Origin of the sequence: Burkholderia sp. PAMC 26561, from assembly GCF_001557535.2 — a bacterium.
GTDB lineage: Bacteria > Pseudomonadota > Gammaproteobacteria > Burkholderiales > Burkholderiaceae > Caballeronia.
This window is the reverse complement of record NZ_CP014309.1, coordinates 287,991-345,661: the sequence shown is the minus strand read 5'-3', so window position 1 is coordinate 345,661 and position 57,671 is coordinate 287,991. Positions and strand designations below refer to the sequence as shown.

34 protein-coding genes and 12 pseudogenes (1 of these 46 only partly in view) are annotated in these 57,671 nt (G+C 54.6%); 15 read left to right on the top strand and 31 right to left on the bottom strand.

What is annotated here, in order from left to right; translation table 11 throughout:
- Positions 1 to 196: 196 nt before the first annotated feature.
- The 11 genes and pseudogenes from AXG89_RS28380 to AXG89_RS28325 form a co-directional block, all read right to left on the bottom strand.
- Entirely contained in the window at positions 197 to 1,126 is a 930-nt protein-coding gene (locus AXG89_RS28380; RefSeq protein WP_162916124.1) for a sensor domain-containing diguanylate cyclase, read from the bottom strand.
- Between the two features lie 343 nt (positions 1,127 to 1,469).
- Positions 1,470 to 1,859 (bottom strand): phosphonate transporter, encoded by a 390-nt coding sequence (locus AXG89_RS28375; RefSeq protein WP_069638439.1) that lies wholly within the window; start codon positions 1,857 to 1,859, stop codon positions 1,470 to 1,472.
- 390 nt (positions 1,860 to 2,249) lie between these two features.
- The gene (locus tag AXG89_RS28370) at positions 2,250 to 3,038 is read right to left on the bottom strand and encodes an EAL domain-containing protein (RefSeq protein WP_062173606.1); all 789 of its coding nucleotides are present in this window, start codon (positions 3,036 to 3,038) and stop codon (positions 2,250 to 2,252) included.
- Positions 3,039 to 3,621: 583 nt separating this feature from the next.
- Entirely contained in the window at positions 3,622 to 4,647 is a 1,026-nt protein-coding gene (locus AXG89_RS28365) for an HD-GYP domain-containing protein (protein ID WP_082771612.1), read from the bottom strand.
- A 127-nt stretch (positions 4,648 to 4,774) separates the two neighbouring features.
- Positions 4,775 to 5,279, bottom strand: a pseudogene (locus tag AXG89_RS28360) (chemotaxis protein CheW).
- Positions 5,280 to 5,285: 6 nt separating this feature from the next.
- A pseudogene (locus tag AXG89_RS44960) lies at positions 5,286 to 6,994 on the bottom strand (methyl-accepting chemotaxis protein).
- A gap of 430 nt (positions 6,995 to 7,424) precedes the next feature.
- Positions 7,425 to 8,054, bottom strand: coding sequence for a putative bifunctional diguanylate cyclase/phosphodiesterase (locus AXG89_RS28345; RefSeq protein WP_062173611.1), 630 nt, complete (start codon positions 8,052 to 8,054; stop codon positions 7,425 to 7,427).
- A gap of 47 nt (positions 8,055 to 8,101) precedes the next feature.
- Positions 8,102 to 9,307 (bottom strand): sensor domain-containing protein, encoded by a 1,206-nt coding sequence (locus AXG89_RS28340; RefSeq protein ID WP_162916125.1) that lies wholly within the window; start codon positions 9,305 to 9,307, stop codon positions 8,102 to 8,104.
- Positions 9,308 to 9,962: 655 nt separating this feature from the next.
- Positions 9,963 to 11,165 carry an EAL and HDOD domain-containing protein gene (locus tag AXG89_RS28335; protein WP_062173615.1) on the bottom strand — a complete coding sequence of 401 codons (1,203 nt, stop codon included), beginning with the start codon at positions 11,163 to 11,165 and terminating at the stop codon, positions 9,963 to 9,965.
- Between the two features lie 256 nt (positions 11,166 to 11,421).
- The gene (locus tag AXG89_RS28330) at positions 11,422 to 11,979 is read right to left on the bottom strand and encodes a chemotaxis protein CheW (RefSeq protein WP_062174191.1); all 558 of its coding nucleotides are present in this window, start codon (positions 11,977 to 11,979) and stop codon (positions 11,422 to 11,424) included.
- A gap of 35 nt (positions 11,980 to 12,014) precedes the next feature.
- Positions 12,015 to 13,736 (bottom strand): methyl-accepting chemotaxis protein, encoded by a 1,722-nt coding sequence (locus tag AXG89_RS28325; protein ID WP_082771617.1) that lies wholly within the window; start codon positions 13,734 to 13,736, stop codon positions 12,015 to 12,017.
- A 928-nt stretch (positions 13,737 to 14,664) separates the two neighbouring features.
- On the opposite strand from AXG89_RS28325, the pseudogene AXG89_RS28320 reads away from it, so the two are divergent.
- Together AXG89_RS28320 and AXG89_RS28315 are read left to right on the top strand one after the other, a co-directional pair.
- Positions 14,665 to 15,388: pseudogene (locus AXG89_RS28320) on the top strand (transposase); the annotation flags it as partial.
- 169 nt (positions 15,389 to 15,557) lie between these two features.
- Positions 15,558 to 16,283 (top strand): annotated as a pseudogene (locus AXG89_RS28315) (hypothetical protein).
- A gap of 164 nt (positions 16,284 to 16,447) precedes the next feature.
- On the opposite strand, the pseudogene AXG89_RS28310 reads toward AXG89_RS28315, so the two are convergent.
- The 4 genes and pseudogenes from AXG89_RS28310 to AXG89_RS43555 form a co-directional block, all read right to left on the bottom strand.
- Positions 16,448 to 17,694: pseudogene (locus tag AXG89_RS28310) on the bottom strand (sensor histidine kinase).
- A gap of 102 nt (positions 17,695 to 17,796) precedes the next feature.
- Positions 17,797 to 18,243, bottom strand: coding sequence for a response regulator (locus tag AXG89_RS28305; RefSeq protein ID WP_062173623.1), 447 nt, complete (start codon positions 18,241 to 18,243; stop codon positions 17,797 to 17,799).
- Positions 18,244 to 19,193: 950 nt separating this feature from the next.
- Positions 19,194 to 19,421: a GGDEF domain-containing protein gene (locus tag AXG89_RS43560; protein WP_069638441.1), complete on the bottom strand. Its 228-nt coding sequence runs from the start codon at positions 19,419 to 19,421 to the stop codon at positions 19,194 to 19,196.
- Between the two features lie 278 nt (positions 19,422 to 19,699).
- On the bottom strand, positions 19,700 to 19,918 hold the full coding sequence (locus AXG89_RS43555; RefSeq protein WP_218778184.1) for a PAS domain-containing protein: 219 nt from the start codon (positions 19,916 to 19,918) through the stop codon (positions 19,700 to 19,702).
- 610 nt (positions 19,919 to 20,528) lie between these two features.
- Between AXG89_RS43555 and AXG89_RS28295 the strand changes: the two genes are divergently transcribed.
- Both AXG89_RS28295 and AXG89_RS28290 read left to right on the top strand, forming a co-directional pair.
- Positions 20,529 to 21,746: a substrate-binding domain-containing protein gene (locus tag AXG89_RS28295; protein ID WP_082771618.1), complete on the top strand. Its 1,218-nt coding sequence runs from the start codon at positions 20,529 to 20,531 to the stop codon at positions 21,744 to 21,746.
- On the top strand, positions 21,734 to 25,126 hold the full coding sequence (locus tag AXG89_RS28290) for an EAL domain-containing protein (RefSeq protein WP_442861765.1): 3,393 nt from the start codon (positions 21,734 to 21,736) through the stop codon (positions 25,124 to 25,126). Before AXG89_RS28295 ends, AXG89_RS28290 begins: the two co-directional genes overlap by 13 nt.
- 103 nt (positions 25,127 to 25,229) lie before the next feature.
- On the opposite strand, the gene AXG89_RS28285 is transcribed toward AXG89_RS28290, so the two are convergent.
- Positions 25,230 to 26,372 (bottom strand): sensor histidine kinase, encoded by a 1,143-nt coding sequence (locus tag AXG89_RS28285; protein WP_179197487.1) that lies wholly within the window; start codon positions 26,370 to 26,372, stop codon positions 25,230 to 25,232.
- 234 nt (positions 26,373 to 26,606) lie between these two features.
- On the opposite strand from AXG89_RS28285, the pseudogene AXG89_RS43550 reads away from it, so the two are divergent.
- Positions 26,607 to 26,861: pseudogene (locus AXG89_RS43550) on the top strand (IS5/IS1182 family transposase); the annotation flags it as partial.
- A 126-nt stretch (positions 26,862 to 26,987) separates the two neighbouring features.
- A pseudogene (locus AXG89_RS43545) lies at positions 26,988 to 27,116 on the top strand (transposase); the annotation flags it as partial.
- A 28-nt stretch (positions 27,117 to 27,144) separates the two neighbouring features.
- Here the strand turns inward: AXG89_RS43545 and AXG89_RS28270 are convergent.
- Positions 27,145 to 27,408 carry a hypothetical protein gene (locus tag AXG89_RS28270; protein WP_062173629.1) on the bottom strand — a complete coding sequence of 88 codons (264 nt, stop codon included), beginning with the start codon at positions 27,406 to 27,408 and terminating at the stop codon, positions 27,145 to 27,147.
- A 274-nt stretch (positions 27,409 to 27,682) separates the two neighbouring features.
- Between AXG89_RS28270 and tnpA the strand changes: the two genes are divergently transcribed.
- The 3 genes and pseudogenes from tnpA to tnpC form a co-directional block, all read left to right on the top strand.
- Complete coding sequence (gene tnpA / locus AXG89_RS28265) at positions 27,683 to 28,156, top strand: IS66-like element accessory protein TnpA (protein WP_062173632.1); 474 nt, start codon at positions 27,683 to 27,685, stop codon at positions 28,154 to 28,156.
- On the top strand, positions 28,137 to 28,481 hold the full coding sequence (tnpB, locus tag AXG89_RS28260; protein WP_082771619.1) for an IS66 family insertion sequence element accessory protein TnpB: 345 nt from the start codon (positions 28,137 to 28,139) through the stop codon (positions 28,479 to 28,481). The genes tnpA and tnpB overlap by 20 nt, the downstream gene beginning before the upstream one ends.
- A gap of 38 nt (positions 28,482 to 28,519) precedes the next feature.
- Positions 28,520 to 29,458: pseudogene (tnpC, locus tag AXG89_RS28255) on the top strand (IS66 family transposase); the annotation flags it as partial.
- Positions 29,459 to 29,722: 264 nt separating this feature from the next.
- Here the strand turns inward: tnpC and AXG89_RS28250 are convergent.
- Positions 29,723 to 30,742, bottom strand: a complete 1,020-nt coding sequence (locus AXG89_RS28250) for an IS110 family transposase (RefSeq protein WP_062173634.1) — start codon at positions 30,740 to 30,742, stop codon at positions 29,723 to 29,725.
- A 77-nt stretch (positions 30,743 to 30,819) separates the two neighbouring features.
- Here AXG89_RS28250 and AXG89_RS28245 point away from each other — a divergent pair.
- A pseudogene (locus AXG89_RS28245) lies at positions 30,820 to 31,002 on the top strand (IS66 family transposase); the annotation flags it as partial.
- A gap of 273 nt (positions 31,003 to 31,275) precedes the next feature.
- Here AXG89_RS28245 and AXG89_RS28240 read toward each other — a convergent pair.
- Both AXG89_RS28240 and AXG89_RS44955 read right to left on the bottom strand, forming a co-directional pair.
- Entirely contained in the window at positions 31,276 to 31,497 is a 222-nt protein-coding gene (locus tag AXG89_RS28240; protein WP_144029438.1) for a hypothetical protein, read from the bottom strand.
- Positions 31,498 to 31,527: 30 nt separating this feature from the next.
- Entirely contained in the window at positions 31,528 to 31,854 is a 327-nt protein-coding gene (locus tag AXG89_RS44955; protein ID WP_062173640.1) for a flagellar transcriptional regulator FlhD, read from the bottom strand.
- Positions 31,855 to 33,885: 2,031 nt separating this feature from the next.
- Between AXG89_RS44955 and AXG89_RS28225 the strand changes: the two genes are divergently transcribed.
- The 4 genes and pseudogenes from AXG89_RS28225 to AXG89_RS43540 form a co-directional block, all read left to right on the top strand.
- Positions 33,886 to 36,294, top strand: a complete 2,409-nt coding sequence (locus AXG89_RS28225) for a PAS domain-containing hybrid sensor histidine kinase/response regulator (RefSeq protein WP_062173642.1) — start codon at positions 33,886 to 33,888, stop codon at positions 36,292 to 36,294.
- A 402-nt stretch (positions 36,295 to 36,696) separates the two neighbouring features.
- Entirely contained in the window at positions 36,697 to 37,839 is a 1,143-nt protein-coding gene (locus tag AXG89_RS28220; protein WP_179197489.1) for a sensor histidine kinase, read from the top strand.
- A 157-nt stretch (positions 37,840 to 37,996) separates the two neighbouring features.
- Entirely contained in the window at positions 37,997 to 39,385 is a 1,389-nt protein-coding gene (locus AXG89_RS28215) for a sigma-54 dependent transcriptional regulator (protein ID WP_062173644.1), read from the top strand.
- A gap of 185 nt (positions 39,386 to 39,570) precedes the next feature.
- Positions 39,571 to 39,696: pseudogene (locus tag AXG89_RS43540) on the top strand (IS6 family transposase); the annotation flags it as partial.
- A 372-nt stretch (positions 39,697 to 40,068) separates the two neighbouring features.
- On the opposite strand, the gene AXG89_RS28205 reads toward AXG89_RS43540, so the two are convergent.
- From AXG89_RS28205 to AXG89_RS28165, 8 genes and pseudogenes are all read right to left on the bottom strand, one after another.
- Positions 40,069 to 41,943, bottom strand: a complete 1,875-nt coding sequence (locus AXG89_RS28205; protein WP_069638442.1) for an ATP-binding protein — start codon at positions 41,941 to 41,943, stop codon at positions 40,069 to 40,071.
- A 162-nt stretch (positions 41,944 to 42,105) separates the two neighbouring features.
- Positions 42,106 to 43,920, bottom strand: coding sequence for a putative bifunctional diguanylate cyclase/phosphodiesterase (locus AXG89_RS28200; RefSeq protein WP_062173647.1), 1,815 nt, complete (start codon positions 43,918 to 43,920; stop codon positions 42,106 to 42,108).
- A 93-nt stretch (positions 43,921 to 44,013) separates the two neighbouring features.
- Positions 44,014 to 45,441: an HD domain-containing phosphohydrolase gene (locus tag AXG89_RS28195; RefSeq protein ID WP_082771621.1), complete on the bottom strand. Its 1,428-nt coding sequence runs from the start codon at positions 45,439 to 45,441 to the stop codon at positions 44,014 to 44,016.
- A 1,851-nt stretch (positions 45,442 to 47,292) separates the two neighbouring features.
- Complete coding sequence (locus tag AXG89_RS44285; RefSeq protein WP_162916126.1) at positions 47,293 to 48,861, bottom strand: methyl-accepting chemotaxis protein; 1,569 nt, start codon at positions 48,859 to 48,861, stop codon at positions 47,293 to 47,295.
- An 832-nt stretch (positions 48,862 to 49,693) separates the two neighbouring features.
- Positions 49,694 to 49,912 (bottom strand): hypothetical protein, encoded by a 219-nt coding sequence (locus AXG89_RS28185; RefSeq protein ID WP_062173653.1) that lies wholly within the window; start codon positions 49,910 to 49,912, stop codon positions 49,694 to 49,696.
- Between the two features lie 566 nt (positions 49,913 to 50,478).
- A complete protein-coding gene (locus AXG89_RS28180) occupies positions 50,479 to 50,856 on the bottom strand; it encodes an SET domain-containing protein (RefSeq protein WP_335671992.1) in 378 nt (125 codons plus the stop codon).
- A gap of 691 nt (positions 50,857 to 51,547) precedes the next feature.
- Positions 51,548 to 52,261, bottom strand: a pseudogene (locus tag AXG89_RS28170) (IS630 family transposase); the annotation flags it as partial.
- Positions 52,262 to 52,297: 36 nt separating this feature from the next.
- Positions 52,298 to 53,874 (bottom strand): IS3 family transposase gene (locus AXG89_RS28165; RefSeq protein WP_236873502.1). Its coding sequence is split into 2 segments (ribosomal slippage): positions 52,298 to 53,415 and positions 53,415 to 53,874, totalling 1,578 coding nucleotides; the frame shifts between segments, so codons are not numbered across the junction.
- Positions 53,875 to 53,940: 66 nt separating this feature from the next.
- Between AXG89_RS28165 and AXG89_RS28160 the strand changes: the two are divergent.
- A pseudogene (locus AXG89_RS28160) lies at positions 53,941 to 54,555 on the top strand (TOPRIM nucleotidyl transferase/hydrolase domain-containing protein); the annotation flags it as partial.
- A gap of 753 nt (positions 54,556 to 55,308) precedes the next feature.
- On the opposite strand, the gene AXG89_RS28150 reads toward AXG89_RS28160, so the two are convergent.
- The 3 genes in view from AXG89_RS28150 to AXG89_RS28140 are tightly spaced (each overlapping or abutting the next) and all read right to left on the bottom strand, a layout consistent with a single transcriptional unit that may run on beyond the window.
- Positions 55,309 to 56,274: a plasmid partitioning protein RepB C-terminal domain-containing protein gene (locus tag AXG89_RS28150; protein ID WP_062173660.1), complete on the bottom strand. Its 966-nt coding sequence runs from the start codon at positions 56,272 to 56,274 to the stop codon at positions 55,309 to 55,311.
- Positions 56,271 to 57,161 (bottom strand): ParB/RepB/Spo0J family partition protein, encoded by an 891-nt coding sequence (locus tag AXG89_RS28145; RefSeq protein WP_062173662.1) that lies wholly within the window; start codon positions 57,159 to 57,161, stop codon positions 56,271 to 56,273. The genes AXG89_RS28150 and AXG89_RS28145 overlap by 4 nt, the downstream gene beginning before the upstream one ends.
- Positions 57,121 to 57,671, bottom strand: partial view of a recombinase family protein gene (locus tag AXG89_RS28140; RefSeq protein ID WP_062174163.1) — the end only. It continues 985 nt past the right edge of the window; the window shows 551 of its 1,536 coding nt (coding positions 986–1,536); the start codon falls outside the window, past its right edge; the stop codon is at positions 57,121 to 57,123. The genes AXG89_RS28145 and AXG89_RS28140 overlap by 41 nt, the downstream gene beginning before the upstream one ends.

Here is a 57,671-nt window from a genome sequence, read left to right as displayed (position 1 = left end):
GGGGACATGATCGAACATTCGCTGCTAAGCCGTCTTTTCAAATACCTTAGTATTCCCTAGGTTGTACAAATCTGTTCGTTCTAGCTTAATATCGTGACAGTGCCCTCGTGATACATCAACACCCACCGTAATTGAGTCGCGATCTCGCGGTCCACCGCTTCGTGCAAGTTGAAACGATGTGTACGAATCACACAGGTTATCCTTCGACGCGGTTTCTACCGGTTTCCTTGGCCGTGTATAGAGCCTTGTCTGCAACTGCTAGCACGTCTTGTACGGACGCGATTTCGTTTGTCAAAGACGCACAACCAAGGCTCACAGTAACCGCGAGTTGACCCGCCTCGGTTTCGATGCGAAGCGCTTCGATGGTCGCGCGGATTCTCTCCGCTATCAGCATCGCGCCGTCCGCGGCGGTCGCAGGAAGCATCACGCAAAACTCCTCTCCACCCAAACGCGCAATAACATCGATCGATCGCAGCGATCGCCTGGCCTCGAGGACTATTTGGGTTAGGACCTTGTCGCCTGCCTGATGGCCTGCTGTGTCGTTTACTCTCTTGAAGTGATCCGCATCGATCATCACAAACGAGAGCGGTTTGCCCGAGCGCTTCGACCTTTCGACTTCCTTATCGGCGAGCTTAAAAAAATGCGCGCGATTCATAGCTCCGGTGAGATAGTCAGTTGTCAGCAGGCGGGTGAGCTCGTCGCTTGTTATCTTTCGTTCCGATACATCGCGAAGGACGACCGAATAGCCGGCAAATTCGCCATCATCTTGTCGGAGTATGGCAACTAGAATTTGCGCAGCATAACGGCGGCCGTTCTTTTTTTGACACCAGCACTCTTGAACGTGCCATCCCTCTTCGCGTGTAAGAGCAATGTGCTCTGGGCAGCGATAATCATCCACGTCATCAGGGGCATAGAATTGATCGAGCGTCTGGCCCATCACGTCCACTTCGGCGTATCCGGTAAGCTGCTCGATCGATGTGTTCCAACTATCAACCCGACCAGATGCATCAAGGGTCAAGAACGCAAATTCATTTACACTGGTATAAATTCCAGCGAGCCAGGATTCATTCTGTCTTGCCCATCGTTCGGCTTCGACTTGCCGCGAAATATCGGTCAACGTCGTCATCAAGGTACGGTCATTGACCTTAAGGATGTTGCATGACAGAACCGTTGAGCGCTCCCGAGCGGGCGTCAGTACAATGCGGTGCCCTTCGCACACGGAGCCGCGCTCGGCTTTGAAGCTCGACACCAGATTACGCAACTCGGGCGCGACGTTACTGAGGCTTTCAAAACGTTCGTGACACCTCCAGACCCGGCGAGCGGCATAAGTAATTGGACTGATAAAGGATTGAGCATGTCTACTTCGCCGGACAATGTGCTGCGAATAATGCCAATTGGCGACAAATACATGAAGGAGAGCAGCGCTTCATGTTCAGCTTCGAGAGATTCGTCTACGATCTTGCATGGTGTCACGTTGCCGCCCTGCGTTCGATCAACAAAAATTGTGTCTCTGCTCGGGAAGACTTCATCAGTCTCAACCGCACCGGCGTGGGTTTCATGCGTAAAGTAAGGATATAAGGCACGATCTCGTCAAGCTCCGACTCGTCCAGGAATCGTTGAGCGATCATAAAATTATTCATGCATATGGCCACTTCGTCGAACACATGTTTGCCGATTACGTGAGCAGCCCTAAGACCCGAACCAATCGATTCGACAGCGTTGTAACGACAAACAAGGTAATCCGAACCAAAACCAATCACCCCAAAACTAAAGTTGTCGGACTCCCGCTCACCTGCGAGCACTAGGTCTGCGAACGAAACCGTATCGAACTGGTCGCTAACTGCGTTTTCCATGGTCATTTACCGTATCCTGTTCCAACGCGAAACAACGTTTCATTTAGCTCTTACGGCAGCCGGAGTCTAAAAATTTAGCGCTGCAAACAGCGGCCCGAATGTAGCCCTCCCTGTTGCTGACGTACTGAGATGTCAACAAACTCTCCCCCGGCGGCCGACTACCCCAGCATAAGCCATTAGAAATAAAGCTGTCGAAAAAATGAGCCCGCGGCTGTATTAAGATGGTCGTTTATCGGCGAATTAAGCCCTATTAAAGGAATGACGCTTGATTTTTACGTTGTCACGAATCGATTCTTCTCTGCCCAACTCGGCTTTATGAACACCTCGCCAAAGACACGCCTCGGCATCAAGCGAACGATGATCTCAGATGCAGAGCCACTTCATAGATACCGTACCTTACGTTTGAAATGATTCGCCGCTGAGTACGGGGATAGACTTGAATGCGGGTTTGGCGAAGAAATATCCCTGCATTAGGGTTACCCCGTGTGCCGCGAAAAAGTCGCGCTCTTCCCGGGTTTCAATGCCTTCCGCGATCACCCTCACCCCCAAATCACGACAGATTGCCAAGACGCCCCGCACGATGTGCTGCCGAATCGAATCGGAATCGATGCCTCGAACCAACTCCATATCAAGCTTGATCAAGTCGGGTTGAAAATCTACCAGAAGCGTGAGCCCTGAATATCCCGCGCCGAAGTCATCAATGGCTGTCTGAAATCCAAACCGCTTATAAGCCTTAAAGATGTTCACAAGATGCGGCCGACTAATCACGTTTTCACCCTCAACTGTCTCAAAGATAATTCGATCAATCGGGAACCCATATTTTTCGGCCGCCTCGAACGTGCTTCTGATGCAGGCTTCAGGACGATAGACAGCGTTCGGCATGAAATTGATCGATAGGAACGACTCCATGTTAAGGTCCACCGCCTGCGCAATGGCTGTCGTACGACACAATTGGTCGAATTGGTAGCGATTACTTTCGTCAATCTGCGACAACACTGAATGGGCAGATTCGCCATTTGGACCACGGACCAATGCTTCACACGCGAAGTTCGCTGCCGACGCGGTGTCGACGATAGGTTGAAACGCAAACGCAAGAGATATCGGCGCGACAACGTCCGACTTGCATCCTGAACAGCCCGACTTTTCATTCGCAATGGCTGCAAAATAGGTCTGGCCAGAAGACATAGACATGGTGAACCCTTAATGAGGAAAGACTGATCGGCAACCCACCGTAATAGAGACGCCAGGTAACACATTTAACGACAGAACAGCACCAAGCTTTAGACTTTAAGCGGTCCTAATCCCATTGGTTTCCGCTCTAAGCTCCGAACCGGCGGCATCGATCGGACTGTTGTCACGCCAAGACAGCATTGACGGCAAAGCAACCTGCTCTTAGCAAGCGGCGAGCCGAAAATATCCAGCAGGTTTTTTTGGTCCGGTTCACTCGCGTCCATATACAGCAACTCGATCGACAAAGCGGAGCGCGCTTACCGTGTGGGTCGTACTCTTTTGCGACGACGTCGCTAAACAAGTGTGTGCCTGTGCGCTGGCCAACAAGTTTGTGCGAACTACATGGACCTGGCGATCACGAAGGATCCGTCACAACCTTTTCACAATACAAAATGGTTCAGCCACGGATCGGTCAGATGAGGGAAATTCCACGCCTTCGGGTCTTCTGCTCGGACAATCCGGTCCAAACCCTGCGCTTTCTCCAGGTTTGAAACTTGAGGGATAACAGACTGGTTAGATTTGATGGAAAAGAACTTCTTCACAACGGGAGCTGAGATCGCGCCCCGGTTTTGATCCAACACGACAGCGAGATGCCCGGAATCGAGGCGCACCAACGTGCCCACGGGATAGATGCCAATACATTTTGACGAAAGCGGTAAAAACCGTTATATCGAAATGTGCTTCTCAGGATGCCATGCTTTGCAGTGCTTCTGCTGGTTGCCATGTGGGCGAGCAATGGAATGTCATCGCCCCTGAGCTTATGCGGATAACCACTGCCATCGAACTTTTCATGGTGGTGCAAAGCCACTTGCAGCACACTGGCGCTCACATTCGCGCACTGCAATAACCTCCGGCCGTCTTCCGGGTGCGTCTTAGCGATCTCAAGCTCTTCAGCGGTCACCTTTCCAGCCTTGTTGAGCACGTTGAGTCTCATCAGCGACTTGCCAATGTCGTGCATCAGGCCGGCTGCCCCCGCCTCGCGGATAGTTTGCTCATCAAGTTCAAGCTTGCATGCCAAGCCGTCATCAACGCGCAGACTGCGACCGAATGCATATAAGTATAGGTCATGCTGCTTGAGCTGCGCGACGCTTGTGAGCGCATGCGGATTGCGAATGACCGAAGCGCTGATCGCTTCAACCAAGGGCATTATCACCGTAGTCAACACCGCCTTGCCCATGCGAGTCTGTCGAAAGACCAACTTCATTTGGGCGCTAGCCGAGACGAACAGACGCTTTGCATGTTCGATTTCACCCGCGACCGACTTCCAAGGCGCAAGCGCTCGAGTAATACCAAGTGCAGCAGCAGGAGCCGACTCACCCGGTTGTTCCGTGCCTAAATCTGGTCCGGGGGACAAACGACCAGTGACGCTTGTCAGCGTATCGTCATCCAACCCTTTGTCCGTATCGATCACGACCGACTTGATGCCGCTCGCGACGATTTTTCTGATGTCGTCATCGCGCAGCAGGAAGCATCGTTTCCAGAACGGGTGACCAAGCCAGCTACCATCCAGCGCTTGCATAAACATTCCGGCGCGCAGAGACGACACAGAGATTTTTTTGAGCATGGAGGCGCGCTTGCGGCCGTTGATGCAGCGTTGTTAAGCCGGGATTGACTGCGTCGTCTGTATCCCTTCGGCTGTCGCGAAGATGTTTGGGGACGCTTCGTCCCCAAACGAATTCAGACCTATAGGTTCAATGCAATTCCATCGCGGGCAAGCCAACCTCCGCGGAGGATATCAAGTTCGATATCGACGAGAATGAGCATCCTTTCATGACCGTCGCCGGGTGCCGAACCTATACTCGTGATGAAGCCAACTTTGGCTGCGGCGCTGAGTTCTGGAACGGGGCGGATCTGGGCTCGATCCAGCGCCAGTACGTCGCTGACCGAATCCAACAACAACGCTAACGACACGCTACCAGCATTCACAACAATGACGACGGTAAGTTCGTCATATCTCACTCACTTGAGATTAAATTTGATCCACAGATCCTGGATCGGGGTAATAACGCCTCGTAGATTGATCACCCATTTAATGAAAGCAGGGGCGTTTGCGATGCTGGTCGGGGGGGCATACGAGCGAATCTTCTGAACGCGCAGGATCTTGATACCGTACTCCCCGGCCCCTACTAGGTTAAAAATCAGAAACTCTCCGCCCGCGCGCGGCGAAAACAGGACTTCGCACATGCACCAATTCATTCGGTGTTAGAAAGCTTGCCAATTTGCGTCGGCTTTGCCAACCAATGGCTGTGCCAGGATCTTCTTTCCCGAAGTGAGGCCGTTTTTCGATGACTTAGGACGGCGAACCTGTATGCTTTCATTCGCCATCTCCAGTACTGGCTCTCCGAGCGATTGATGCAGCCTGAAGGTGGAAACCAACTCTTTTAGCGTCGAGGACTGCGCAGCCATCGATTGAGCCGCCGCAGACGCTTCTTCCACGAGTGCGGCGTTTTGCTGAGTGACTTCGTCCATTTGCATCACGGCCTGGTTGACTTGTTCAATACCTGTGTGTTGTTCGCTTGATGCCGCAGTAATCTCACCCATGAGGTCCGTCACGCGCTTGACCGAGACGACGACTTCATTGATTGTGGTGGCCGCTTCATCGACAAGAGCTGACCCAAATTTGACGCGTTCGACCGACTGCCCAATAAGGTCTTTAATTTCTTTTGCAGCCGAAGCGCTTCGTTGTGCGAGCGTACGAACTTCACCTGCTACGACAGCAAAGCCCCGGCCTTGTTCTCCGGCTCTTGCGGCTTCGACTGCTGCGTTTAACGCAAGAATATTCGTTTGGAAGGCAATGCCCTCAATGACTGCGATGATCTCGGCGACCTTCTCGGAACTGGTCGTAATTTCGCGCATCGTGTGAACCACTCGACCTACAACCTCTCCGCCGCGCGTGGCGACATCCGAAGCGCTCAGTGCAAGCCGGTTTCCCTGGGCGGCATTTTCGGCGTTTTGCTTAACGGTAGCCGTCAGCTCTTCCATGCTCGCCGCAGTTTCCTCAAGCGAGGCAGCTTGTTCTTCGGTACGCTGGCTGAGATCGATGTTGCCTGCTGCAATCTCGGCCGACCCGGTCGCAACGCTTTCGCTACTGCTTCGCACCCGGCCCACAACCTCTGCGAGGCCGTCATTCATCTCACGAAGCGCGACAAGCAATTGACTCGTTTCGTCTTTTCCAGTGGCGGTAATTTGGGTCGTTAAATCACCTTTTGCAATGGCCTGTGCAATCAGTACTGCCTGTCGAATAGGCGAAACAATAGACCGTGTGATAAGAAAGGCGATAGTTGTGCCGAGCAGCAATGCACTGACGCAGATACCCAACAGCAGATTTCTCCTGACTGTTGTAGTCATCCGTTGATTCTTCAATTTTTTGTGCTGTCCGAGTACGTGCGTAATCTTGATAATCCTCCGTGGCTTTCACCAGCGCCACAAGAAGGGGGCGGCACTCATTGTTCATTTTGATGATTGCTTCGTCATGCTTGTGGTCAAGGGCAAGTCTCACGATGTCTCGCGCCACGGGACCAATATGCGCTTTTAACATGATCAATCGCTGCGGCGAGAGTCCGCACTTTTTAGGGAACATCGGGATTTGTTGCGACCAGTTCGTCGAATTTTTGCAAGCGAGATTTCACGTCCTCGTCGGCCTTCATAACCGCAGCCTTTTCTACTTCTAGGTCTGCGTCCCCGGTCACGAGTACCAGATTGCGAGCCGCTATAGTTCGGCGATCAATGGCTGTTCGAACGCTTTCAGCCATTTTAACCCGAGCTTCAAAGCCATTGACATAGCTTGAAAATCGGTCATCAGCGCTGCTTAACGATTTCAACGAGATCCCGGAGACAATCATGACCAGCAGCGTCAGGATACCGAATGCCCACGCAAGTTTCGCGCGAACCGTAAAGTTGTGGAGAGTCATTTGTATTTGTTTCCGTTGTCACAACGTTTGGTGACTCGTGGTTGGGATTCAACACTGCTCGATTTAGCCGAGAGTCGCTACGCTTGCGCACTAAGTTGTTTAACGGCCAGATAAAACGTTACTTAAATAAATTTTATAAATTAACTTTGTACAAATAGCGACCTATAGGGGCGATTGGAATTCGGCCTTATTAGCACGGCGTGTGTGATCTCAAATTTGGAAGAAAATGCACTTCAATTGCGCGAAAACCGTCATATTCGTATCCGAATTATAATTACTGGATAAAAATTAAACAGCGCAATAGAACGCTACCTTAATTGCTCCGTTCGTTGATCTGGATCAATTATCGTTAATCCGCAGTCAGTTCCCGACCACCGTTTTTTATGAAGTTTCATTCAGCAACGGGTAGGAACCGGGGTGCAGCCATGTATTAACACGTCCCAATCCAAGTTTGCTTTTGCAGGAGAGCCCCGAACGTATCGGCGTCGACTGGTCGCGAAAACCAGTAGCCCTGCAGCTCGTCGCAGCCGTAGCGCAGCAGTTGGTCGCGCTGCTCGGCGGTCTCGACTCCCTCAGCGACGACCAATAAATCCAGTTTGTGGGCCATCGCGACAATTGCCTCGACGATAACGTGGCTGCTCGATTGTGAGCCGAGCGCGCAAACGAACGCACGGTCTAGCTTGATGCGACGCACAGGGAATTGGCACAGGTACGCCAGGTTGGAGTAGCCGGTGCCGAAGTCGTCGATCGCAATGCTGATGCCAAGCGCTTTGAAGCTAGCGAGGATGCGAATGCTCTCTTCCGGGTTCTTCATCGACAGACTCTCCGTGATCTCCAGTTCCAGCTGCTCGGCGGCGATCCCGTGCTCGGCGAGCACCTGCGCAACGACCGATTCCAGCGCGGGATTATGGAACTGGCGCGCCGATACGTTGATAGCCATGCGCAGAGCCGGCAATCCGCTGCGCTGCCACGCAGCCGCCTGGGCGCAAGCCGTGCGCAGCACCCATTCGCCGATCTGCTCGATCCGCCCCAACTCTTCTGCAATCGGGATGAATTCCATCGGAGGCACCAATCCGCGCGTGGGATGCTGCCAGCGCACCAACGCCTCTACGCCTCTACGCCGACAATGCGCCCACTGGCGATCTCGATCTGCGGCTGGTAGTGCAACAGGAACTCGCCGCGGTGTAGTGCCTGCTTTAACTGAGTTTCGACATCCAGTCGCTCGCCGGCGTGCGAGGTCAGCTCAGGCGTGTAGCGCCGCACTCGGTTTCCACCGTCTTCTTTGGCGCCGTACATCGCGGCGTCGGCACGCTTAAGCAAGGTCGTCGCATCCTCCCCGTCCTGCGGATAGACGCTGTAGCCCAGACTGCATGTGACGGACACCTCGTGGTCAGCGACTCGCACCGGCTTGGCGACAACTCGTGAGAGACGGATGGTCAAGTCTGCGAGCGCGTTGGCAGACATGGGAGTGCGCAGCAACAGGACAAATTCGTCGCCACCAAGGCGAGCGAACGTGTCGCCTGAGCGCACCAAGCGGCGGATCCGCCGCGTCACGACCCGTAGCAGTTCGTCGCCGGCAGCGTGGCCGAGGCTATCGTTGACGAGCTTGAACCGGTCGAGATCGAGGAACAGCAGCGTGAGCGAGTGATCGCAGCGCTGCGCGAGCGTGATCGCCTGTTCAATCCGGTCCATTAACAGCGCCCGGTTTGGCAGACCGGTGAGCGTATCGTGCATCGCTTGGCGGCGCAGCTCCTGTTCGAAGCGTTGCCGCTCTTTTATTTCGAGATCCAGCCGTGCAACGGTGGCCTGCAGGCGGATTGCCGCCTCCGCCGCCTGCGCGTGAGCAGCTTGCAGCGCCACTTCGGCGGCCTTTTGCGTAGTGACCTCGTAGTTGATGCCCACAAGCCCGACGATCCGGCCGGCGTCGTCGCGCACTGCTACCTTGGTCGTAATCAGCCAGGCTTCTTCGTCGAGCAAGAGGTATCTGGCGTGCTCTTCGGAGTTAAGGAGCGGGCGCCCGTGTCTTAAAACTTCTTGTTCCTGTTGGTAGTAGACGCTCGCCAGTCCGAGCGGATAGAAATCGAAATCCGTCTTTCCAAGCAACTCGTCGGGGTTCGACACGCCCATGCCCCGTGCCACTGCCCCGTTGGCGAAGGTGAACCGGCCCTCCAAATCCTTCGCATAGATGCGATGCGGTACGTTCTCGGCAAGCGCACGCAGCAGGGTGTGTTCGAAGGCGTTGGAAGGCGCGCCCGTCGTATCGACAACCGCTGGTTTGGCACTGCGAAAATGCAGAGTAGGCGCAGTCATCATGGTTCCGCGCGCGCACCGAAATCGACAATCGACCATGGCACCAGGTCGATCGCGCGTCGGGACGACGAGTAAGCAATATGAAAAATCATTCTTTGAGGCCCCAAAGCCGGGTTAGCGAAATGCGCACGTCAGAAGAGCGCCCGTAATGCCTTTAACGGCATATTGCAAATTCTCTCCATGGGAAGAATCCCGATGGCATGTACTCATCTTGGCGACGTGATCCGGCACGCAGCGATTCACGACCATGGCTGAAACCGGTTTCCCGTTCCATTGCACGTCCCCAGAATCTAGGGATCGCGGAACTGCGCCCGCCGCTGTACGTTAAGAGCCGCGTCCCTCAGCGTCTCGGTCGCACCCGAGTACAGTATCAAGGCATCGGCGCGCTGGCGGAACAGCGTGGCGCCAGCGCCTGGCCTTGCTCCAGTCAAGCTCGCAGGTATGCATCGCAGTACTTCTCGTCTCGGTTACAGTCATCCTTTTGATTGCCTACTTTAAGTCCAATCCATGTGACGGCACACACTTATAAATTCGCGGTGTTCGGCAACGCCAATGTCCGCGAAACCGACCAGCACCTCGATATCGACGAGGATCATATTTGCCCTGACCCGACGATCACGGTCGAGCCAATCCGGTGGATGAGACTCGTGTCCAGCAGTCACGACATCAGCACAGGAAGCTTCGCCGCAAACGCAGCACCAAGCGCGTGGCTTTGCTCTAGCGCAGTGTCGTAACGCCCCGCCTCAAGGTGCTCAGCAATCGAAAGCAAGTTCCCCAATTTTCCGTGATGATCGATGATCGCCGTCTGAATCGTCGCGCCCACAGGCAAGTCCGTGACGAAGGCCTTTACATCGACACCCTGCGAAACGTGCGCTAACGAAAGCATGCCCGACAGATAGGCCGCTTGCCGAAAGCGGTCATCTGCAGGCGTCAATTCCTGGGCCGCCAATTCCATGAAGCCCGCTCGCCGCTCAACGAGTCGCACGAGCGGATCGATCTCCGAGGATAGGCTAGTTGCGCTTCCGTACAAGAGGAGACAGCACCACCGCATCAACTGCCGGCTGCCGACGACGGAAAGTGCCTGCCTGATCGAGGTGATGGGTGTCCCGCGCGCCTGAGGCCGAGTGCTGCTATTGGCCAAGCGAAGTAACTGGACAACGAGCGTTGGCGCATTTTTCAGCGCTTGCTCCAAGTCAGCGTCACTCGCTTCGTCCGTCAGCAACTGAAGCACACGAAGTACCGATCCGAAAGATAAATGGGATCTTTTCACAGCCAACAATTGCGGCTTGGCAAAATAAAAACCCTGAAACAGATCGCACCCGGCGCGCATGGCAGCTTCGTGTTCGGTGCGTTGCTCCACCTTTTCTGCGAGCACCAGTTTCCCGGCGCGCTTGAGCTGAACGACCATGGCCGCGACCTCGCCCATTGCAATGTACGGCCAGTCGAGCTTGACGATGTCAACGTGGGTCAGGAACTCGCTCAAAGCTGGCGTGATCTCGCGGACGTCGTCTAGAGCGATGCGGAAGCCGACCTGACGCAGCGCATCGCATCGCGCGCCTAATTCGGGCGTCAGTTCCGTATCCTCCAACACTTCCAGGACAAACCGGGAAGCGGGCAGCAGGTTGATCAGGTCAGAAAACAGGAACTCGTCGGTACAATTCAGAAAGCCTTCCACGTCGCCGAGCACCGACTCGATTCCAACGACCCCTAAGACGCGTTTCACCACCATCGTGGTGCATGCGAAGCCGTCGTGAATACCCGCCACGCCGCTCCGGCAATCGCGAAAGAGAAGCTCCTGCGCGACGACCGCACCGCGCCGATCCAATATCGGCTGACGGGCCACAAACACATCATTTTCCATATCCGTTCCACGCAGTACACATCGCATATCGCCAGTGCCACGGGCGAACACCCTTCACGCTGACAAGTCCGGGAACCTTAAGCGCACTATGTGACGCGGCGGCTTAAACTCGGAGCCTGGCGTCTTCTCGGTAGAAAGCTGGGCCATCAGGCTGTGATGGGAACGTCAACCGGCAAGACGGCCCTACGCGTTCCTCTGGGCTGTCGCGAAGATGCTTGGGGACGCTTCGTCCCCAAGCCAGTCCAAACCTATACGCTCAATGCAATTCCATCTCGGGCAAGCCAACATCTGCCGAAGAAATCAAGTTGTCGATATCGACGAGAATAAGCATCCGTTCATGACCGACGCCAGGCGCCGAACCGATACCCGTGATGAAGCCAACATCGGCTGCGGCGCTGAGTTCCGGAACGGGGCTAATCTGCCCGCTATCCAAAGCGAGTACGTCGCTGACTGAATCCACCACGACGCCGACGACACGCTTGCCGACATTCACCACAATGACGACGGTAAGCTCATCGTATTTCACCGACTTGAGATTAAATTTGATCCTCAGATCCAGGATCGGGGTGATAACGCCCCGTAGATTGATCACCCCTTTGATAAAAGCAGGGGCGTTTGCGATGCTGGTCGGGGGGTCATACGAGCGAATCTCCTGAACGTGCAGGATCTCGATGCCGTACTCCTCGGCCCCCAGATTAAAAATCAGGAACTCGCCAGCCGTGTGGGACGCAGCCACCTGGGGCTGTTCCCCCGCTTGCGCGGAGGACACTGCCGACGCCGTTGCGGCGCTGACGCTCTCTTGAATCGCTTCCATGATCGGGTCCTCCGTGTATGCATTGTTAGCCAGGTTCAAAACGTTTCCCACGCGGCCGTCTCAGGCGCGGCTTGCCTAGTAGGGGCGAGGCTAGCAGGTGCGGTGGGCCGCTTGGTCGCGATCGAGCTGCGCTTGAGGCTCGACGGGCTTGGACGCTTGGCAAGCGTGGTGCGTACCGGTGCGCTCAAGGCGTGCCCGTGCGACGCCGCTCCATCAAGACGAAAGAAGGAAATCGATTCGTTTAATTGCCGACCCTGATCTTCCAGGGATTGCGAAGCGGCCGCTGCTTCTTCCACGAGCGCCGCGTTTTGTTGCGTCACTTCGTCCATCTGCGTAATGGCCTGATTGACCTGCTCGATCCCGCGACTTTGTTCCCCGGAGGCCGCTGCGATCTCTTGCATGATGTCGGTTACGCGCGCGACTGCTTGAGTCACTTCGGCCATCGTTTTGCCGGCGTCCTCGGCCAGCACCGAGCCATCCCGGACCTTTTGTCCCGACGTCGCAATCAAGTCCTTGATGTCCTTGGCGGCACTCGATGAGCGTTGTGCCAGATTACGCACTTCGCTGGCTACGACAGCGAACCCCCGTCCCTGTTCACCGGCGCGTGCTGCTTCAACTGCCGCGTTCAACGCCAAAATGTTGGTTTGGAACGCGATCCCTTCAATAATCCCAGTTATATCCCCAATCTTGGTTGAGCTTTGATTGATGTCTGCCATCGTAGCGACTACCTGGCTGACGACCGCATTGCCTTTCTGAGCCACGCTTGATGCAGTAGCTGCCAGCCCGCTGGCCTGTTGCGCGCTTTCGGAATTCTGCTTCACAGCCGAAGTGAGTTCTTCCATGCTGGCTGCCGTTTCTTCCAGTGCCGCCGCTTGTTCTTCGGTGCGCGAAGACAGATCCACGTTGCCTGCCGCGATCTGGCTCGACCCGCTTGCAATGCTCTCGGCAGCGCTGCGAACCTGACCGATCAGCTTGACCAGACTTCCTTGCATCTCGCCCATGGACGCCAGCACACTGCCCGCAGGTGCTTGATGCGCGCCCGGCACAGGACTCAAGTCGCCGCTGGCAACGCGCTGCGTGACCTCTCTCAACACATCGGGCTCGGCCCCCAACGCACGCATCAACGTGCGTAGCAGCAGAACGCCCAAGCCTGCGCTCAGGACCACCGCAATCACAATGAACGAAACCATCAGCCAGAAAGCGTTTGAGCTGGCTGCATCGTTCGCTTCGCGCAGATCATGGCTGAGTTTTTCGTTGTAATCGTTATGACTATCGAAGGCCGTCTTGAGGGCATTGGATGCATTGCTCAGCACGCCACCATTCGCAATCATCGACTTGGCATCATCCGTGTCGCCCGCCCGCATATTGTCGAAGAAGCTTGTCCGTAATAGCAGGTAGGTCGCGAACGCTGCCTTGTCTGCCTGCAGGAGTTTCCGGTCAGTGTCATCAGAGATGTCGTCCCGTTCGTAGGTCGCAAGGTGCTGATCGACACTCTTATCCATCTTGGCAAATTCCTGCTCCGTCGAGGCACGGGTGGTCTTATCAGCACTCACCAAGTATATGTAAGCCAGTCGGCGCAGGCTACTGACGTTATCCTTCGCAGCATTGATCTCTTTGACGCTCGGGATAATATTCACCTGAACATATTCGAAACGCTGCTGCGCCTGACTGAGCCGCCAAAGACCGAAGCCCCCCACTACAATCAAAGCGAAAAGCGCGACGCCCAGCGTGAAGATGAGCCGTTTCCTGATAGTCATAAACGTTCCGAAGTTAAAAATATTTAGATGATCCAAAATCTGGACGGGTCTAGTAGTTAATGTCTTACTTTGATCTTGATCAAAGAATCGTCGTAAAATGCCAGATGCAATTAATTTTTTTAATTTGTCCTCACAGTACTGGCCCTTTAATTCCAGGCAAAATTTCATCTCAACTTGATTTGATATCAGCGCGCAGGCATACAGCCGTTTTTTCAATCGGACCCCAATATTATTGCCTTAGGTATCTCGTTGTTAACGACCATAAAAGGGATTGCAGCAGGTATACCAAGGGTTTTCATTTTCAATGGCTGAGGTTTTCAGAATTTGACGAATGTGAGAGGGTTCGACGTAATCTGCCATTTAGCACACTAAGCCCACAATAGCTGCGCACAAACCCCATCACGACCGTCTAGCCGTCCATTAGCGTTAGGTTATGAGGGTGCATTCTGAACTGGGGTGCCCGCCGGTGATAAAGAGCACCCCAATGGGCGCGGACTGGTCTGAATGCATCTCCAATTTACAGCTTTAGTGGCGCGGTGCTTCTGTGAGGCAACCTATTCTTTCTCGCTACACCGTTTTTCAGTTAATTTTCCGATTCGCTTATTTTCCAACCGTTCATCAAAAAAAAGCGCATCGTATAAGAAGAATATCAATCGAAACCTTCTGCGCCAAGGTTTTAGCCATTGGCCGTCGTGGCCGGGCTTTTTTTAAAGGTCTTGCCCCACGCCCGTGTGCCGGGGCAAAAAAATACTGGAATACCGCGTCAACGATTCTCGTGCGCTTGCTTCGTCAAACCATAAGTAGTCAGCCTTGCAGAAAGTACGTGAGGCTCCGCTGGGTTAGGCAATGCAGTTAGTTGGTTAGTAACACAACTCCCAGAAAGAATATCGATCTGATTAACATCCTGGGAGTTTCGGAGCGGTCGCCGATGAGCACGCCTGATTTTTTTCGTAGTCGCCTGGACTCGATGATTGATCTTCGTCACCCGCTCGCTGTGTTGGCGACGAGGATGTCGTGGGCGTCGATCGAAGCGACGCTCGCGCCGATTTTAGAGCGGCGTTCACGCGACGGGCCGGGTGAGCGAAGCGGTGGATTTGTTTGGAGTGAACTCGCTGGAGCTTGCCGGCGGCGTCAGTGCCGCAGGACGTCCCCGTTTGTCCACGCGGCTGATGGTGGGTCTGCTGTATCTGAAACATGCATACAACGAAAGTGTCGACTCGGTGTGCGAGCGCTGGGCACAGGACGTGTACTTCCAGTTCTTCTGTGGCGAAGAGTACTTTCAGCCGCGTCTGCCGTGCGATCCAACCAATTTAGTGCGCTTTCGTCAGGCCTTGGGCGAGGCCGGTGTCGAGGAATTGCTAGCGACGACTATCGCGGCCGCTGTGCAGATGAAGGCGGTGACGCCTGCCGAATTCGAACGCGTGATTGTTGATACAACGGTGCAGGAGAAAGCCATTGCTTACCCGAGCGACAGCCGCCTGCTCGAGGTGGCGCGTGCCAAGCTTGTGCAACTGGCGCAACGAGCCGGACTCACACTCAAACAGACTTATGCACGCGAAGGCCCGCAACTGCGTTGTCGTGCGGGCGGCTATGCGCACGCAAAACAATTCAAGCGCTTACGCGGCGTGCTCAAGCGCCAGCGAAAAATAGTGGCTGCTCGCTCTCTAGCATCGACCAGCGGAAATCATCCTATGACTCAGGGCCATCAGCATTGCTCCCGACCACAATAAGGCTCATCTGTCGAAGGGGCAAAAGGCATTCAACACGCTGATCAAGCAGATCGAAAAGCGGCGTGCCCGGCTGAGTGCCTGGGAGGCTGCAATGCCTGCCTTCCATCGGAAATACCTTAGCGAGTTCGCGCCCCTTGAGCAAACTTCCATCGACTTGCGTACCAAGCTCGTTTATCGCCTGGACCAAACATACGATATGAAGGGGCTGACCAAATCCGAGCGGCGCACGATTGCCGACCTGATCAGCGACTTGGCGGGGGAGTTGGTCGCCGAGAGCGATGATCCGGAGCTTAAGACGATTTACAACCGTTACAGCGAATCTGACTTTGACAGTGAAGCTGCCGCCAAGTTTGATGATAGAACGCCGCGCGAAACGAAAAAAGGACCCCTAAACAACTCGCTGCAGAGGCACGAGAACAAGCGGAGCAGGCAGAGCTCAGCTTATCGATTCGCGAGGTCTACCGAAAACTAGCCAGCGCTCTTCATCCTGATCGACCAAAGCGCCATCAACAACATCGGCGAAGACCGGTTGAAACACTACAACAAGATACTAAAGGAACAGGTCGGTGAACTCGACCACGAAATCCTGCATGTCGAGAACGGATTCAAGCACAGCTACGGAATTCCACCCTTCATCGACGTGTCGCCCGGCACCATCATGCGCAATCTTGCCTCTGATATCTTCTCGCTGCAGGAGAGCCTCCACGCCCTTGAACATGACCTGCTCGTATTCGAAGACATCAAGCAACTGAAGGAATGGCTAAAGATTGTGAAGCGGTCATTGGCCGCGCCGCGTGACGACGATATGCCGTTTTAGCGGACCGCTGATCCTCACGCTTCCTTCGTAGTGTGGAGAAAACACCGCTTACGTTGATTTTCTGGTCCTGCTGCATTCAAGCGGTGTCTTTGACCGGTCGTGATCGACCCATTAGCCGGATCGGGCCCACAGGGCCTCAACGCCCGCTTCCGGTTCAATTGCTGTCAGTCATACCGATCTTTAGTCGGCGGCACACTCACCGGTTCTTCCAGGATCAGAGGAAAGCGGATTTCGATTGTGGTCCCTACGCCTTCGCGAGAAACAAAGTCGATCTGCCCGCCTAATATTCTACAAAGCTCCTTGACGATCGCGAGACCAAGACCGGCGCCAGGGACATCTTGGCCTGCGGCCCGTTCGAACTCGTCGAACACTCGGTCTGAGTCCTCAGGCGCGATACCCACGCCAGTATCCGACACGTGGATCGACCAAAGCATCAAGCCCGCCATGGCGAAGCCGAGATTGATTTCCCCCGACTTCGTGTATTTCGTCGCATTGGACAAGAGGTTGAGGGCAATCTGCTTCAGCTTGAGGCGATTGGAGGTGACAGAGGACAGCGCAGGGTCGAAACTCGTGCGCCAAGTCAGCCCTTTCGCCTCGATGGCCGGCTGCGCGGAAGTGACGAGTTCATCATAGAGTTCTCGCAATTCGACGTGTTCGAGCGTGAGCGGAGCGGCGTCGCCAAGCACGACCGAGTATTCGACCATCTGACCAACGAGCTCTTTCATGTCGGCGGCCTGCCGGGTGGCCATCGTCAGCGCCACGTCGGCTTTTGAGGGCGCACGACTGACCAGCTGCAGCGCGATCGAAAACGCATTCAGGAAATTGCGGAGATCGTGGACCACGCTGCGCGTGATCTGCATGCGCGATTCGTAGAGATCGCTGACCAGCCGTAGCTTAAGCGTCAGCTCGTGATTGGCGCGCTCCAGTTGGCCTGTGTACTCGTCGATCTTGCGGTCGCGTTCGCTGACCACTTCTCTGATCGGCGTGAGCGTTACCTTGCTGAGTGTTTCGGCGACAAGGCGCCGCGCCCGACCTTCATGGCGGCGAGTGAACGTGCTGTCCTGGTCGGCAAATTCTTCCAGTGCGTCCGCGAGCGCTCGATGAAATAAATCGAGTTCGCGCACGAGCTCCTCGATCCGATAGCCTTGGCGCCACCGGACCAACCCGTGGCTTCGCGCGTCTCGCTCGATCGCGGGCTCGACACTTTCGAGATCTTCGACGTCGAGTGCGGCGCACAACCCGTCGAGAATTTCCGGCAAGTGATCGGCGAGCTGCTCGTAGTGAGCTTGTCAGCACCGACGAGGTCGACATCGCCGAAAACGGTCTTCATCCACTGCTCGGTCAGTCGAACCCGATGCTCGCGAATGAAGTCGGAAAACTTGCGCAGCGGGTGAATAGGCGTATCAATCATTGGAAGCCGCAGGACAAGACTTGTGTAAAAGCAGAGTCCGAGCTTACGGACACGTCAAGCGGACAGCAATAGTTACCGTGCCGAAAAAAGGTATTTCTAACATTACCTACCTCGGGGTTGGCGTCCAAAAGAATTGATTAGTGCCACTAGCACCAGCGGCGACTGTCCTTTTTGACAGTAGCCATCGAACGACGTGTGGAATAGGTTCCGGAGAACCTCAGCCTCATCGAGTGCGGTGAAAGCTATGATCACGATGCTGCCCGTTCGCAGATCACGCCTTAGCGCATGCGTTGCCTCTAGCCCATTCAGCTCGGGCATAGAAATATCCATCACAATCACATCTGGCAGCCAAGCCGTTGCCATTTCAATGGCTTGAGCGCCAGTTGACGCAATTTTGCACTCCATAGGGTCAAGCAATAGGTAGGCAGTAAGTGCTTCCGCCCCATTTAAGTTGTCGTCAACCACTAATATGCGCAGAGGTTCGGTGTAGGCTGCGATGCGCCGGTCGGTCCAGGCTCGCGCGAGCGAGTTTTTGAGATAGGGTTGCATTGAACTTTCGAGGCTGAAAGGCATAGGGGCTCAGAAGTTGGACCGTCGTGAGCACCGTTTGTGCCATACCCCATTGGAAGCCGAAAATCCCTTCGCCTACACGAAAATGTGCTTATAGAGCAGAAAGGGGCTTGCGCCCAATGATCGAGAGAGAGGTGGCCCCGTTTGTTCGGACAGTTTTTTGCGATTTTTAAGTGGAACGCTGGGCGGTCACGCTGCCATCTTCATCGCGGGCAGCATCGCGAAGTAAGCTTCATCCAGGGTCTTGTAGGAAAGACTTGAATGAGGCCTTTCCTTGTTGCACCACGTCACGTATTTAGCGATCGACTTCCGTGCCTAGCCGACGCTGCTCGGTCTTGCCCTGTTAAATAAGGATCGTAGCTAGTCATATAGCGGACCTCAGCGTCACGGTGCGGGGCGCAAAAATGCCGCGAGGGGGACAAGCCCCACTTTACTTGCAGGAGGCCGGTTGATGTTCATAGTTTCAGCCTAGCCATTTCCGGCTTTGGTCAGCTTTGATCGGCTTTGTCGCGGCAATACGCGCCGGTCCAACAAAGTCGCACGGATCACATCGGCAGTACATGCCTCGATTCTTGCCGCGCACTCAACGCTTCCGACCGGAAAGCGCTCAAATTCGATTTCCCGTGTGCACGCCGGATCGTGACTAGCGACAGCGCGAAAGCACGAGCTTCGAGGAGAAGTTCATCTTTATACTTTTAAACGCGGCAAACTGGCCCGCTTTGTTAGCTAGAAGCTAAAAAATTGATTTCTGCCTCGTTGTTTTGCGGCATAGAGGTCTTTGTCTGCAAGACCCAGTAATGTGCTCGCGTGATCACATGTGCAGAAGCATGAACCGAGACGCCGATGCTGGCAGTGAAATATCCTGTGCTAGATACAACATGCGGGATTTCCAAGCTACGAACTCGCTCACATAGTGTCGCGGCAAACAACTACGCCTGATCCTGGGTCATGCCAACGGACAGTACTACAAACTCTTCGCCGCCATATCTAGCAACAAAATCTGAGCTCCGCAGGAAGGATTTGTTTAAGCTCTCTGCAACCCGTCTTAATGCGATATCGCCGGCGTTATGCCCGTGCATATCATAAAATTGTTTGAAGTGATCGACGTCAATCATGATTACGGTCAATGGTTCGCTACTGCGACGTGAAATTCCCATTGAATTTCCAACTGCATATCAAAAAACCGTCGGTTGTAGATCCCCGTCAAACCATCCTTGATTGCCACTGTTCCAGATTAATTCGTATCTCCGCCAGCGACAGATTTTCGTCTCGCAACTGTTGCTGGATGATTACTCGCGCTGACACATCCTTTTGAATTCCGATAAAATTGGTTACGACTCCGTTAGCATCGTAGATGGGAGAGATACTTAGCTCGTTACAAAACATCGGGCCATCTTTCGGTAATTTTGCACTATTACAAGGCAATATTCGCCTTCTATAAGGCACGTTTGATAATTTTTAATTCGGCTTGATCACGGTCGTTGTTTTGTAAAAAACAACAGTTTAAGTTCATGATTTTTTCAGATGAATATCCAGTCATGCTTTCAAATGATGGATTGACAAAGATCAAAGGATTATCGTGAACAAGATTATCCGATATGGTGATGCCGTCACATGAGTCCAACACTGCTTGTTTGAGTATTTCGATTTTCATGCGAAACTCACATTGAGGTAGAAGTAGATTTTCAGCGGTAGAAATCTGGTGCAGTCGTTACCACCACATTAATCCAAATTGCGCGCTTACGCAGGTCGCTTTCTTTTGATTGTAGGCGTCGAGACCAGCGACGACCACAATTGTTAGTCGCAACTGATTTGCTGACTAATGCCATGGAGTGCATACATCACTAGATTGTCACGCCACAGGCAATCGCATATCGATTCAGCCGGCGCAGTTTCCTTTGTCGCGTTGAGACAAGTCGTCCTACGCGATCCGCGACGCAACCTGCACAATGGCATCCGTCTCAATTGCTAATCGTGCTTCTTACAACGTTTTCACATTAATTCACATCCCTGGGTCTATTTTGCAAACATTCCTACGGGAAATAGGGCACCGTATACGCACGGCATCTGATTTGCATGCTTCGTTCAGTAAATCGCTTCCGTCGCTTTTAGGAAAACTATTTGCGGCTAAAAATCGGAACGCAGTCGGTAGGTTGGTCGTTTGTGGAAAGCTTGGGGCATGTGCTAGTACGAGCAAAATTGCCCATTTAAGCTGTTTCGCGCGAGGGCCGGATCAGATAAGCGAAGTAAGTCAAGGCGGTGTGATGTCATTTAAGCCACAAAGTAAAGGTACTGGTTGGTTGATATCGTTTAAAGCCTTGTTCATCCGCGCTCCACGCATCCTGGCTGTTCTGCCCGTACTCAAAACTGCTGGCATTTGCCTTTTCCTGTGCGTACCGCAACTTGCCCGGAGTAACCCGCTGTCGGCTTCGGGACAACCCGCTTCGGCCATTCCCTTAACCCTTGCCCAAACGCAACAGATTATCGCCCAAGCGACGCTGCACGGCGTTCCGTGGGCTGGGCCTGAATCGGGTCCATCCGCGCAACCGGGAAAAAGTATCGCTTTCATATCGGAAGATCTGCGTAATGGCGGGATCCTCGGGGTCGCACAGGGGGTGCGCGAGGCTGCCCGGACGATGGGCTGGTCACTCAAAATATTCGACGCCGGAGGCACATCAGCCGGCCGCCTGAAGGCGTTCGAACGAGCAGTGGCGTCAAGCCCGGACGGTCTCATCTTATGTGGCGCCGACGCACAGGACAGCAACAGTCAGCTCGCACGGATCGCGAGTCGGGGAATTCCGATCGTCGCGTGGCATGCCGGGTCAAAGCCGGGTCCTCTTGCCGACACGCCCGTCGCAATGAATGTGACGACAGACCCGGTAGAAGTCGCTCGCGTGACTGCCTTGGGAGCGGTGGCGCAGTCAAACGGTCATGCTGGGGTCGTAATCTTGACGGATTCCAAATTCGAAATTGCGCTGACCAAATCGAATGCCATGGCAGCTGTCATCCATGCCTGTAAAGAATGCACTTTGCTGGAGGTGCGCGACGTTGCCATCTCTGAAAGCGGCGAGAAAGTGCCGGCGATAACAAAAGAGTTACTCGCGCGATATGGGAAGCGTTGGACGGTCGCGCTTGCCATCAACGATATCTACTTCGATTATGCCGCTCCCGCGTTGACCAAGGCTGGCGTGCCCAGCAACGGACTAAGCTTGTTGTCAGCCGGCGACGGTAGCGCCACCGCGTTTCTACGTATCCAGGCGAAAACCTATCAAACCGGAACTGTAGCTGAACCGCTCAATCAGCAAGGATGGCAACTCGTAGATGAGCTGAACCGCCTATTTGCAGGCAAGCCGGTCAGCGGCTTCGTGGCGGCGGTTCACCTTGTCGACACCAATAATATTGCGTTCGATGGTGGCGACCGCTTGCAGTACGACCCTGAAAATGACTATAGGGACATCTATCGGCGCATATGGAAACGTTAGGGTTGGCCTTGACCGACATGGTAGCAAGCATGCTCCGTCGCATGACGCCAAGATCGCTTCGCGGCCAGTTCGCCCTCGCGCTTTCAGTGTTGGCATTGCTGATCCTTGCGGGCGCCATGACGGCTGTCTACACCCTGCGAACTTCGAGCATCGCTGCGCGACAACTGACAGAAGAACGGCTGGTGCGCATGCAGGACGTACAGGACCTGCTTGAACAGACGGTGTTGATAGAACGCTCGACCTATCAGTTGCTCAACACTGGATCGCTCGACACGATGCATTCAAGTTATTCCGACATGGTTGTGCAGTTGAACACGCTTGACCGCCTTGTGACGCGCGTAGGCGCGTTTAGCGAAAATGTAGACGTTCTCGATTTACAGCAATCGAGCCAGTTGTTTCGCAGTACCGCCAATATCGTGGCGCAACTGCGCGAGAGCACCTTGAGAACCGAGGCCGTTTTTGCGCAGACGCTCAAAGCTCGCATTGCGAATCTTCAGGCGGCCCACACGCGAGAGGGATTTGCACTGGCGAATGTGCTCTATCGTCTCGACAGCGCGGAGCGCACAGAGGACGTAACGCAACTGCGTTCCCAGTTCGAGAAGGCGGGTAAGGCGACAGACGGTTTGCCTAAGACTGTGCGAGCCAAAGCTGACGATTTTCAGTCGAGGAAAGCTGGGAGTATCAATCCTTACGCGAAGGATTTATTTTCGCTACGGATGAGGCTCATCCAAGAGAACGAAGGGCTGCTGCGCTTCCACAATGAACTGCAGAAGCAGTCAATCGCACTAGTTTTAGTTGCACGGCGGCAATCCAACTACTTTACCTTGGACTACAAGGAAGCGGTCCAAGCGCTTGTTGGTGTCTCGAATCGCAACCAACAGTGGGTGCTGGCCATACTCACCTGCAGCCTGACGTTGGCATGGCTCATCGCGTACTTGTTCATGGGGCGGCATGTACTTGCGCGGCTGCGCGGCATTAGCCGGCATCTTCGTCAAGAATCAACCGACGACACGCTTGTGACGACACAGGTGGTGCGCGTCGATGAAATAGATGAGATGGCGAGCGCGGTCGACGAGTTGCTGAAGGACCGCAATCAGCTCAAGCAAAGAACAACTGAGTTAAGCGTTATCAAGGAAAGATTGGACACACAAAATACTCACTTGCAGCACGAGGCACTTGTTCGCTCGCAAGCAGAGGAGGAAATCGTTGCCTTGATGACGGAACAGAAGATCATTCTGGACAATATTGGCGTGGGCATTGCCTTTCTCGTAGATCGACACATTGTCCGGTGCAACCATTCGTTTGCCACCATGTTTGGCTATCAGGTCGATGATCTGACGGGCGTCTCGACCGATCGATTGCATCCATCGAACCAGCAATATCAGGAGAATGGAGATTCGGCTTACGCGGCGATCGAACTCGAAGGCGTGCACGCGGGCGACATACAACTCAAGCGCCGGGACGGCACGGTTTTATGGGTTGAGCGAACCCTGATCTCGGTCGATCGTGCAACCTTGTCCAAGGGCGCGATCTGGGTGGTGCACGATATCGATCAACGTAAGAGAGCCGGGGTCCTACGCGAAGAACAAGGGCGGGTCCTGGAGATGATCGCAATGAGCACGCCTCTCAACAGAGTTTTGGATAGCTTGGCGCGTCTTGTCGAGTCACAATTGATCGGAATGACCGCGTCGATTTTGCTGCTGGACGCTGATGGAGCGCATATGCGGCATGGCGCCGCTCCCAGTCTTCCAGGCGCCTACGTCCAGGCTCTCGATGGCATTCCAATCGGCCCGAAGGTCGGCTCTTGCGGTACGGCAATGCATCGGGGCGAGCCCGTCATCGTCGCCGATATTTCGCTGGATCCGCTTTGGGATGACTATCGGGCACTAGCTGGCGCATATGGCCTTCGCGCCTGCTGGTCAACTCCTATTTTGTCGCATCACGGCAAGGTCATGGGGACATTTGCGTTGTATGCCAAGGAAGTACGCAAGCCGGCCCCGATTGAAACCCAGATGATTGATATCGCTACGCGCATTGCGGGCATCGCGATAGAGCGAAAAAACACGGAAGACAGCATTCGGCACATGGCCCTTCACGATGCGCTGACCGGCTTGCCAAACCGGGCACTTCTGGAAGAGCGTATCCAACAAGCCTTGCTTCACAGCGATCGTGACGGTCGCGATGTAGCGGTAGTTTTCCTCGATCTCGACCAGTTCAAACTAATCAACGACAGCTTGGGCCATAGCGCTGGCGACGAGCTGCTTAAAACAGCGGCGCACCGGATGGTGAAGTGCGTACGAAGCATCGACACGGTTGCGCGCCTGGGCGGCGATGAATTCGTGATCGTTCTGTTCGACGCGCCCGACAACATGGAAGGTATCGCGCACACGCTGCAGCGCATCCAGGACGAGATCGCGCAGCCCTTCCAGGTCGGTGCACAGAAACTTCAGGTGACATGCAGCATGGGCGTAGCGATATATCCCGAAAACGGGACTGATATCGATACGTTGCTGATGAACGCAGATGCTGCCATGTATTGCGCGAAGGACATGGGGCGAAATAACTACCAGTTCTATGCGAGCGAGATGAATGCAAAAGTTCAAGAAAAGCTCGTGCTGCAGGATGGATTGCGCAGGGCTATTGAGCACAACGAGTTCTTGTTGCTGTATCAATCACAGATCGATCTGCTGTCTGGCCGAATCATTGGCGTGGAAGCGTTAATCCGTTGGCAGCATCCCGAGCTAGGCGTGATTTCGCCAAACAGGTTTATTCCGTTAGCCGAAGAAACCGGGTTGATCGTACCCATCGGCGAATGGGTGCTTCAGACAGCGTGTAAGCAAAATAAGGCTTGGCAGGACGCAGGGATGCCGTTGATCCGCTTGTCGGTCAACGTGTCCGCACGCCAATTCGCCGAAAAGAACCTGACTCATCGTGTCGCGAGAGCCTTGGCGGATAGCGGTCTGGAAGCCTGCTACCTTGAATTGGAACTGACCGAAAGTCTCATCATGCAAGATGTGCCGCAGGCGATTATAAAAATGGAGGCGCTGCAGACCATGGGCGTCCAGATGTCCATCGACGATTTCGGAACAGGCTATTCCAGCCTCAGCGCGTTGAAGCAATTTCCGGTGTGCCGACTCAAGATTGACCAGTCCTTCATTCGTGACGTTCCAGCAAACCCGGATGACAAGGCGATTGCGATGGCCGTCATCTCGTTGGGTCACATGCTGAACCTCAAGGTCATCGCAGAAGGGGTTGAGACTGAACAGCAACTGGCTTTCCTACGCGAGAACGAGTGCGATGAAGCGCAAGGATATCTTTTCAGCCGACCGGTTTCAGCTGACGAGATCGTGACGATGCTTGGCCTCACTCTGTGTAATTAACGGCCGTCGCTAATCGTATAGCGAGCCTAAGCGTCATGGTGAGAGGCGCGAGGATGAAATCAGCGGAGCAAGCCATCTTCACCTGCCAGAGGCCCGCTGAAGTTCAGCTTTTTTGGGCGGTCGTCGAATACCGCGGCATGTTGATTGTAAAGATGCACCCGGTTCCAGGCACGTCTCTTACGCTCAGAGTCCCGTCATTCGATTCCACGCTGCGTCGCGCGATCGACAAACCAAGCCCCAGTCCGCTTTTGTCGTCACTGTTCTGCGTGAATGGAAGGAACATTTTTTCGGCCTCGCCAGCCGGAAGCCCGCCGCAGTGATCCTTGACATCAACAAGGATGCGATCAGCGACTGCGTAAGCGTTCAGAGTCACTTCGGTGTGAGCGTGCGTAAACTTGAGAGCGTTTTGCACCAGATTCCCAACCGCTGCATAGAGGAGGTTTCGATCCCCGCTGATCGCCAGCTCTTCGTCAACAAGGGACACCGTGAATTTGCAGCCTTTGACTTGAGCCAGTAGCTCTGCCGCCAGCTTCACCTCGTCGATAAATTCCGCCAATGAAAACATTTTCGAATGAACGGTTTTCCCAGCCGTCACGTAAATCTCAGTTAAGGATTGATCGATCAGCTCGCCCAGCGCTATCAGACTACGCTCCAATATCGATCCCGTTGCTCCCGAAAAACTCAGATTTCCAGCTTTGGCAGCAACAAACGCAAGCGATGCAGTTCCGAGCGCGTTACGCAATTCGTGCGCAAAAAATCCGGCCTGCTGGTTCGCCTCGATAGTGCGTTTCTCATCTGCAGCAGAGTCGCGCTGGTAGCTAAACTCTGTCACCGCGTCTGCGATCGCGTTATCCAAGCAGCGATTAAGCGTTCGGAACTCGTCTATCTGAAAGGGTGCATCACGCTCAAACGCGAGGTCCGTGATCGACTGGCACAGGTCGCCGTAGTCGTGTACGACCTGATCAACAGTGTACCCAAGACTGAGTAGTTCCCGGCCATGTTGTGCCGCAGATGTTCCAACTTCCGACATTGACGTTTCACCATCGGAAGGACCGGAGATCTCTCGGCTATCCAATGGCCTGGTGGTCTGCTCGACACGGAGCGTCTTGATCAGTTGCTCCAGGAACATTGGCACACCATTTTGCAGCTGCTTGGGCGTTGCAGCACGCAAGGGCCGCTGTGCGACCTTCGCTTTGCACCGCTCAATTAATTCAGAACGGTTATTCGCCAGAAAATTATGCATCATGAGCCGTACCTCCTCATTCGTTGCGCGATCTAAGCAAGGGGGAGGTCCGGTGTTCCGGCAGGCGATTCGCGTTCGCGGCGCTTGCCTTGGAACACACGGGCGTTATCCATACTACTCTATAACCATCCAGGGCGTAACGCTCACTGAACTTCGGCAGGCTGTTGAAATACCCCGCGGAACGGTCATCCCGGACGCAGGCGTAATCGTTGAGCTGATGTTACCAACGAGAACGCGATGGAAAGGACGCGCGGTCCAGGCGGGTTTACCAAATCGACGTTCACGGTGTTGAAGTTGGATGTATTCCTGCCAAAGGACCATCCGTCGCGTCCGATTCACACGTGGCTCAATAACGCCCTTAACCCCATGGACGATGTGTTCGCGCGGATGGAGGAGGCTGACGCGAAAGGACGCCGGCCGTGCATTGCGACAGAGAAGTTGGTGCGAGCTTTGTCGCTGCAGGTGCTGTACTCAATTCGTAGCGAGCGCCAAACAATAACTTCGCACCTGCAGGATCAGCTTCGACGCATCGACGGCATTAAGGATGATATTGAGCTTCTAGAGAAGCGCATCGATGCGTGTCACAAACTGGAAGCTGCCAGCCGCGCGATCGCAGAAGTCCCTTGCATCGGCCGGCTTACTGCTACAGCACTGGTTGCAAAATTCGGAGACGCGAAGACGTTCAGGTCTGGACGCGATTTCGCTGCGTTCCTCGGGCTGCTCCCCAGACAAAGCAGCACAGGTGGCACAAGACCTCGTCAAAGTAAAATTATCTCTAAACCTGGTCTGTAAAACCGCTTGCGATTCTTGCGCGGGCTTCCCGTTCGCCATAGTCGAGCGCGGCGTCCAGCGTTAAATGCACTTCTCCCTGGGCAATAACGTCGCAGAGGAAATGACCAACGACACCGCCGCCGTCATTTCTACTGATAACTGCGGCTACTCGGTAACCCTCGATGGCCGTGCTGGACTGCATTGGTCTGAGTACCTCAGACGCGGTGACAGCTATCTCGTACCCGTCAACCTCCATTTTTCGCAGCATTCAGCTCTCCCAAGATCAGAAATTCTAGCGTGAAGGATAACCCTATTCTGCCAGTGGTGCGATCGTGCGCTGACTACCCAAAGCGTGCAACTGCAAACGGTGACCGCAGCGACCAACACGGCTGCAGCCGCTCGCGACGTTCTTTTGCTGCGGATCTTACCGGACAGGCTCACGCATCGACATGTGAAGTAAGCGCGCAGAAATGGACGTCTGGAACTCTTTGATTTGAGCGTGCAGGCTATGTCCACTGTTTTCGAATCAGTGGACACCCTTCATGACAGAAGAACACTCAGAAACGACCGGCCTGAAGGTCGTCACCGTTGGTCGGGATGGCAAGCGCAGATATGACCGGCAAACCAAACAGAAGTTGGTGGAAGCGTGTCTTGAGCCGAGTGCTTCGGTCGCCGGGCTCGCACTCAAGCATGGGGTCAACGCCAACTTGCTGCGCAAGTGGATCAAGCTGCATCAGCAGCGACTAGCTGGCACGTCCCTAGCGCCAATTGGCACATCTTTCGTTCCGGTAGTTGAAGTCGATAGTCACGAAGCGGTGGTTGTACCCGAATCCGCGAAGGCACAACGGCACACCCCTGCAGCAAGGACGCTTTCGCCCGCGTTGGCGTCGGCGCGGTTGACAGTGCAGATGCCCAACGGCGTCACACTCCGGTTTGAATGCAGCGGCAATGACGCGTCGTTGCTATCGGCCATGATCGAGACGCTAGAACGGTGCGATGTTCCGCCTGGACGATGAACTGAAGGTCTATGTGCATCGCGACGCCGTTGACTTCCGCAAGAGCATCAATGGGCTCGCAGCCATCGTCGAGCAGTCAATGAAGCTCGATCCATTCGCGCGCGCGGTTTATGTGTTCAGCAATCAGCGGCGCGACCGCATCAAGATGCTGCTGTGGGACCGTAACCGCTTCTGGCTTCTAATGAAGCGCCTTGAGCGGGACCGCTTCGTATGGCCGCGCAAGGAAGCGGCGCTCATACTGCGACAGAGCAACTTCACTGGTTACTCGAGGGCATCGACATCGAAGCGATGCGCGCGCATCCGAGGCGCTATTATCAGCGCGTGAGCTGAAACGCGAACCAGCATCGCTGGTCTAACTCAGCGATGCCGCCGCCATCCTCATCCTCTACCGACGAACTGCAGGCGCTGCGCGCAGAACTCGCTGCCATGAAGGGTAAGTTGCGTGTGGTGACAGTCGAACGCGATTTGCTGCGCGAGAAGCTTAAGGCCTATCAGCGGCAGCTGTTTGCCTCCAAGAGCGAAGTGCGCGGCGCTGAACAACGCGACCTCTTCTTGAACGAAGCAGAAGCGCTCGCAATGGGATGCGAGCCGGTGCAAGAGACCGAAACGGAACAGAGCGTCGAAGTCGGCGCGCATGAACGCAAGAAGCGTGGGCGCAAACCGTTGGACCCAATGCTGCCTCGCGAGGTCGTGCGCCATGAGTTGCCCGAATTAGAACGCGTCTGCGCACACGACGGCCATGCACTGGTCGAGATCGGCGCCGAGATCAGCGAACAACTCGATATCGTGCCGCAGCAGGTTCGCGTCATTCAGCACCAGCGAATCAAATACGCATGCCTTTGCTGCGACCTTGGAATCAAGGTGACGCCGGCACCTGCGCGCATTATCCCGAAGGGCTTACTCACTGAATCAGCGCTTGCATGGGTGGTTGTGAGTAAGTTCGCTGACGCGTTGCCGCTGTACCGAATCGCCGCGTTGCTGCACCGTTTCGGTGGCGATCTCTCGCGCGGCACGCTTGCAGCAAGCGTAGTGCGCGTCGGTACGGCAGTGCAGCCGCTGATTAACCTGATGCGCGACCACTTGCTCGAGGCCGACATCGTCTACGGCGATGAAACGACGGTGCAGGTACTAAAAGAGCCAGGCCGTGCTGCACAACGCAAGAGCTACATGTGGGCACAGATGAACGGTACCGGACCACCAGTGCGAATGTTCAGCTACAGTCCCACACGCAGCGCGGCGCAGGCCGCCGTGCTCTATGCGGGCATCAAACCCGGCGCGGTGTTGATGAGCGACGTATATGAGCGCCCCCCGTTTGCACAAGTATCGGTGTTCAGCATTCGACAGAATGGTTGCAGATGTATATCCGGGCTTATTACAGCTGATCACACCGCTGCGGCCCCCAATGAAATCCGCTTACTCACACCTCACTGGCTACGCGAGCTTAACGCTCAGTCGCTCATTCAGGTTTCGTGAGTCTCGGTCCAACCTGTTTTGTCATCACACTCGATCACTGCGCAACCTTTCGACGTTATCTTCTGCAAACTGTGTTCTTCGACAGGATTATGATCATGCCGGTTTGGCACTCACATATCCTTTTTGATACGGACGGTCGCGAGCCAGCACTGCCCAGATTGTTCGGGCCATCTTGTTCGCTAATGCGACAATCACTACGTTCCAAGACCGGCCCTTCCTTAATTGCTGAACCCATGTCCCGGGGTCTTTGGCGTTAGTCACGACGCTACGCGCGCCGTGGATTAAAAGCGTTCTTAAATAAGCGTCCCCGCGCTTGCTGATTCCGTGCAGCTTTGTCTTTCCTCCCGAACCGGTCTGCTTCGGCACTAGCCCAATCCACGCAGCAAATTCTCGGCCAGATTTGAACGCCTTGGCGTCGCCCATCATCGCAACCGTGGCTGTCGCCGTCAGCAATCCGACGCCGGGAATTTCGCTTATGGCTTTTACTGCGCGATCATCCTTTTTCCACTCGCGCATGCGCCGCTCGATCCCTCCTATTGCCTCATCCAGTTCTCGTATCCGATTCCACTGCTCGCGCAAGGTATCGATGAGCACGGCGGGAAGCCGCTCGGCAACCCGCTCCAACACGTCAGATATTGCACTTACCATTCCGGCACGCTTTCGCCCCATGACCTCACCAAACTCGGCCAGCATGCCGCGCAATCCATTTATCTGCATCGTGCGGAATTCGACCAGTTGCTGCCGAGCACGGTGCAAGGCCAGCATAGCCTGTTGTATCTCGGTTTTGATAGCAACGGGTTTGCTGGGCTGTTGTACTGCAAACCAGATCGCCCGTGCATCGGCTGCGTCATTCTTGTTGCGAATGTTGAATGCCTTTACGAACTCGGCCGGTAGCAATTTCACCTGATGCCCTATCTTCGAGAGCTCTCTCGCCCAGTGGTGAGCTCCGCCGCAAGCTTCCATTCCGATCAGGCACGGCGCCCGATTTGCAAAGTACTCCAGCAACTGCGCGCGTTTGACGGGCTTGTTCACAATCTCGCCCGTCTCCTGGTCAATGTAGTGCAGTTGCATCACATTCTTGGCAATATCAATCCCAACAGGCATGAGCGTCATTTTCGTTTCTCCAAGTTGGCTTTGGAAGCCTCCATGATCTTCCTATTCGACGATGGGTGGGAGGCGCTCATTCCATTGGCTACGAGCCGTACAACAAAATCGCCCGAACAAACCAACTGGCGCACCTCGGATGCTGGGCGCACGCTCGACGTTACCTGATTGAGGCCGAAGAGGACCTCCCGAAGGAACAGCGCGGCGGCAATCATCCGGTAAGTGAATTCATTCGGCTGATCGGCCAGCTGTTTGCCGTTGAGGCACGCGACAATCGAAACGCTCTTCCTCCGGGTTACGCTGAGGAAAGGGATTAAACGTCCTTTCACGGCCGATACCGGGCGGTACGCTTAGCAAGTACCGCAAATTTATCGGCGCGTCTTCCCGCCGATTCTTGCGGCGTTCACAGATTGTATCGTGGCGATGTTAGCGTTGGCCATATCCGCTTTATGCTCGTGTGCATTAGTCGCTGCGGTCGCCCGCAGACGATACGCCGGATCTCTGCGCCTCTATTGCACGCCCCAGGCTACCGGCTACTAGGTTCAACAATAGGATTGATTGCTCTCGCCTGTTGACACCCGATCCGTATCTTTAGCGAACTCGAGCGCGGCCGCTTCCCACTCAACCGAATCAACCGGAAGCTCTCGCGGTAAGCTTTTTCTCTGCGCATCGCGAATCGAGATGACGGTTTGAGCATTAACGGCTGCGCCCACGCTCACCTCGGCATCACCAAACAACAGCAACTCGTCATCCATCACATCCACGCGTTGGCGCTCGACATCATTCGAAACTATTCACACAGATAACGCTGCCCTTCGGGTTACAGAGGCAAACGCCAGCTTTGACTCCTCAGGCGTAACTTTGATTTGCTCACCCGCACGAAACAGCGACGATAATATGGACTGTTCATTGAACCGAAAAGCGCAAAGCAGGTGAGGCGCTGTAGAGAGCAACATGGTCTGAGGCATTGTCAAGTCAACAAGAATGTCCGCCACTCGTCCTGTCACCCCGAGTCGAGCCTCGCTTCTAGCCCGGTCCAAACGCAGCATTTTCTGCGCGAGCAGAACGTACGAGAGGTTGATTTCCCGAATTGAATCAGCGGAATCATTTGTGGTGTTCATTGCCTTGCCCTCAGATTAGCCATCAACCTTACGTGATACTTTTCAGTATTTATTGCATCTCTCAAGCGTCGGAAATCGGAACATCCGCTGCATTACATGGTAAAGCGTTACTCGACCTCCGCTTTGATGTGGGTCAAGTGGTGCAGACTACGGCGACCTTTGCCAAGCCATCACTGATCATGCCTACGAGCGAGACGCACCTTTTGCGGTCTATAAGTTCAGAACGCTCAACCAGCGCCTGGACAATGCGATTGCGGACGCGGTCACTGAATCGGTTACCAGCGCGACACTGCAGGAAAACAAACAGTAGCAGCCAATGAGCAAGCCGGCTTCTTCGCCCACGAGCTTAAAAATTATCTCGACTCACCTCGCTTGCTTTCGAGGCCCTTTACCCGGAAACCTAACGCTCTCAGGTGCGACGGGGACGCTGTAAAACGAAGCTTAGCCGGATTGCCGGCGGAAGTCCGCCTCGTCGAGTGCGGTGAAAGCGCTGATCACGATGTTGCCTGTTCGCAAATTTCCTTATGCGTACGCAGTCCTCAAGCCCGTCCGGCTCAGGCATCGAAATGTCCGAATGCCATCACTTCACGGACGCAAGCGTTGCTATTTCAATCGCCCGGGCGCCGCCCAGCGCAATCCGGCACGTCATCGGATCGAGCGAACAAAGGGGAGTGCTTCCGCCATATTTATGTTGTCGCCAACAACCAGCGCACGCAGGGGTTCTGTATAGGTGACAATGCGCCGGTCGGTTCGGGCCGCGGGAGTGAATTTTTTGGAATAGAGCTGCATTGAACTTATACACTGGAGGGTACGTAAATAATGTCGCATCAGCGCTTTGTTGAAACACCATTTCTTTCGGAACGAGGGAAAATCAGATACATACTATTGCTTATGAATACATCGGAAACGGAGTACGACTTGATGCAGACTGCATTAGCCGGCCGGAACATCCCATTGCACTTTACGCCGTCAATTGGATACGTCTGACCACTGCTCTCCTTTAGGCCTCGAACACCATTTTGCGCATCACTCTTAGCATTTCTTGCGCTGAGCGAGCTTGGTACATCATCTCATCTACCGGCGTAACGCCATAGCTTGGCGATCAATTTTATGCTTACTCGCATCTCCGTGTTTTCGACAAGACAGATCGAACACATTAACCAAGCGGCGAAGCTTAGGGCGTCAAGGTAAATAGCATTACTGCGTTGCGATGGAAGGATCAATTTAAGAATCCGATAAGCAGACCAAAGGGATCGAAAAAAGGCCCGAAGGTGGATGCGGCATCGATCAGCGCGGCGCACATGGTCAAACATGACGAAATCGCCCTCCTATGGCACGTTTTACGCGCTTGCGAGAATGTTGGATGCGCCCAGGCTATAACGCTATTGACGAAGACTCGCGTAGAGAGAAAGCGACCGACAAGAAGCTGACTATTCTGGCCTAGCAAGAGGTCTCAGCGGAGATAGCAGGGTCACGGTATATAACCGTCCAGAGGATCGGTTGTGTTGCTGCACTTGCCCAGGGATGGGCTCACCACCGTTCCGAACAAATGCCCGCTCCCTGGTTGTTGACATGCTTATTTCCTTTTTGGCAGACACACTGTAAAAGTGGCGCCGTCGGTTTAGCCAGATGCATCGTGGTCTCATTAACGGGCGCTCGACAGCGGGTGAAACATAACCCTGGCCCCCACGACATTCAGTCCGCGAACAAAACATTGTTTCACCCCAACTTGAGAAAGCTTCTGTAGCGTCAAATATTTGTTCGTCCGCCAAAATATGAGGTAATCTGAAACCCGCACGAGATCGGCAAGGCGAAACATCCGCAATACCCGACAAATGGCAATTGTTCTGATTAATACCGGTTTTGGCTCCAGCGCAGAATAGAGCCACGGTAGAACTTTGATTACACTCAAAACCATTTCAACGTTAAGGGTTCCTTTAGTTAAAAATACCCGCAGCGAAGAGTCGGCCTTGAGTGCTGGTCCCTTATTTCTATAGGTTTCTCGAACCCTGCATCTGAGAGATATTGCAAATGGCCTTGCAGCGCCGGTTTCGTGATGAAGATCAGACACAGAAAAATAACGGAGCCGAAATGACCGTCTCTCTCGACAATTTTGCAGTCCGCAGGCAACGCAAATGGCTTTCGGCCATGAGCTGTGTTGTTGGCGATGCTGTCATTGTCACGGATGCGCTCGGGAAAATAACCTTTCTCAACGCGGAGGCAGCGCGGCTAACGCAGTGGACGCGAGGCAATGCTTTGGGAAAACCGTTACGCAGGGTGTTGAGGCTCGTTACGGAAGGCCCTGACAGTTCCAACGATTGTGGCATCTCACGCGGATTGCGCGCTGGAGCTGCGCCGCGAACATCCCGTTTAGCTCTTCTGATTCCAAAAGACCACAGTAAATTGCCTGTCGAACATGCCATCTTGCCCTTTTGGCATGCGAAAGCAAAAATCGCTGGAAGTCTAGTAATCTTTCGAGATGCAACGGCTCAAAATGACCAACGTGAGCGCCTTTCCTCCGAGCTGCGTTACCCTGATGACATTATCGCGACAATAAGCGATCCCTTTGTTGTTCTCGATTCCGAGTTCCGAATCAAGACGGCAAGCATGTCGTTCTATCGTACTTTCGACATTGCGAAAGACAAAGTTGAAGGCCAACTTATCTACGTCGTGGACGGCGGCCGCTGGGACGTCGCTCGCGTGAGGACAATGCTCAACGCCGTTATCTCACGCCGGCTACCGGTAGCCGGATGCTGTCTAGAAACTGTGGTTTTACGAACAGTCGGAAAGAGAGTCATGCTGCTGAATGCTCAATTCTTGGAGGCCAGTAATAACGAGTCGAACTTGATTGTGTTGACAATTGAGGACATTACGGAACGTCGACGTGCTGACGCTGCTCTGAAGGCCTCTGAACTCAGTTACCGGCGGTTGTTTCAAAGCGCAAAGGATGGGATTCTCATTCTAGACGCACTCACGCTTGAGATTATAGACGCTAATCCGTTCCTGACAGAGTTGGTTGGCTATTCACGCGAAGAGCTTTTAGGTAAAGAGCTCTGGGAAATCGGATTTTTCGGAGACAAGGCGTCGAGTCAAGCGGTTTATCGAGAGCTACAAAAGCGCGGTTACGTGCGTTACGATCATCTTCCCCTCGAAACGAAGAAAGGTATAAGCGCTGAAGTTGAATTCATCAGCAATGTGTATTTAGTCGGTCAGCGAGCGGTCGCCCAGTGCAATATCCGGGACATCAGCGAGCGTTCCGGGATGCAGAAAACCATGCGCGAGCAGGCCGAGGCGTTATCGGACCTGCATTTGCGCAAAGACGAGTTCTTGGCGATGCTAAGCCATGAATTGCGCAATCCACTCGCCCCGATAGCAAATGCAGTGCACCTGTTGCGCATGCACGAATCCGATGACCCCATTCAGCAGAAAGCATGCATCATCATCCAGCGCCAAGTCGTTCAACTGACGCATCTGGTTGACGATCTGATGGATGTCTCGCGCATCACTAGTGGCAGGGTGCTGTTGCGAAACGAAACAGTCGCAGCAAACGACATTATTGAACATGCGGTCGAAACCACGCGTCCGCTTATGGAGCAGCGCGGACATTCGCTTTTAGTATCGCGATCACAGAATCCGATATGGCTGCACGCTGACCCCGCACGACTGGAGCAGGTAGTCGTCAATCTGTTGACGAACGCGGCAAAATACACCGACGAAGGAGGCCGTATCTGGCTGACGGTCGAGCAGGATCAAGAAGAATGTGTAATAAGACTCCGTGATACGGGCGTTGGCATCGCCCCAGAATTGTTGCCACGCATCTTCGATTTGTTTGCCCAAGCAGAGCGCTCGCTTGCCCGCTCGCGAGGGGGATTGGGCGTCGGTTTGGCGCTCGTGCATCAAATGGTCGAACTCCACGGAGGCGGCGTAGAAGTGTTCAGTACTCCGGGTCAAGGTAGCGAGTTTGTTGTACGGCTACCCGTTGTGCATTCGCCCACTCCCAAACCATCCCTGGTTCCCAGGGAGACCACCGGGATTCCAGCGCACTCCTTGCGGGTGCTAGTTGTGGACGACAACGCGGATACTGCGGACAGTCTTGCACTTATTGTGGAGTTGTCGGGACACACTGTGCGTACAGTTCATGATGGGCATGCCGCAATACGCGCTGCCGAAGAGTTCCGACCTGAGGTTGTCTTGCTGGACATCGGATTGCCGGGAGTAACCGGATATGAAGTGGCGACATGGATGCGGCTGCAGGAGCAGCTAAAAAGCGTCGTGCTGGTAGCTATAACGGGTTATGGGCAAGAGTCGGATCGACAGCTCGCGTTGAAAGCAGGCTTTAACCATCATCTGGTCAAGCCCGTCGACTTTTCGAAGATAGAAACAATTTTAGACATGGCTGCAAAAGGCCTCTCGTCACTTACAACGGAGCGGCACGCATAAAGAGTTGGAACAAGAGAGCTACGCGTGGCAAAGCGCATGTGAAGTGCGACTGTCATTTGACTGAGCTCGACTGCCCATTTTTTAACTTCACAACGTGGCTTACCGTGTGCCGCCGGTGAAGCGCAGCGATCGGTCAATTCTATACACTGCTTGACCAGCGCACCGACTTCCTTGACTTAGCTGTGTATTGCGTCTTCTGATAAATAGTTGGATAACAGCTCGGCCCACGCATCGCAGCTTGCTCTAACCGGGGCGGTTTACTCTCAAGCGGCTTCGCATCAACCCGGACTATACGGTTCCAGACAACCCACGTTTCTCGCTCGCCACCGGCGTTGTTGGCGCCGGCGCGCAAGACCAGTCTCTAAACCGACAATGCTGCCCCACTACGCTTAAGGTGTCGCGATGATGCACGACTTTTTGTTGGATAACCACAAAGCGCTGATTGAGCGGTGCAGAAAAAAAGTTGCGGTGCGGCCCGGCCGCGCGACAACAGAGGAGCAATTGCAAAACGGTGTTCCGTTATTTCTCGATCAATTGATTCAGACGCTCAGAATCGAACAGACGAGCGATCCCTTGGCCCACAGCGGAACGCCGGGTCTGCCAGCAAGCGAGCAAACTCTCGACGAGGTAGACCGAACAGCTGCGAAGCATGGTCGCGAACTTCTGCTCCTCGGATTTTCAATCGATCAGGTCGTGCATAACTATGGTGACTTATGCCAGGCGATCACGGATCTCGCGTATGAACGTAATGCTAGCTTTGAGGTCGATGAGTTTAGAACGCTCAACCGCTGTCTCGACAGTGCAATAGCAAGCGCTGTTGTGGAGTACACAACCCAGCGCGACTTTATCTCGGCGCACGATACTGCGCTTGAGATGAACGAAAAGATTGAATATTTGGCGCAGGATTTACGAAACCGTCTTGGGACCGCAATGCTTGCTTTCGCGGCAGCAAAGGCAAGTAATCTTAGTCTTAAGGGCCCAACCGGCTCGGTCCTGGAACACGGCTTGTTTGAACTCCGCGATTTGATTGACCAAGCGTTGGCAGAGACTCGTTCGACGGCTGGAGGCGCTCCTGTTGGGGAGGTGTTTTCCGTCGCCGAGCTAATCGAGGAAATCAGATTCGCTGCGGAATTGGCTGCTCAGGTACGCGGATGCTCCCTTCTTGTTACGGCGGTTAGCCCAGCCCTCAACGCAAGGGGCGACCGAGACCTGCTGTACGCCGCTCTCGGCAGTCTGGTGCAAAACGCTTTCAAATTTACCCGTGCGCACACGGCGGTCTTTTTGAATGTCCATACGGCCGCAGGCCGTATCTTGATCGATGTCGTTGATCACTGCGGCGGCCTTCCTAAAGGCGATATCGATGGAATCTTTCTGCCCTTTACGCAAAGCACCATCGACAAAACCGGCCTTGGTCTGGGCCTCGCCGTTGCTCGTAGAAACGTGGAACTGAACGGCGGGAGCCTTACCGCGCGGGACATGCCCGGGAAAGGCTGTGCCTTTACGATTAGCCTTCCCTTTTACGACGGGCCATCGCCCCCCAAGTGACACTGTCTTTCGCCTTGACACACGCCACGAACACGATCAAATCGCCGGAATCGCGCACGGGTTCAAGACCTGTTATCAAGCGTAGGCGTCAGTCGTACAGTTTAATCGGCCGTTTGTAGCGTTTCCCTAAAAATAAGCGTGAAATAAAGAGACAACGATGAATGAGCACGTAAGAACCCTTTACTACGTTGGCGAAAATGTCGGGGCGTCTCTGCGAACACTCCTTGAGGATCGAGCGTGGCGGGTTGAGACGATCCTGCAAGACGACAATTTTGAAAGCGCGCGCCGATTCGGCAGCGCGTCGGCGGGGCTGTTTGACTTCTCAGCGTGTCAGCGCCCGCTGGATTTTTCGGCGCTTCGCGGGTTGCTATCCCATTCGCGAATTGGATGGGTGGGCATATGTCGTCCGACTGACATTGAAGATGCAAACGTACTTCGGCTGATCCGTGACTATTTCTTTGCATATATCACGTTGCCGGTATCGAACGATCAAATCATCAACGCCATCGGCCATGCCTACGGCATGGCCTCATTGCACGAGCACGCATGGAAGGATCAGCCCAACAAACACTCAGAGGGCCTCATGATTGGGTCGTGCGACGCAATGCTTACACTGTTCGGTTCTATTAAAAAAGTCGCGATGAGCGACGCTGCTGTATTCATCTCTGGGGAGTCGGGAACCGGCAAGGAATTGACTGCGCTCGCCATTCACGCCTCTTCGATGCGGCGCGACCGTCCCTTCATCGCGATCAACTGCGGTGCTATCCCGACTCACCTCCTCCAATCGGAATTGTTTGGGTATGAGCGCGGTGCGTTCACGGGTGCCAATCAGCGTAAGATCGGTCGGGTGGAGGCCGCGGACGGCGGCACACTGTTCCTTGACGAGATCGGCGACCTACCCCTCGAAAGCCAGGCGAGTCTGTTGCGTTTCCTGCAAGACCGCACCGTCGAGCGCCTCGGTGGCCACGCCCCTACTCCTGTAGATGTACGCATCATATCCGCAACACACGTGCAAATGCAGACGGCCATGATCGATGGTCGTTTTCGGGCGGACCTGTTCCACCGGTTGTGCGTCCTGCAGATCAATGAACCGCCGTTGCGCGAGCGGGGTAAGGATATCGAGTTACTTGCCAACCACATGCTCGCGCGTTTTAAAAACGAAGCCAGCCGCCGAGTGCTTGGATTTGCGCCCGATGCAATCGCCGCGATTCACGTCTACGGCTGGCCAGGCAACGTACGAGAGTTGATTAACCGCGTGCGCCGCGCGATCGTTATGTCGGAAGGACGACAGATACGCGCGGTGGATCTTGAACTAGCCGAACATGTCGAGAGCGCGCCGATGTCGCTCGCACGTGCGCGCGAAGCGGCGGAACGCCAAGCTATCGAACTCGCGTTGCTGCGTCATCGGGGACGTCTCGGCGACGCCGCGAAGGAACTTGGAATTTCTCGCGTGACGCTATATCGATTGCTTAACGCTCACGAGCTGCGGGTGGCACCGACCCGTCCTGAGGGTGTGACAGAGGCCGCGTCGAGGCCGGATGATTAAAACTCCTAACGGGGCACCAACGCCGTTTGCGCTTGAGACGAGTGACCGAACTACCAATGAACGCAGATCCAAACGCTGCAATGGCGATGTGTCATACCTGAGGCGCAAAAGCAGTTTTTAAGGCATTGTCAAATTAACGCGGTGAGACGGCGCGACGGCAGATGTGACGACTGATCAGAAAGCGAAAAGCGTATTTCGCGCTCAAGCGGCATTTGCTGCGCGCTTCACTTTATCGCAAACAACTGGCAATCCAATTCGTTGCATGGCGCGAATTCGCAGAACTCGCCCAAAATCCGTCGATCGCTTCGTGATAGTCGTCACACCTGCCCTCGTGCCGTCTCACTCTTCGGAACTCGACAATGCCCTTTCCGACCCTTGCCTGGTCGAGTCCCAGTGTTCAGTCCAAAGCTGTATCAACTTGAGATTGCGTTTGACAGCGTCATCGGGGCCGTCCTCGCGATGCGGCAAAGCAACTCGGAACTTCTCGCGTAACGTTGTATCGACTGCTCGCGACTCATAGGTTGCTAGTAGCAACGGCTCCCGCTGGGGTCGTTATGGAACACGCGCCGAGGCGTGACGAGTGAGGCTTTCGTCCAGAGCCTTTGACGCTGTTTGCGTCCATGACCGGTGGTCCGTCAACGAACGAGGGCAACGCCTACTGAATCACATGTGTACGCGCAAGCCTATTGCGTTGCCGCCAACGCGCTGACAAAGTGCGTCCGCGTCCCGCTCGCTTTCTCAACGTGGCGATGCCTAACCGGCAGCGTGAGCCGAAAAGTCGTTCCCGTCCCGACCTTGCTTTCGGCCTCTAACGTTCCATTGTGTTTTTGCACGATGCCGTACGCCAGCGACAATCCGAGCCCGGTTCCTTTGCCCACCGGTTTCGTTGTGTAGAACGGGTCAAAAATGCGCAAGAGGTTTTCCTCCGCAATGCCACAACCCGTGTCCGAAATTACAATCAACACGATCTCCTCCTCTAGGCGAGTACGGATAGTGATGACGCCTCGTCTTTCTCCAATCGCTTGCGCTGCATTCACGAGCAGGTTCATGATCACCTGGTCGATCTCGGACGGGAGGCACTCGATCTCTGGTATCTGACCAAAGTCCTTGATCACGTCTGCTTTGTATTTGATCTCGCTGTTGACGATGTTTAAAGTCGCGTCGATGCCGTGATGCAGATCTGCAAATTGCCATTCCGAATTCTCACTTACGCGAGAGAACGCAGTAAGTGCTTGTACGATATTTCTAACCCGCGTAATCCCTTCTTTGGTTTGTGTCACCAAGACCGGTATGTCGTCCTTCAGATACGGCAAATCGACAATCTCCTTTTGCAAATTCAGATTTTCCGTCATTGCCTTCGATTCGATAAAAGCTTCCGCTTGTGCATACGCATCCAACAGGGCCAACAAATCCTTAACATAGCCATCAAGAGTGGCGAAGTTGGATAAGATAAAGCCGATTGGATTGTTTATTTCATGCGCGACCCCGGCGGCAAGCTGGCCGATAGAAGCCAACTTTTCGGATTGCAGAAGTTGAGCCTGCGCCTGAGAAAGTTTGATGTTGAGTGCGACCAGTTCGGCGTTACGCGATACAAGCTCCATCTCGATTTGCTTGCGCTCTGTGATGTCGCAATTAACACCGACTATGCCAATCACCTTTCCGTCGTCGTCGCGCAGCGGCACCTTCGTAGTCAGCATCCACGCCATATCGCCGGTTAGCAAATAATTTGTTTCTTCTTCGTGATTCATCAGTGGCCGGCCAGACTCCATTATCGTCATCTCATCTTGGTAATAACGAATTGCGGACTCCTCTGAATAAAAACCGAAGTCGGTCTTTCCGAGCAGCTCGTCTGGACTAGTGACTCCCATACCTTGCGCCACGGCCATATTGCCAAAGATGAAACGTGTCTGCGCATCCTTCGCATAGATACGGTGAGGGAAAGTTTCCGCCAGCGTCCGCAAAAGATTGCGTTGAAAGGCCAAATCGCTTTGTAATAAGCTAAGCCGCTTGTTTTCCTTTATCAGATTTTCACAGTGGCGGGCGTGTTCCAACGAAATGGCTGCCTGTTCGACGAGGAAACTCAGGAACATCACGCGCTCGTCGGGGAACGCGTCCGTATGAAGATCGTCCTCGAGATAGACGAGTCCTAGAAACTGGCTGTGCGCGATCAAAGGTATGCATGCGACAGATCTGACATGTCTCTCGACGAAATAAAAATCGTTTGAGAAAGAATTGGGCTGCGCCGCGTCGGCGAGTATCACTTCAACGTACCCTCGCTGTACGCTGGCGAGAATGGTTTCCGGTAGCGCTAGACAAGAAGCGTCTTGAAAGCTTGTGCGAACATTCACACACTGATCCCCTCTTTCGCCATGCGCGGCTAACCGCAACGCACTACCTTCCGCCAGCAGCAAACACCCCTTGCTCGCGCTCGAATTGTTCATCAACGCCCGAATAAGAGTATCGAATAACTCATTTGGTTGGCGGGTTGCGGCTAGCGCCCGCACGACGTCGAACACGCCGGAAAGCTCGGTGGCACGCATACATTTGTCGATCCACATAGCGATCCAGAAGGGTGAAAGAGGTATTACTTGTATGAACCAGAGGGTCCGCCATCTGCTTATTCCAGATGAGGGGGCTTTCTGATGCGGTTCTCACCACATCAGAGATTTTTAAGTCGGAAATTCAGATTCCGGCCGATCATGCGGCGGATAGCATTTGGGTCACGACACATCTTCTTGCGCGATCCCCTGAACCGTATCTCGCTCTGGAAGCAACGCTGCACGGCTTGACTCGTCGAGTTCCCACGCAGCAAGGAACCGTTCAATTTCTTGTTCGGGCCGCGGGCGGCTGAACAAGTACCCCTGAGCTTCGTTGCAGCCGGCACTGGACAAGAATTCAAGTTGCGCGTTCGTCTCTACTCCTTCGGCTGTGCTGTCGATTCCAAGACTTTTGCAAATGCCCATCACGGCCCAAATGACTGCCTCGGCTTCCGGACGCTGACCAATGCCCCTCGTAAACGACTGGTCGATCTTTACGCGATCAAACGGAAACATCTTCAGATAGCTCAACGACGAGTAGCCCGTGCCGAAGTCATCCATTGCGATACTGACACCCATGCGTCGCAGCCGATGAAGCACAGACAGCACGGCCTGCGTATCGTCCAGCATCATCGACTCAGTGATCTCAAGTTCGAGCCGATGCGGCGCGAGCCCAGACTCCCTTAACGCCGACGCGACGGCGTCAACAAGTCCATTGGCTCGGAATTGGGCCACAGACAAATTCACCGATACGCGAAGTGGCTCCGGCCACCGTGTCGCCCGCCAGCAGGCATGCCGCAGTACCCACTCGCCAATGGGTGCGATAAGTCCTAGTTCCTCGGCCAGCGGCACGAATTCTCCAGGATTGACGATACCCCGCTTTGGATTGCGCCAACGCAACAGTGCTTCGAAGCCATTAATGCGTTGGGGATGCAGATTGACGAGAGGCTGATAGCAAAGTTCGAATTCGTGCCTGCCGATTGCCTGCTGCAATTCAAGCGAGAGGGCTCTTTCCGCCTGCACAGAGCGCTCCATCGCGACGTCAAAGAAACGATAACATCCGCGGCCAGCCGACTTCGCGTCGTACAGCGCGAGGTCCGCGTGCTTCGCCAACTCGGCCCAATTGGCGCCGTCCTCGGGTGCGATCGCAATGCCAATGCTTGCGCCGATTACGACGTTGTGTCCTCGAATGGTGTAAGAGTCGCTGAGACCGCAAATCAGCCGCTCCGCAAACATCGAAACGTGTCCGTGTTCAACATCCTGTCTGATCAGCACCGCAAATTCATCACCGCCTATTCTTGCAACAACAACACAGTTCGACGCGTGCTGCGAAATCCGTTCCGCGACCCGTTGCAAAAGCACGTCACCGATCTCGTGCCCAAGCGTGTCGTTCACGTTCTTGAAACGATCCAGATCGATATACATTAGCGCACAACCGTCCGGAATTTCGTGCGACAACGCCTCTTCAATTTGCCGTCGCAGCAGGTCCCGGTTCGGCAGATCAGTCAATGCGTCGTGGGTCGCCACATGCGCAATGCGCGCGTCGGCCCGGCGCGACTCCGTAATATCATCGAATGTTTCTATGGAACCGCCTGTCGACAAAGGCTGATGCACAATCAACATGACGCGATGGTCGAACCATCGCTGCTCCGCAGTGGCCCGAGTCTTCAATGAGACCATCGAAAAATAGTCAGCAGCATAAGGCTGCTCATTGGATCCCATTTGATCCCTTAATGCCGGAGAATCGGACAGGACATCGACATAAGGTTTGCCGTGTTCAAACGCATCGGCCGCGAGTCCAACCAAATTTAAGAAAGTTCGGTTGCAAGCGGCTAGGTTGCCTTCCTCGTCCACGAAGCAAATTCCCTGCGGAATATTTTCTAATATCACTTTCAGACGGTCCTGCTGGACAGTCAATTCGCGGATCATTTGCTCGCGGGTGAGGCTTGGTTCCTGAAATTCTCCCGCGTGCACCCGGCTGCTATCGGTGATGTTCATGGATGTCTCGCATCGATCTGATTCATTGCTGTCGCTCTTCAATCATGCCCGACCGTTACAATCCGAAAAAATCAAAGCGTTATGGCGGCGCATCTACTGGCGCGCGGCTTCCGGCTTGATCGGCGTAGCCAAATAGACCTTAATTGTGAACGGCGTCCCTTCCTGTTCTTGGAAGCGCCTTACCTGTGCTATTTGATGAGTCGACAAGTCACCGTCTTTCGCCAGCAGCAGAACGCCTCGACCGGTATGCAGGTCATCGGCGAGTCGCATGCCTTCTCGAAGGTCGGTTACGCCGATTTGCTCGACCGGCGTGTCCGTGCTCAACGCAGAGGGGTCCTTCATCAACGCTACAAAGCGATCGACGATGAGAGGGTCGTAGCGCGTGCCAGACTGCGACTTGAGCATGGTGATGGCTTGTTCGACCGAAGCGGGTTGCTTCACGATGCCCCCGCTGCGCAAGCCTTCGAAGTCGCGGGCGACTGCAAGAATCCGCGAACCGAACGGAATATCGGCGCCAGATAAATTGTCTGGCGTGCCTCGACCGTTGAAGCGCTCGTACTGGTGGCGGATGATGTGAGCGACGCGGTCCAGCTGGGCGACTGGTGTCAACACCATTTGCGCGCGCAGCGGATGCTGATAGAAAAACTGAATCTCTTCCGGAGACTGACGATCAAGCGATTTGTGCAGCAATTCGTCTGGCAACGACAATTTGCCGATGCCATGCAGCAGGCCGGCAAAGAACAGATCTTGTGCCTCCAAGTCGCTCATGTCGAACGAAAGTGCCAAGCGCCGCCCTGCTTCACCAATACGCAGCGATTGGCCTCCGAGCACACCGCAGCGCAGTTCAATCATGCTCGCGCAGACCTGCACCATCGTTGAGAAGTTCCGTTTGAGATCGCGATGCGCGTCTTCAAGGAACATGAACGTTTGATGGATCTCCTCCGTGCGAGCAAGAACTTGCGTCTCGAGTCCGGCGTTTAAACACCGCAGTTCGTCATTCTGTCGGTGCGCCAACTTAGTAAGCCGCTCGGTTTCTTTGACAAGCCTGCGTTGCTCCAGTGCTTGGGCTACCGTCAGCAGCAGGTCTTGGTCGTCCCATGGTTTGCTAAGATAACGATAGACCCCCCCTTCGTTGATTGCACGGACGACCGATTCAATCTCCGAGTAACCGGTCAATAGAATGCGCATCGTATCCGGATAGAGCGCCCGCGAATGCGCCAGCAACTCTGCCCCGCTCATATAGGGCATTCGCATGTCCGAAATGATTAGATCAACGTTGGTTGTTGCGAGCAGACTCAACGCAGCCGCGCCGCTTTCCGCTGTGACCACGTGATATCGGGCGGGCCTGAGCAAACGTCTAAGGGCCGACAACACACTCGGCTCGTCGTCGACGAGTAGCACAACAGGGATTGAGGCCGCGTCGTTGTCTTCCATCGATTCTGCGGGGCCCCGGTCAGCATCCTGCTTAGGAGGCGCGTTATCCACGACCGGGACGTCAAGCATTACTGTCGGATTCGTCATGGTGTTCCACACTTTTATTGTCCTAGGGTCGCACATCTAGCGGCGATTCCCGCTCATGCGTCGATCAAAACGTGATTGTCCGAGGCATGCGACAGTGTTCCGGACCGAACGGGAAACCTGATTAATCGCATCTGCGCAATGGGTAGGTTCCTACGCCATAACTCAATTGCTTGCAGTCTGAATAAATGAATGCGCCGGCGACATGCAACATCCCCCGCCGACAACGGCCAAGCCTAGCCTCTTCTGCGAACAACGCTGTAGATGGGAGCGGTCACCATCGCGCTCGTAAGAAACTGGGCGGGTTTTTCGCGCTCAGTGGATACAATGAAGCCAACAAAATAACTAAAACTTTTTACATTCGTAGGTGACAAATGAAAAACACGACCAACGAAACGTACCGAATCCGAATACGCGGATTAATGCATCGAAATTATGCGGGTACGGGTGCACGCGGCGTTGGGCCGAGAAGTACAAATAAAAAAGCCGGCCACAGCAGCTAACGGCAAAAGACGCTGACGCCGAAGAACCGTCAGCACCTGAGAGAAGAGTTGATTTCGGTTGGGCAAACCCAACCAGCGGTTGGGCAAACTCAACAAGGCATACGCAGTATGAACCCATTTTCGGCGAGTCCATCACATTTAATCTGCGAATTACAATTTTATATTTTCTCGGTATTAAGTTCCTGCGAAATATATACCAATCACTGATTTGGATAGCTACCGGCTAAACGGTTGGGTTAATGTTGTAAATATTTGCTTCGTAAAGCAGCTTGTTAAATCCCGAAATAGCGATATACAACACCATTCCAGACCTTGATCAGCCCAGCTTAGGACGTATGAATGGCAACGCTATATCTTTTTCGGCCGATAGGAATATGACGAACCGGTCGCTCTCCCCATGCCGGGCTTTTTTTACGTCTCTGGGTTCAGGGGCAACATTGGCTGTCGTTAACACGTCTATCACCGCGGTGACCGAAAACCGAACCCATTAGGACGTTACATGAAAAAGCTAATCCTTTCCCTCGCCGCTGCTGCCGTAGCGCTTGTCTCAGTTGCGCCGGCGTTTGCGGCTCCGTATCACCATCATCGCGAGTGCCACAAAGTCCGTGTTCACCACCATTGGGAAAATCGGTGCCGTTGAGCCGCAGATCCCTGTAAGTAGAGAATAATAGTTAAACGCATAACCATGTGGTCGCGTCTCACGGCGCGACACGAACAGTGTCCCTTGTGCCCGCTTTCTCGGCGGGCTTTTTGTTATCTGCGCCGCCCCTAAAACTACATCCTTCTCGCTGTCGCACAGCGCCACGCACTTGTCACGTTCCGTGGCGAACCGGAACTCGCCGCACCCCCCTTACGAAATGGAAGTTATGCGCTCCCCTGCGGACCATAGAATATGACCAATCAAAGTCGTCGAGCGTAGGCAGAATATGCCACATACGCGGACAAAATCTGTCTCGCTTGTATTGCAGTCAACGCGTATTGCAACACGATGAATCGCTCCGAGACTGCCGTTGATTTCGGCTTCCGGGACTGAAGTGTTCGATCGCTGGATCAATCGCGGCGGCGCTGCGGCATACCGTTTCATGGTTAAGTTGAATTGAGTTCGGGCAGTCGTTGGTTGCACCTCTGTCCCGGCTATGTTGCGCCCGGGCGGTTCTTGCTGCGTTACTCAAGGACGATATCTTTCGCTATTTCGACAAACGAAAAAAACCCCGCTCGTACGAGGTTTGGAAAAGCATCTGCCGAGGGCAAAACAGGCAAACACTGAGAGACCTAAAATTGGATCAAGTCACGATTCGACCTTTTGAAATGCATCAATCAGGCTCACCTTGGAAGGTTTCGCGACCAACATTTATAGCGTTGTCGACAACAAAGCACCATTGGTGCCAGTTCGAAAGATCGCAACCGTTTCACGTAGTTGCTCCGCTTGGTCCTCAAGGGAACCCGCCGCCGCCGCTGCCTGCTCGACCAGAGCCGCATTTTGCTGAGTGACCTCGTCCATCTGCGTGATGGCTTGGTTCACCTGTTCGATACCTCGGCTTTGCTCTTGGGAGGCAGACGCGATCTCGCCCATGATGTCATTTACTCGCTGAATCGCCGTACCCAGCTTATCCATCGTGTCACCGGCGCGTGCAACGAGCGCGTTGCCCGTTTGCACCCGGTCGCCGGACGCTTCTATTAAGCCTTTAATCTCCTTAGCCGCTGTCGACGATCGCTGGGCGAGGCTTCGTACCTCCGATGCCACCACGGCAAACCCCCTACCCTGCTCACCTGCGCGAGCAGCTTCCACAGCGGCATTGAGCGCGAGAATATTAGTCTGAAATGCGATCCCTTCAATGATGCCGATGATATCGGCTATCTTCCCGGAGCTTTCATCGATTCCCGCCATCGTCTCGACTACCTGCTTGACAACGTCGCTGCCCTGCTGGGCAACACTTCGAGCGTTGTCGGCGAGCCCACTTGCCTGCCGGGCATTGTCCGAATTCTGTTTGACGGTAGACGTGAGCTCCTCCATGCTTGCTGCGGTCTCCTCAAGCGATGCGGCTTGCTCTTCAGTACGGGCGGAGAGGTCGGTATTGCCCGCAGCGATCTGCTTAGATGCGCTCGCAATTGATTCGCTGCTGATGCGCACGCTTCCGACCGTCACCGCCAGTTTCTCTTGCATGGCGGCGACGCCGCGCAGCAATTGTCCCATCTCATCATTTGCGCGAACTACAATCGTGCGCGTCAGGTCGCCATCAGAGATGTGCTGGAAATGATCAAGGGCTTCTCCAAGCGGCCGCATGATTGCCCGCTTCAAATAAAACCAGCCAGCAAACGCTCCCGTGATTCCAATTACCAGCACGAGAACGCCAATCACTTGTTGCTTGCGATAGGTGTCAACGTTTACAACGCCTTGTTCACTAGCGTCTGTGATCTGGAAATCTTTAAGCTTAGTCGAAGCATCCGCCATGACGTTGTACGCAGCCGGCAACGTCTCCATCGCGATATGACGGATCGCGGCTTGGTCGCCGCTCGCGGCGGCAGTGTTGAAGGACTCGACTACCTTGCGCAGTTGGGTTCGAGACAGCTTTGCAGCCTCTGCTAGTTTGTCTTCATCTGCGCCGCGAGCGAGCACATCGTACTGCTTATACATACCATCCGAATCATCAAGAAAGCTCTGTGCTCGGTGCTGCAGACTTGCGATATTCGGCGCGGCAGGATCCAGGGCGATTCGATCCAGCACCAGCCGGGCGCGAGCCATCATGACCTCGGCTTTGCCGAGAGCGTTCACGGACGGGAGGCTGTTGTGGCTGACATCCTGCGCAGACGCGTTGATTGTTCCCATGCCGTACAGGCCGAATCCGGTTGCTAAAGAAAGCAATAACCCAAGAAACACCATCGTCACGGCGAGACGCGTTCGAATCGAAAAATTTTTCATTTTATAAACCATTAATAATGATGGGACGCGAGCTGCTGGATGTGGACTTGTCTGGCTAAAACTTGCGTAACGGCGAAGGAATAAACTTGGATATATGCGATGACGCTCGACACGGAGGTGCCGCAATTTGGCGGCAACATCATCTGTCATCTTGCACGTCCCTGCAAACGTGTTAACGGCCTATCAAACCTTTAGCGCAGCAACATTTCGAAAGATAAGGTCAAGTGCATGAAAAAGCTTAATTTGTTGACTCAGATCAACGAGGGAGAGTGCAGTAATATTTATACAAGTCTGTCCATATGTGCTCTGTCCGACCATTGGGTTGCCGCCGCTCTCAGCTCCCGTCACATTCGAGCTTGCGCTTAAAATTCCCGAGCCTAGACTAGGGGCACGCGGTGATGAGGTATTAGATTCTGGGAGCCGCTTAGGACGTCGCACTATTCGGCGGATGACATATGCGAGCGGTTGCTCAGGCGCACCGGTTGCCGGACGGATAGGACCCTCCCCATACTGCTGATAGAGTCCGTTTTATCGGAACCATGTTCAAGGGCGCGCCAGCCATGCAGTGCAGCCTTTTTCTTTGCTTTCACGGGTGCGGAGATGGCTCGTGTTGTGCCCTAAGCCAATCGTGCAGCCGGGCCGCCCCTCTGCAAAAATTGAGCGCCGTCTCGGCCAGTTGCGATGGCTCGCTTACATTGGATTTTTCAAGCGGAAAGCACCGGGCATGTCGGAGAATTGAGCAAAGATAATCCGCGCGTCGGTCGACGACCTTGGCACCTGATCCGCATGCCGGGGCGCGCGACTACGATTCATCCTTGGGGTCTGATCCGCGTTAGCGTGCAGACTGTCTATAGGTGTCAGTCGGCAAACGAAGTATGTCGGCCGCAAACTCTTCGACGACCGCCTTCCATTCCGGTGTGCCAACCACGAAATCGGCTGGGTTCGCCTTTCCCCGTGCGCGTCGTATCGCCACGATAGATAGGGCGAAAGCACGTGCTTCCATAAACAGATCGCGATCCGCAGGAAGCGCGTCCGTGGCTTTGTCGGTCATACCGCTCTCTCTTATTTTTTGTTGGTCTTCAACCTACTACTCCTGCCTCGGCGGCCTCGTGATGACAGCGCCCGCACTCCCTTTACATCGGCCAAGACTGGGAAAACTTTAGTCTTTAGCAACCCAAGATCATTCGGAGCTGTTGGCGAGCGCAGGCGCTGGCGCGATGAGCTGTTTTGCCCCCCCCTTTGCGCGACAGATACCATTCGACCAAGGAGACTCGAATATTGAATTGAAATAAAGTCAGCAGAAGCAAGAATTCGTCATTGACCCGTGAGACGACGAATTCTCAACGGACGTGGCGACGTTCGTGTCAAATCCGTAAGAAGCCAATGAGCAGCTGATGCAAAATGACGAGGGTGACTGCTGGCGGTGAAACGGGTATAAACCGATAGCGCTGCTCACGAAAGGCCGCAAGCTTTTCCAGACGAGCCGCAATTGCGTGCAGGAAACCTGACGTAAGAAACCGATATTCTCTCCACCAGCTTGCGCAGGCAATTTCACAACAATCCAGGAAACGGCTGTCGCAGATGCGCGAAGCTTAAATCCCTCGCATCGAACTCTATTCACTTTACATACAGCATTGTGGAACGGCACTTCTTCGCACCGCATCGGCATGCGTAGGTCGCTTTTAGCGCTTTGCTGGGTCGGCTTCCAGCATCCAGACGATAATCGATGAAAATTTCGTCGCCGACTTCGATCTTTTTGATCGCACGGATATAGACGCGATCGTTGTCCTGCTCGGCCTCGCAGTTCGGTGCGCAGCTGTGATTAATCCAGCGCGCGGAGTTGCCGGCAACAGCACCGTCGATCACGCGGCCATCGCCGATCCCGAAAAAGAAAGTGTGCCCCGCCTCCGCTTCTGATCGGGCAAACCGTCGATTTGCTTCGCGTTCAGACAGTACCTCGCCTTTGTATTCAAGCAAATAGTCGCCACGCGCCATGACCGCCGAGGCGAATACCCCGCGCCCGTGAATGGCTGAACGTCGTACGTAAAACCTGCGCATGCCCCTGCTCCGAAAATGATGCTTGACGAATGTCCCTCCGATGCAAAATCATACCGTTCCAAACGGGATCACAGCACGAGGCTCATGCGAACACGCACCTATTATTTGAAACGCCAGCCCGCTCGAGGTACGCTGGTTCGTTATGACGACCGTGTGGCTGAGGTATTGGGTGGTGCCAGGGGCAATCGGGTCATGATTAGATCCGTGCACGGGGACGGGACGACGCGGATCACCGCGGTGAAGTGGCGAAATCTTGCGGCGCTGGGCGCATCCCTTTTTGAGTGACCCGGGTTTAACTTATGGTCCCGCAAGTTCGCAAAGGCTCGTTCATCATGGGCAAGGTCCTTTCCGAAGCATCGATTAGGGGCATTATGTCGGAACATACGTCGACTTCGGCTAGGTAAGTCACTCAGCTATGGTCTCTCGCCTCTTCTCCGAGTCGTGCCATATCTAAAGTTCACCTACGGTCTCAAGCGTTAGCACGCGTCGGCCAGATGAACCGCGTTTTCGGGGAATCAATCCGCAGGGTATGTTGTTGCCAACAAGGTACGCTTCGATGCACGGACTCACACATCGCATGCTCGATTCAGGGAGGCAAAACGGTATGTTGGAAGCGAAGACAGCAGAGCTAGTGTTCTGTCCCAGAAATAACTTTACATAGTTTCGCCACTTTCTTGAGAATGGAATCGGCTGTTGCAGTCCACACAAACGCTCGCTTGTGCTGGTTGTACTGCTGAACATAGCGCTCGATACTGGTAATCAGTTGGCGCACGTTTCTGAATGACCCGCGCCGAATCGCCTGTTGTGTAACCAGTCCAAACCAGCGCTCCACCTGATTGAGCCAGCTCGAATAGGTGGGTGTGAAATGCATGCGGTACCGCGGATGTTTGGCTAACCAGGCCTTGACCTTCGGATGCTTGTGCGTCGCATAGTTGTCGACCACCAGATGAATCTCGAGATCAGTCGGCACAGCCTGGTCGACGTGATTCAGAAAGGCCAGAAACTCCTGATGCCTATGGCGTGACTTGCATTGGGTGATGACTTCTCCCGTTGCCGTATTGAGCGCAGCGAATAGGGTCGTCGTCCCGTGCCGGATGTAGTCATGCGTTACCCCTTCGAGATAGCCTAACCCCATCGGCAGCACGGGCTGCGTACGCTCCAGTGCCTGACACTGGGTCTTCTCATCGACGCACAGCACGAGTGCATGGGTCGGAGGGCTTAGGTATAGCCCGACAATGTCGCGCACCTTCTCAACAAAGTACGGATCGGTAGACAGCTTGAAGCTCTTTGAACGATGGGGCTGTACGCCGAATAGCGACAGATACCGGGCCACCGAACTCGGTAGATTTCAAGCTAGATGTCGCCTCAACGATTAGATTTAGGCGGCTTTTTGCTCCTGTCGGTGGTCGCGTTTGATGGGTTCGAAGTTGTCTATCTGATCGGGATTCAGATGGACCGTTTTTACGCGCTTCCAGTTTCGAGTGGGGCCTTTCCATCGTAGCGGGTTGCGCTGCTTTGCCGCCTCGTAGAGCATCGCGCGGCGATCGAGGATCTGCTGGTCGAGGTTGGCGTGCCGTTGGGCAGGCGTGACGAAACGGATCGCGCTGTGACGATGTTCGTGGTTATACCAGCGCACCAACACGGTGACCCAAGCGCGCGCGGCAAATAGAGTGTCGAACGCCTGCAGAGGATAGGCCGGCCGATACTTCAGTGTTTTGAACAACGATTCCGAGAACGGGTTGTCGTTGCTCACGCCCGGTCGACTCAATGACGGCATGACACCCAGAGCCTGCAGGGTGGCGAGCATCGTGGCACCCTTCATTGGGCCGCCGTTATCCGAATGCAAAATCACCTGACCCGGTTTGATCGCTTCACGTGCACATAGGTCCTTCAGAAGCTCGCTGGCCTGGGCGCTGCTCTCTTCAGCGTAGACCTGCCAGCCGACGACCATCCGACTGAATACGTCCATGAACAGATAGAGATAGAAATACTGCCCGCGAACTGTCGTCGGCAGGTAAGTGATATCCCAGCTGAACAATTGATTGGGCTCGTCGGCACAAACTGCGCGAGGCTTGCTGCGGGCGCGCGCTGGTTGTTCACTGCGCCGATGAGCAAGCTGTTTCTCTTCACGCAGCACCCGGTAGAACGTCGATTCTGAGGCGATGTAGCGGCCCTGGTCGGCCAATCGAGGGACGATTTGGCTCGGTGGCAGATGAGCGAATTCGACAGAGTTGGCCACCGCCAGCAGTTCAGCGCGCTCATCGGTCGACAGCTTGTGAACAGCATCATGATGGCGTAAGGCGCGCCCATCCACTGCTTCAGGACCGCCGCCTTGCCAGCGCTGCACGGTGCGCGCGCTTAGCCCGAGCACAGCACATGCGCGTGCCTGACGAGCCCCGGCTGTAGTCGCCTTGCCGATCAGCTCCTGCAATGTCGCACGCTCTTCGGGGGAGCTCATTCGTCCTCGTCCCCGAACAGCGCCTGGTACTTTTTTGAAAGTATCAGCAACGCGGCCGCCTCCGCTAAAGCCTTTTCCTTGCGTTTCAATTCGCGCTGCAGCTGCGCATTGGCCTGTTTCAGCTCGCGCAGTTCTGGAGCGTTTGCACGTGCGCTGCTCGCGGTGCCGGCCGAGCAAAACTGGGCGCGCCACTGGTCCAGATGATGAACAAACAAGCCACGTTCACGGCACCACGCGCTTAGTGCCTCGTCGCTCAGTCCATGGCTCTGCTGCAATGCCAGCAGGCGCTCTTCCAAGGACCAATCTTCCGGGCGTCGTGCATCGACTGGCCCCGGGTTGCGGTTTGCGGCGTTAGACACGCGGATCCACTTCCTCAAAGTTAATACGTTCATGTTCAGTTCCGCGGCAACCGTTCCTACGGACCGGTTGCCGCGTTGCAGGACCTTTGCCAGCGCCTGCTCCCTGAATTCGACAGAATACGTCTGTTTGGCATTCACAACCTGCACCTCTGAGTTCTTCGGATTAAGAAAATTCAGAGGCGACATCTAGTGTGACGCAGGGGGGTAGATGCTGACCAGGTTAGCCGTCAACTCGATGGCGTCGTCACGAATCGCCTCTCGGTCGCATTGTTCGCAGCGCATGTGCTGCTGGTCGAGGGCGATACAGAGGCGGCCGTGTTCTACGGCATCGGCGATCGGGACGCGGTGGGGCGTCTCGAATCCCAAGGACTGTCGATTGTTCCGGGTGGGGGCAAGGGTGGAATCCCACTTGCTCATGCCATCCTTACCTGCCTCGGGATTCCGACCTACGTACTCTTCGACGGAGACAGCGCCTTCGAGGTGCGGGCCAACGCTGCGGGTAAAAATCAGACCGCTATAGATGGCGAGCGCACGAAGTTTTCGACAGAGAACCGGCGGCTGTTGAAGTACCTCGGTGAGACCGAGGTTGATTTCCCATCAGAACAGGTCGGCGATCGTGTCGCGACCCTGAGCGACCACCTTGAGACCTACCTAGAGTCCAACTGGACGGAGTGGGTCACGTCGTGTGCGGCGATTGAGGCCGCTGCCGGAGTCCTGCTCGCAAAGAATCAGTATGCCTACCGGACCGCGACGCTTGAGGCGCAAGGAGCCGTTCCAGAGATGCTCAAGCAGATTCTCATGAAGGCGGGAGGGGCGTAGACATTGGATGAAATCATCTGCCTTCACAATCGCGAATTGAATGGCCGCTTGCTGGGTGGATCCGACATCTGAATGTCCGAGCAACGGTGCGGGCGAATGACGCTTCATGGCCGGTCCCCGCCTGCTGCGACCGTTCCGATACGCGGCCTAGCCCGCGAACTGCAGTGACATATGAACCTCGTCATACATGTCTCCCTAATCTTCAAAAAGTTTCGCTCCAACCGGAACTCCCGGAATCCTAGCGGCATGTTGATCTTGATCGCGGCCGTACTTCTCGCGTTGGCCGCTACGTTTGCCTGTGTGACGCCCGGCACAGATCGCGCGAAATCCAGCGCTTTCGCAATAAGCATTCTGCTAATGCCTTACCCTCTCATATCGGGCGCTCCATAAACGCCCCATACGAAGGCTTTGTGGCTTAACTATCGAAGGTTTTCGCGTCCAAATGCGGCGACCCCTACCAGTCCTTCGCCGTTGAAGGCGCCGAAATTTCGCGATCATCGTGAGTTGCCAGCTGGCTCAATGGCGTCTATCTGTTTTTTCAAGCTGATGATCGGTGTTGGAACGCCTGCGATTCGATGACATCATGCTCACGGACAGTCATCCTCCGACAATAGCAATTTTACTCCTACAGGTACATGTCACTGCGAAGGCGGGCACACCAGTAAATCGAAGTATCGGACCCCGTTCGGTTTGCCATTCGCCACCGCTGCGACGGGCGCAACTGTTGCCTATCCGACCTATTTCTGGGATTAGTCACACCACATCCGTTGCGTGCATGCGTAGAAACGGTAACTTGACCGCTTTCCGCGGCCCGTTTGTCACTTCGACTTCGTTCACGACCGATTGGAAGTGAACCGAATATTCGGGATAAACCCGTGTTAACCAAGACGACACTGCTTCCTCCCGCATGAGGCTTGCAATGTAGCTCGTAGCCACTGAAAGATGAAGATGATCGATTCCATATCCTTCTTCGGTAACGCTGACCTGAGCTTGGAGGATGGCGAGCTCTTTTTCGAGTCGCGCAAGTTGCGCGGATAGATCATTCGTGACTTTTCGTTTCCCGGGGCGATGCAGCTCAAGCAATTCGGGGGGCGTCGCTGCCAAGATTGCTTTCGCAAAGGAGGATGCGAAGTTGCCCTGCCCGCACATCAGTTCCGCGGCTTCAATCTGACGGGTCGGACGCATCGCCTTAAGCGCCGCAAAAGTGGCACCTGGACAAGTCTTATCGGCAAGAAGCGCTTGTGCTTCTCGACAGATCCCAGTCAACAACATTTGCTTCTGGCGCACTGTCCCCGGTCCAATACCCAGAACGGTTGCAAGGTGCTCACGTGACACGCCGTGTGCGAGCGCTTTCGCAATCATCCGGGCATCTTGAGCCTGAGAAAGATGACTGACGTGCTTGTTGTAGGTGTACGCCTCGTCATCAGTCGTGATGAGGCAAAGTGCTTCTTCCATATCGAGTCGCCGTAAGGCTTCAAGCCGAAGCCGGCCATCGAGAACTCTATACAAATTAGACGGCTCGCCCGCTGCCGTGACGACGACCGGTTCAACCAAGCCGACGGCGGCGATAGAAGCGAGTACCTGAAAAAACTTCCTACTGACCAATGCCTGCTGCGGCAACGGCTTGGCGATTCGAAGGGACTTAAGCTTAAGTGTCACGGCACTGCACGCGAACGCCGTTTTAACCCCAACGCCGGTCGGGTTTTGATATGGGTTCATGACATCTCCCGACCGAGCCGTTCCTGCAATGCGCGCGGAATCGTCGTTAGCCCCTTGCTAGCGAGAAGCGCAACGAAATCCCTGTTCGAGAGGAGATCCTTTAAAGCTGCGACAATGAATAACAGACGCGTTTGAACAAGTTCAGCTTTCTTAACAAGCAGCCGTTGCTTCCCGGCCTCCTTGATATACATTCTTCGTAGGCGTTCAGGCGTCAGTGCTTTAGACTCAACCGAGCTAGACCCGTGCTTGGATCGTCCGGGACCGGCGCAGGCCCGGCGCTGAACAAGGCGCTGCACCACTACGATCTGCCGACCCTTGAGCGTCCCATCGGCATAGGCATCGGCTAACGCGCGTTGCACGTCCAAATCCGAGGCTTTTGAGATGTGAATGGCAAGCCGCAGCGGGATCGTACCGTTCTCAACCGCTGCCAGCAGGCGCTCTTCCCCGGACTCGACAAGCACGAGCAAGTCCTGAAGGTAATTCACCGAAACGCCGACCTTGATTGCGAGATCTTTGTCTGAACACCCCGCTTGGCGTAGCGTCTGAACGGCGGCGAGAAGTTCGGCAGCCGAGTGATTGCGTCTCGCGACATTTTCTACAAGGCTGCGCACCAGGCATCCTTGTTCATCGCCTTCAACGATAAACGCTGGCGCCTCCAAATAACCAAGCAGCCGGAGCGCCTCAATACGTCCCTGCCCACACACGAGGTTGTACGTGCTGTACCCGTCGTCGGTTGAACGCAAGCTGACCGTAATGGGTCGCTTCAATCCGACAGCCGCAATGCTGTCTATGATTTCCTGGTGCTTGACCTTGCTTCGAGCTCGCGGATTGAGAATCGTAATGCTGTCAATCGGGACGGTAATTATTTGCCGCGTTTCCGGGTTCACGAAAAACCTCCAAAGAAACTCGAGCCGTAAGTTCGAGCAAGATTTTTAAATCAGAATAACGAAACATTTCAAGTTGAGGGTTAGGCTTCTCCGTCAGCTCAGTCTGCTTCTGCGGTCCCAAGCTGCCCCTGGGCAGTACGAAAAAATCGATAAAATTCACGGCGAATCGGTCAACACGGGCGAGCACCAGGATGTCGACCGGCGGATGGAGTTCAGGCCATTTGATGATCCATCGCACCGGCTTGTAGAGGGTGCGCGTCGCCGGGCGAACGTTAAGCCTTATCCGAATCTCGTTGTCGACGCAAAGCAGGGTTTTGTCCAGTGAATGATGCACCTCATGGCCTGCGTCCCTCAGCGTTGCTATGACAGTATCGGACAGTCGGCTGTGGAGAATTTTTGCCGCCCGTAGAACGCGTAAAAACCCATAGTCGTGCCCATTGTCAAAGCCGATCGTTCGATAAACTTCAGTCAAGCTGCCAAACCGTTTCCTGTAGGTCTGGACTCCTGGGA

What these genes read in the sequence shown, in the direction of transcription:
- AXG89_RS28380 (WP_162916124.1), bottom strand. Translation starts at nt 1,126, where the DNA reads ATGACGACGTTGACCGATATTTCGCGGCAAGTCGAAGCCGAACGATGG.
- AXG89_RS28205 (WP_069638442.1), bottom strand. Translation starts at nt 41,943, where the DNA reads ATGTGGATCGACAAATGTATGCGTGCCACCGAGCTTTCCGGCGTGTTC.
- AXG89_RS28345 (WP_062173611.1), bottom strand. Translation starts at nt 8,054, where the DNA reads ATGGAATTCATCCCGATTGCAGAAGAGTTGGGGCGGATCGAGCAGATC.
- AXG89_RS43560 (WP_069638441.1), bottom strand. Translation starts at nt 19,421, where the DNA reads ATGGGAATTTCACGTCGCAGTAGCGAACCATTGACCGTAATCATGATT.
- AXG89_RS28195 (WP_082771621.1), bottom strand. Translation starts at nt 45,441, where the DNA reads ATGACGAATCCGACAGTAATGCTTGACGTCCCGGTCGTGGATAACGCG.
- AXG89_RS28330 (WP_062174191.1), bottom strand. Translation starts at nt 11,979, where the DNA reads ATGGAAGCGATTCAAGAGAGCGTCAGCGCCGCAACGGCGTCGGCAGTG.
- AXG89_RS28150 (WP_062173660.1), bottom strand. Translation starts at nt 56,274, where the DNA reads ATGAACCCATATCAAAACCCGACCGGCGTTGGGGTTAAAACGGCGTTC.
- AXG89_RS28325 (WP_082771617.1), bottom strand. Translation starts at nt 13,736, where the DNA reads ATGACTATCAGGAAACGGCTCATCTTCACGCTGGGCGTCGCGCTTTTC.
- AXG89_RS28370 (WP_062173606.1), bottom strand. Translation starts at nt 3,038, where the DNA reads ATGTCTTCTGGCCAGACCTATTTTGCAGCCATTGCGAATGAAAAGTCG.
- AXG89_RS43555 (WP_218778184.1), bottom strand. Translation starts at nt 19,918, where the DNA reads ATGAAAATCGAAATACTCAAACAAGCAGTGTTGGACTCATGTGACGGC.
- AXG89_RS44955 (WP_062173640.1), bottom strand. Translation starts at nt 31,854, where the DNA reads ATGAACACCACAAATGATTCCGCTGATTCAATTCGGGAAATCAACCTC.
- AXG89_RS28215 (WP_062173644.1), top strand. Translation starts at nt 37,997, where the DNA reads ATGAATGAGCACGTAAGAACCCTTTACTACGTTGGCGAAAATGTCGGG.
- AXG89_RS28340 (WP_162916125.1), bottom strand. Translation starts at nt 9,307, where the DNA reads ATGATGACTGCGCCTACTCTGCATTTTCGCAGTGCCAAACCAGCGGTT.
- AXG89_RS28220 (WP_179197489.1), top strand. Translation starts at nt 36,697, where the DNA reads ATGATGCACGACTTTTTGTTGGATAACCACAAAGCGCTGATTGAGCGG.
- AXG89_RS28290 (WP_442861765.1), top strand. Translation starts at nt 21,734, where the DNA reads ATGGAAACGTTAGGGTTGGCCTTGACCGACATGGTAGCAAGCATGCTC.
- AXG89_RS28285 (WP_179197487.1), bottom strand. Translation starts at nt 26,372, where the DNA reads ATGATGCATAATTTTCTGGCGAATAACCGTTCTGAATTAATTGAGCGG.
- AXG89_RS44285 (WP_162916126.1), bottom strand. Translation starts at nt 48,861, where the DNA reads ATGAAAAATTTTTCGATTCGAACGCGTCTCGCCGTGACGATGGTGTTT.
- AXG89_RS28270 (WP_062173629.1), bottom strand. Translation starts at nt 27,408, where the DNA reads ATGCTGCGAAAAATGGAGGTTGACGGGTACGAGATAGCTGTCACCGCG.
- AXG89_RS28295 (WP_082771618.1), top strand. Translation starts at nt 20,529, where the DNA reads ATGTCATTTAAGCCACAAAGTAAAGGTACTGGTTGGTTGATATCGTTT.
- AXG89_RS28225 (WP_062173642.1), top strand. Translation starts at nt 33,886, where the DNA reads ATGGCCTTGCAGCGCCGGTTTCGTGATGAAGATCAGACACAGAAAAAT.
- tnpB (WP_082771619.1), top strand. Translation starts at nt 28,137, where the DNA reads ATGTTCCGCCTGGACGATGAACTGAAGGTCTATGTGCATCGCGACGCC.
- AXG89_RS28305 (WP_062173623.1), bottom strand. Translation starts at nt 18,243, where the DNA reads ATGCAACCCTATCTCAAAAACTCGCTCGCGCGAGCCTGGACCGACCGG.
- AXG89_RS28375 (WP_069638439.1), bottom strand. Translation starts at nt 1,859, where the DNA reads ATGACCATGGAAAACGCAGTTAGCGACCAGTTCGATACGGTTTCGTTC.
- AXG89_RS28365 (WP_082771612.1), bottom strand. Translation starts at nt 4,647, where the DNA reads ATGCTCAAAAAAATCTCTGTGTCGTCTCTGCGCGCCGGAATGTTTATG.
- AXG89_RS28335 (WP_062173615.1), bottom strand. Translation starts at nt 11,165, where the DNA reads ATGGAAAATGATGTGTTTGTGGCCCGTCAGCCGATATTGGATCGGCGC.
- AXG89_RS28250 (WP_062173634.1), bottom strand. Translation starts at nt 30,742, where the DNA reads ATGACGCTCATGCCTGTTGGGATTGATATTGCCAAGAATGTGATGCAA.
- AXG89_RS28180 (WP_335671992.1), bottom strand. Translation starts at nt 50,856, where the DNA reads ATGGCGCGTGGCGACTATTTGCTTGAATACAAAGGCGAGGTACTGTCT.
- AXG89_RS28200 (WP_062173647.1), bottom strand. Translation starts at nt 43,920, where the DNA reads ATGAACATCACCGATAGCAGCCGGGTGCACGCGGGAGAATTTCAGGAA.
- AXG89_RS28185 (WP_062173653.1), bottom strand. Translation starts at nt 49,912, where the DNA reads ATGACCGACAAAGCCACGGACGCGCTTCCTGCGGATCGCGATCTGTTT.
- tnpA (WP_062173632.1), top strand. Translation starts at nt 27,683, where the DNA reads ATGACAGAAGAACACTCAGAAACGACCGGCCTGAAGGTCGTCACCGTT.